Source organism: Streptosporangium sp. NBC_01810, assembly GCF_035917355.1.
Lineage (GTDB): Bacteria > Actinomycetota > Actinomycetes > Streptosporangiales > Streptosporangiaceae > Streptosporangium.
The window spans coordinates 6,057,095-6,111,819 of sequence record NZ_CP109070.1; the positions used below are offsets into that span (position 1 = coordinate 6,057,095).

The 54,725-nt window shown below is 68.6% G+C and carries 63 protein-coding genes, 1 tRNA gene and 1 pseudogene (1 of these 65 cut by a window edge); 15 read left to right on the forward strand and 50 right to left on the reverse strand.

Annotated features, from left to right (window positions below; translation table 11 throughout):
• Positions 1-341: 341 nt before the first annotated feature.
• Positions 342-1,616 carry an APC family permease gene (locus OIE13_RS26830; RefSeq protein WP_326828878.1) on the forward strand — a complete coding sequence of 425 codons (1,275 nt, stop codon included), beginning with the start codon at positions 342-344 and terminating at the stop codon, positions 1,614-1,616.
• Positions 1,617-1,766: 150 nt separating this feature from the next.
• Here OIE13_RS26830 and OIE13_RS26835 read toward each other — a convergent pair whose 3' ends face one another.
• On the reverse strand, positions 1,767-2,402 hold the full coding sequence (locus OIE13_RS26835; RefSeq protein WP_326635380.1) for an SGNH/GDSL hydrolase family protein: 636 nt from the start codon (positions 2,400-2,402) through the stop codon (positions 1,767-1,769).
• Positions 2,403-2,673: 271 nt separating this feature from the next.
• Positions 2,674-3,702 carry a neutral zinc metallopeptidase gene (locus OIE13_RS26840; protein ID WP_326635378.1) on the reverse strand — a complete coding sequence of 343 codons (1,029 nt, stop codon included), beginning with the start codon at positions 3,700-3,702 and terminating at the stop codon, positions 2,674-2,676.
• A 134-nt stretch (positions 3,703-3,836) separates the two neighbouring features.
• Between OIE13_RS26840 and OIE13_RS26845 the strand changes: the two genes are divergently transcribed.
• Positions 3,837-5,504, forward strand: a complete 1,668-nt coding sequence (locus tag OIE13_RS26845) for a DUF2207 domain-containing protein (RefSeq protein WP_326635377.1) — start codon at positions 3,837-3,839, stop codon at positions 5,502-5,504.
• A 95-nt stretch (positions 5,505-5,599) separates the two neighbouring features.
• Here the strand turns inward: OIE13_RS26845 and OIE13_RS26850 are convergent, their stop codons facing one another.
• The gene (locus OIE13_RS26850) at positions 5,600-6,541 is read right to left on the reverse strand and encodes an asparaginase (protein ID WP_326635375.1); all 942 of its coding nucleotides are present in this window, start codon (positions 6,539-6,541) and stop codon (positions 5,600-5,602) included.
• A gap of 58 nt (positions 6,542-6,599) precedes the next feature.
• Between OIE13_RS26850 and dtd the strand changes: the two genes are divergently transcribed.
• Positions 6,600-7,025, forward strand: coding sequence for a D-aminoacyl-tRNA deacylase (gene dtd, locus OIE13_RS26855; protein WP_326635372.1), 426 nt, complete (start codon positions 6,600-6,602; stop codon positions 7,023-7,025).
• Positions 7,026-7,221: 196 nt separating this feature from the next.
• Here dtd and ygfZ read toward each other — a convergent pair whose 3' ends face one another.
• The 4 genes from ygfZ to OIE13_RS26875 all read right to left on the reverse strand — a co-directional run bounded on the left by ygfZ (position 7,222) and on the right by OIE13_RS26875 (position 9,866).
• Positions 7,222-8,205, reverse strand: a complete 984-nt coding sequence (gene ygfZ / locus OIE13_RS26860) for a CAF17-like 4Fe-4S cluster assembly/insertion protein YgfZ (RefSeq protein WP_326635370.1) — start codon at positions 8,203-8,205, stop codon at positions 7,222-7,224.
• Between the two features lie 42 nt (positions 8,206-8,247).
• Positions 8,248-8,670 (reverse strand): Fur family transcriptional regulator, encoded by a 423-nt coding sequence (locus tag OIE13_RS26865; RefSeq protein ID WP_326635369.1) that lies wholly within the window; start codon positions 8,668-8,670, stop codon positions 8,248-8,250.
• Between the two features lie 129 nt (positions 8,671-8,799).
• Complete coding sequence (locus OIE13_RS26870) at positions 8,800-9,006, reverse strand: DUF397 domain-containing protein (protein ID WP_326635368.1); 207 nt, start codon at positions 9,004-9,006, stop codon at positions 8,800-8,802.
• An 8-nt stretch (positions 9,007-9,014) separates the two neighbouring features.
• Complete coding sequence (locus tag OIE13_RS26875) at positions 9,015-9,866, reverse strand: helix-turn-helix domain-containing protein (protein ID WP_326635367.1); 852 nt, start codon at positions 9,864-9,866, stop codon at positions 9,015-9,017.
• A gap of 132 nt (positions 9,867-9,998) precedes the next feature.
• On the opposite strand from OIE13_RS26875, the gene OIE13_RS26880 reads away from it, so the two are divergent.
• From OIE13_RS26880 to OIE13_RS26890, 3 genes are all read left to right on the forward strand, one after another.
• Entirely contained in the window at positions 9,999-10,172 is a 174-nt protein-coding gene (locus tag OIE13_RS26880) for a hypothetical protein (RefSeq protein ID WP_326828879.1), read from the forward strand.
• Positions 10,169-10,417: a hypothetical protein gene (locus OIE13_RS26885; RefSeq protein ID WP_326635365.1), complete on the forward strand. Its 249-nt coding sequence runs from the start codon at positions 10,169-10,171 to the stop codon at positions 10,415-10,417. Before OIE13_RS26880 ends, OIE13_RS26885 begins: the two co-directional genes overlap by 4 nt.
• A gap of 503 nt (positions 10,418-10,920) precedes the next feature.
• Positions 10,921-11,121, forward strand: a complete 201-nt coding sequence (locus tag OIE13_RS26890; RefSeq protein WP_326635362.1) for a hypothetical protein — start codon at positions 10,921-10,923, stop codon at positions 11,119-11,121.
• A gap of 109 nt (positions 11,122-11,230) precedes the next feature.
• Here OIE13_RS26890 and wecB read toward each other — a convergent pair whose 3' ends face one another.
• The 7 genes from wecB to OIE13_RS26925 are packed head-to-tail and all read right to left on the reverse strand — an operon-like array spanning position 11,231 to position 17,473.
• Complete coding sequence (gene wecB, locus OIE13_RS26895) at positions 11,231-12,313, reverse strand: non-hydrolyzing UDP-N-acetylglucosamine 2-epimerase (protein WP_326635360.1); 1,083 nt, start codon at positions 12,311-12,313, stop codon at positions 11,231-11,233.
• Between the two features lie 45 nt (positions 12,314-12,358).
• On the reverse strand, positions 12,359-13,012 hold the full coding sequence (locus OIE13_RS26900) for an NUDIX hydrolase (RefSeq protein WP_326635358.1): 654 nt from the start codon (positions 13,010-13,012) through the stop codon (positions 12,359-12,361).
• Between the two features lie 31 nt (positions 13,013-13,043).
• Positions 13,044-13,853, reverse strand: coding sequence for a sugar phosphate nucleotidyltransferase (locus OIE13_RS26905; protein WP_326635356.1), 810 nt, complete (start codon positions 13,851-13,853; stop codon positions 13,044-13,046).
• A complete protein-coding gene (locus OIE13_RS26910; RefSeq protein ID WP_326635354.1) occupies positions 13,850-14,947 on the reverse strand; it encodes a hypothetical protein in 1,098 nt (365 codons plus the stop codon). The genes OIE13_RS26905 and OIE13_RS26910 overlap by 4 nt, the downstream gene beginning before the upstream one ends.
• Complete coding sequence (locus OIE13_RS26915; RefSeq protein ID WP_326635352.1) at positions 14,944-15,735, reverse strand: hypothetical protein; 792 nt, start codon at positions 15,733-15,735, stop codon at positions 14,944-14,946. The genes OIE13_RS26910 and OIE13_RS26915 overlap by 4 nt, the downstream gene beginning before the upstream one ends.
• Complete coding sequence (locus OIE13_RS26920) at positions 15,732-16,289, reverse strand: hypothetical protein (protein WP_326635351.1); 558 nt, start codon at positions 16,287-16,289, stop codon at positions 15,732-15,734. The genes OIE13_RS26915 and OIE13_RS26920 overlap by 4 nt, the downstream gene beginning before the upstream one ends.
• Positions 16,286-17,473: a hypothetical protein gene (locus OIE13_RS26925; RefSeq protein WP_326635350.1), complete on the reverse strand. Its 1,188-nt coding sequence runs from the start codon at positions 17,471-17,473 to the stop codon at positions 16,286-16,288. The genes OIE13_RS26920 and OIE13_RS26925 overlap by 4 nt, the downstream gene beginning before the upstream one ends.
• Positions 17,474-17,593: 120 nt before the next feature.
• On the opposite strand from OIE13_RS26925, the gene OIE13_RS26930 reads away from it, so the two are divergent.
• A complete protein-coding gene (locus OIE13_RS26930) occupies positions 17,594-19,120 on the forward strand; it encodes an XRE family transcriptional regulator (RefSeq protein ID WP_326828880.1) in 1,527 nt (508 codons plus the stop codon).
• Between the two features lie 705 nt (positions 19,121-19,825).
• Here the strand turns inward: OIE13_RS26930 and OIE13_RS26935 are convergent.
• The 3 genes from OIE13_RS26935 to OIE13_RS26945 form a co-directional block, all read right to left on the reverse strand.
• Positions 19,826-20,731, reverse strand: coding sequence for an NAD(P)-dependent oxidoreductase (locus OIE13_RS26935; protein ID WP_326828881.1), 906 nt, complete (start codon positions 20,729-20,731; stop codon positions 19,826-19,828).
• 224 nt (positions 20,732-20,955) lie between these two features.
• Positions 20,956-21,261, reverse strand: a complete 306-nt coding sequence (locus OIE13_RS26940; protein ID WP_326635345.1) for a DUF2470 domain-containing protein — start codon at positions 21,259-21,261, stop codon at positions 20,956-20,958.
• A 91-nt stretch (positions 21,262-21,352) separates the two neighbouring features.
• A complete protein-coding gene (locus OIE13_RS26945) occupies positions 21,353-21,862 on the reverse strand; it encodes an FABP family protein (RefSeq protein ID WP_326635343.1) in 510 nt (169 codons plus the stop codon).
• 73 nt (positions 21,863-21,935) lie between these two features.
• Between OIE13_RS26945 and OIE13_RS26950 the strand changes: the two genes are divergently transcribed.
• Positions 21,936-22,298: a DsrE family protein gene (locus tag OIE13_RS26950; RefSeq protein WP_326635341.1), complete on the forward strand. Its 363-nt coding sequence runs from the start codon at positions 21,936-21,938 to the stop codon at positions 22,296-22,298.
• Positions 22,299-22,375: 77 nt separating this feature from the next.
• On the opposite strand, the gene OIE13_RS26955 is transcribed toward OIE13_RS26950, so the two are convergent.
• The 14 genes from OIE13_RS26955 to OIE13_RS27015 form a co-directional block, all read right to left on the reverse strand.
• Positions 22,376-23,092, reverse strand: a complete 717-nt coding sequence (locus OIE13_RS26955; protein WP_326635339.1) for a type 1 glutamine amidotransferase — start codon at positions 23,090-23,092, stop codon at positions 22,376-22,378.
• Positions 23,082-24,368: a MurT ligase domain-containing protein gene (locus OIE13_RS26960; RefSeq protein ID WP_326635337.1), complete on the reverse strand. Its 1,287-nt coding sequence runs from the start codon at positions 24,366-24,368 to the stop codon at positions 23,082-23,084. The genes OIE13_RS26955 and OIE13_RS26960 overlap by 11 nt, the downstream gene beginning before the upstream one ends.
• A gap of 299 nt (positions 24,369-24,667) precedes the next feature.
• Positions 24,668-27,640, reverse strand: coding sequence for an ATP-binding protein (locus tag OIE13_RS26965; protein ID WP_326828882.1), 2,973 nt, complete (start codon positions 27,638-27,640; stop codon positions 24,668-24,670).
• Positions 27,641-27,917: 277 nt separating this feature from the next.
• Positions 27,918-29,870 carry a hypothetical protein gene (locus OIE13_RS26970; protein ID WP_326635333.1) on the reverse strand — a complete coding sequence of 651 codons (1,953 nt, stop codon included), beginning with the start codon at positions 29,868-29,870 and terminating at the stop codon, positions 27,918-27,920.
• 230 nt (positions 29,871-30,100) lie between these two features.
• Positions 30,101-30,229: a hypothetical protein gene (locus OIE13_RS26975; RefSeq protein WP_326635331.1), complete on the reverse strand. Its 129-nt coding sequence runs from the start codon at positions 30,227-30,229 to the stop codon at positions 30,101-30,103.
• A gap of 257 nt (positions 30,230-30,486) precedes the next feature.
• Positions 30,487-30,783 (reverse strand): DUF1416 domain-containing protein, encoded by a 297-nt coding sequence (locus OIE13_RS26980; protein WP_326635329.1) that lies wholly within the window; start codon positions 30,781-30,783, stop codon positions 30,487-30,489.
• Positions 30,783-31,622, reverse strand: coding sequence for a sulfurtransferase (locus OIE13_RS26985; protein ID WP_326635328.1), 840 nt, complete (start codon positions 31,620-31,622; stop codon positions 30,783-30,785). Before OIE13_RS26985 ends, OIE13_RS26980 begins: the two co-directional genes overlap by 1 nt.
• A gap of 15 nt (positions 31,623-31,637) precedes the next feature.
• On the reverse strand, positions 31,638-32,036 hold the full coding sequence (locus OIE13_RS26990; protein ID WP_326635326.1) for a DUF4395 domain-containing protein: 399 nt from the start codon (positions 32,034-32,036) through the stop codon (positions 31,638-31,640).
• 63 nt (positions 32,037-32,099) lie between these two features.
• Positions 32,100-32,213, reverse strand: a complete 114-nt coding sequence (locus OIE13_RS36835) for a putative leader peptide (protein WP_442816004.1) — start codon at positions 32,211-32,213, stop codon at positions 32,100-32,102.
• A gap of 61 nt (positions 32,214-32,274) precedes the next feature.
• Positions 32,275-32,691 carry a TlpA family protein disulfide reductase gene (locus OIE13_RS26995; protein WP_442811495.1) on the reverse strand — a complete coding sequence of 139 codons (417 nt, stop codon included), beginning with the start codon at positions 32,689-32,691 and terminating at the stop codon, positions 32,275-32,277.
• 342 nt (positions 32,692-33,033) lie between these two features.
• Entirely contained in the window at positions 33,034-33,840 is an 807-nt protein-coding gene (locus OIE13_RS27000) for an anti-sigma factor family protein (RefSeq protein ID WP_326830314.1), read from the reverse strand.
• A complete protein-coding gene (locus tag OIE13_RS27005; protein ID WP_030924537.1) occupies positions 33,840-34,352 on the reverse strand; it encodes a sigma-70 family RNA polymerase sigma factor in 513 nt (170 codons plus the stop codon). Before OIE13_RS27005 ends, OIE13_RS27000 begins: the two co-directional genes overlap by 1 nt.
• Before the next feature lie 48 nt (positions 34,353-34,400).
• Positions 34,401-35,081, reverse strand: a complete 681-nt coding sequence (locus OIE13_RS27010) for an LmeA family phospholipid-binding protein (RefSeq protein WP_326635321.1) — start codon at positions 35,079-35,081, stop codon at positions 34,401-34,403.
• Between the two features lie 96 nt (positions 35,082-35,177).
• A complete protein-coding gene (locus OIE13_RS27015) occupies positions 35,178-35,429 on the reverse strand; it encodes a MoaD/ThiS family protein (protein WP_326828883.1) in 252 nt (83 codons plus the stop codon).
• Positions 35,430-35,634: 205 nt separating this feature from the next.
• On the opposite strand from OIE13_RS27015, the gene OIE13_RS27020 reads away from it, so the two are divergent.
• Positions 35,635-36,348: a winged helix-turn-helix transcriptional regulator gene (locus OIE13_RS27020; protein WP_326635317.1), complete on the forward strand. Its 714-nt coding sequence runs from the start codon at positions 35,635-35,637 to the stop codon at positions 36,346-36,348.
• Positions 36,349-36,800: 452 nt separating this feature from the next.
• Here the strand turns inward: OIE13_RS27020 and OIE13_RS27025 are convergent, their stop codons facing one another.
• Positions 36,801-38,597: a bifunctional metallophosphatase/5'-nucleotidase gene (locus tag OIE13_RS27025; protein ID WP_326828884.1), complete on the reverse strand. Its 1,797-nt coding sequence runs from the start codon at positions 38,595-38,597 to the stop codon at positions 36,801-36,803.
• Positions 38,598-38,728: 131 nt separating this feature from the next.
• Here OIE13_RS27025 and mshD point away from each other — a divergent pair, with 131 nt between their 5' ends.
• Complete coding sequence (gene mshD / locus OIE13_RS27030; protein WP_326828885.1) at positions 38,729-39,661, forward strand: mycothiol synthase; 933 nt, start codon at positions 38,729-38,731, stop codon at positions 39,659-39,661.
• A gap of 57 nt (positions 39,662-39,718) precedes the next feature.
• Here the strand turns inward: mshD and OIE13_RS27035 are convergent, their stop codons facing one another.
• The 3 genes from OIE13_RS27035 to dcd all read right to left on the reverse strand — a co-directional run bounded on the left by OIE13_RS27035 (position 39,719) and on the right by dcd (position 42,593).
• Entirely contained in the window at positions 39,719-40,723 is a 1,005-nt protein-coding gene (locus OIE13_RS27035; RefSeq protein ID WP_326635311.1) for an inorganic phosphate transporter, read from the reverse strand.
• Positions 40,724-41,341, reverse strand: a complete 618-nt coding sequence (locus tag OIE13_RS27040) for a DUF47 domain-containing protein (RefSeq protein WP_030924556.1) — start codon at positions 41,339-41,341, stop codon at positions 40,724-40,726.
• A 676-nt stretch (positions 41,342-42,017) separates the two neighbouring features.
• On the reverse strand, positions 42,018-42,593 hold the full coding sequence (gene dcd / locus OIE13_RS27045; protein ID WP_326635309.1) for a dCTP deaminase: 576 nt from the start codon (positions 42,591-42,593) through the stop codon (positions 42,018-42,020).
• A 121-nt stretch (positions 42,594-42,714) separates the two neighbouring features.
• Between dcd and OIE13_RS27050 the strand changes: the two genes are divergently transcribed.
• Positions 42,715-42,785, forward strand: a tRNA-Gly gene (locus OIE13_RS27050).
• Positions 42,786-42,947: 162 nt separating this feature from the next.
• Here OIE13_RS27050 and OIE13_RS27055 read toward each other — a convergent pair.
• From OIE13_RS27055 to OIE13_RS27070, 4 genes are all read right to left on the reverse strand, one after another.
• Positions 42,948-43,304 carry a helix-turn-helix domain-containing protein gene (locus OIE13_RS27055; RefSeq protein ID WP_326635308.1) on the reverse strand — a complete coding sequence of 119 codons (357 nt, stop codon included), beginning with the start codon at positions 43,302-43,304 and terminating at the stop codon, positions 42,948-42,950.
• On the reverse strand, positions 43,301-43,672 hold the full coding sequence (locus tag OIE13_RS27060; RefSeq protein WP_326828886.1) for a type II toxin-antitoxin system RelE/ParE family toxin: 372 nt from the start codon (positions 43,670-43,672) through the stop codon (positions 43,301-43,303). Before OIE13_RS27060 ends, OIE13_RS27055 begins: the two co-directional genes overlap by 4 nt.
• Positions 43,673-44,332: 660 nt before the next feature.
• Positions 44,333-45,037 (reverse strand): GntR family transcriptional regulator, encoded by a 705-nt coding sequence (locus OIE13_RS27065; protein ID WP_326635303.1) that lies wholly within the window; start codon positions 45,035-45,037, stop codon positions 44,333-44,335.
• Between the two features lie 17 nt (positions 45,038-45,054).
• The gene (locus OIE13_RS27070; protein WP_326828887.1) at positions 45,055-45,345 is read right to left on the reverse strand and encodes a hypothetical protein; all 291 of its coding nucleotides are present in this window, start codon (positions 45,343-45,345) and stop codon (positions 45,055-45,057) included.
• A gap of 348 nt (positions 45,346-45,693) precedes the next feature.
• Between OIE13_RS27070 and OIE13_RS27075 the strand changes: the two genes are divergently transcribed.
• From OIE13_RS27075 to OIE13_RS27085, 3 genes are read left to right on the forward strand one after another with little or no spacing between them, the layout of a single operon-like run.
• Complete coding sequence (locus OIE13_RS27075) at positions 45,694-46,485, forward strand: helix-turn-helix domain-containing protein (protein WP_326828888.1); 792 nt, start codon at positions 45,694-45,696, stop codon at positions 46,483-46,485.
• A gap of 2 nt (positions 46,486-46,487) precedes the next feature.
• A complete protein-coding gene (locus OIE13_RS27080; protein ID WP_326635298.1) occupies positions 46,488-46,847 on the forward strand; it encodes a signal peptidase I in 360 nt (119 codons plus the stop codon).
• Between the two features lie 26 nt (positions 46,848-46,873).
• On the forward strand, positions 46,874-47,341 hold the full coding sequence (locus tag OIE13_RS27085) for a transposase (RefSeq protein WP_326635296.1): 468 nt from the start codon (positions 46,874-46,876) through the stop codon (positions 47,339-47,341).
• A gap of 447 nt (positions 47,342-47,788) precedes the next feature.
• Here OIE13_RS27085 and OIE13_RS27090 read toward each other — a convergent pair whose 3' ends face one another.
• The 11 genes and pseudogenes from OIE13_RS27090 to OIE13_RS27145 all read right to left on the reverse strand — a co-directional run bounded on the left by OIE13_RS27090 (position 47,789) and on the right by OIE13_RS27145 (position 53,326).
• Complete coding sequence (locus OIE13_RS27090) at positions 47,789-48,088, reverse strand: helix-turn-helix domain-containing protein (protein ID WP_326635294.1); 300 nt, start codon at positions 48,086-48,088, stop codon at positions 47,789-47,791.
• Positions 48,089-48,093: 5 nt separating this feature from the next.
• Positions 48,094-48,438 carry a type II toxin-antitoxin system RelE/ParE family toxin gene (locus OIE13_RS27095; RefSeq protein WP_326635292.1) on the reverse strand — a complete coding sequence of 115 codons (345 nt, stop codon included), beginning with the start codon at positions 48,436-48,438 and terminating at the stop codon, positions 48,094-48,096.
• A gap of 417 nt (positions 48,439-48,855) precedes the next feature.
• Complete coding sequence (locus OIE13_RS27100; protein WP_326635291.1) at positions 48,856-49,020, reverse strand: hypothetical protein; 165 nt, start codon at positions 49,018-49,020, stop codon at positions 48,856-48,858.
• Positions 49,017-49,250, reverse strand: coding sequence for an N-terminal phage integrase SAM-like domain-containing protein (locus OIE13_RS27105; protein WP_326635289.1), 234 nt, complete (start codon positions 49,248-49,250; stop codon positions 49,017-49,019). Before OIE13_RS27105 ends, OIE13_RS27100 begins: the two co-directional genes overlap by 4 nt.
• Before the next feature lie 16 nt (positions 49,251-49,266).
• Positions 49,267-49,458: an excisionase family DNA-binding protein gene (locus OIE13_RS27110; RefSeq protein WP_326635287.1), complete on the reverse strand. Its 192-nt coding sequence runs from the start codon at positions 49,456-49,458 to the stop codon at positions 49,267-49,269.
• 72 nt (positions 49,459-49,530) lie between these two features.
• The gene (locus tag OIE13_RS27115; RefSeq protein WP_326635286.1) at positions 49,531-49,725 is read right to left on the reverse strand and encodes a hypothetical protein; all 195 of its coding nucleotides are present in this window, start codon (positions 49,723-49,725) and stop codon (positions 49,531-49,533) included.
• Positions 49,725-50,441, reverse strand: a pseudogene (locus tag OIE13_RS27120) (FtsK/SpoIIIE domain-containing protein); the annotation flags it as partial. The pseudogene OIE13_RS27120 and the gene OIE13_RS27115, both read right to left, overlap by 1 nt.
• Before the next feature lie 115 nt (positions 50,442-50,556).
• Positions 50,557-50,973, reverse strand: coding sequence for a hypothetical protein (locus tag OIE13_RS27130; protein WP_326635283.1), 417 nt, complete (start codon positions 50,971-50,973; stop codon positions 50,557-50,559).
• Positions 50,974-51,245: 272 nt separating this feature from the next.
• Positions 51,246-51,758: a dihydropteroate synthase gene (locus OIE13_RS27135; RefSeq protein WP_326828889.1), complete on the reverse strand. Its 513-nt coding sequence runs from the start codon at positions 51,756-51,758 to the stop codon at positions 51,246-51,248.
• Positions 51,758-51,934, reverse strand: coding sequence for a hypothetical protein (locus tag OIE13_RS27140; protein WP_326635279.1), 177 nt, complete (start codon positions 51,932-51,934; stop codon positions 51,758-51,760). Before OIE13_RS27140 ends, OIE13_RS27135 begins: the two co-directional genes overlap by 1 nt.
• A 267-nt stretch (positions 51,935-52,201) precedes the next feature.
• On the reverse strand, positions 52,202-53,326 hold the full coding sequence (locus OIE13_RS27145; protein ID WP_326828890.1) for an alcohol dehydrogenase catalytic domain-containing protein: 1,125 nt from the start codon (positions 53,324-53,326) through the stop codon (positions 52,202-52,204).
• A 248-nt stretch (positions 53,327-53,574) separates the two neighbouring features.
• Between OIE13_RS27145 and OIE13_RS27150 the strand changes: the two genes are divergently transcribed.
• Positions 53,575-54,725, forward strand: the 5' portion of a protein-coding gene (locus OIE13_RS27150) for an ABC transporter substrate-binding protein (protein WP_326828891.1). The gene runs 46 nt beyond the window's last position; 1,151 of the gene's 1,197 nt are visible here — the first part of the coding sequence; its start codon is at positions 53,575-53,577; the stop codon falls past the right edge of the window.

A 54,725-nucleotide genomic window follows, 5' to 3' on the forward strand; every position in this document is an offset into this window, starting at 1 on the left:
AGTTTCCTGGCATGTCTGCCGACAAACAGCAATTCGAGGCTTTTACACTCCCCTTGTCCGCTTATGGCGGATATTAAACTCTTACAAGTCGCTTTGAGATGAAATGTCCTTTATGCACCTAGCGGCCGCAAGCCACGAAGATCACGTCGATCACAGAGCCCGCACCGCCCCCGGGGACGTCACCTGATCTGTCAGGCACGCTCGCCCTCAGCCGGGACATCGATCGCCCCGTGGCACATTCCGATCTGCCGACCGGCGCCGCACCTGAGTGATCTCCGCACGCCGCGACTCGGTATCGTGCCCTGATATCGAGTCCCGTTTTCCTGGAGCGGAGGGATGCCGTGGCCGAGCCGCCCGCCGGAGCCGAGCAGCCACGGCTGGAGCGTCGCCTGGGCCTGGGGGACGCGGTGGTGATCGGCCTGGGTTCGATGATCGGCGCCGGAGTCTTCGCCGCACTGGCCCCGGCTGCGGCGGCAGCCGGGTCGGGACTGCTTCTGGGCCTGGGGCTCGCGGCGGCGGTGGCCTACTGCAACGCCACCTCCTCGGCCCGGCTGGCGGCACTCTATCCGGCCTCCGGCGGCACCTACCTTTACGGCCGGATGCGCCTGGGCCCCCTGTGGGGCTACCTGGCCGGCTGGAGCTTCGTGGTCGGCAAGATCGCCTCCTGTGCGGCGATGGCACTGACCGTGGGCGCCTATGTGTGGCCGGGACACGAGCGGGAGGTGGCCGTGGCCGCGGTGGTGGCCCTGACCGCGCTGAACTACACCGGGGTCCAGAAGGCCGCCTGGCTGACCCGCACGATCGTCGCGACGGTGCTGCTCGTGCTGGCCGCCGTGGTGGTGGCGAGCCTGATCAGCGGCCAAGCGCAGGCGGACCGGCTTGCCATCACCACCGATGCGGGCGTGCGCGGCGTGCTGCAGGCCGCCGGCCTGCTGTTCTTCGCCTTCGCCGGCTACGCCCGCATCGCCACCCTCGGCGAGGAGGTGCGCGATCCCGCCCGGACCATCCCCCGCGCGATCCCCCTCGCCCTCGGTATCACCCTGGTCGTCTACACGGCCGTGGCCGTCACCACCCTGGCCGTCCTCGGCCCCCGGCGACTGGCCGAAACGGCCGCCCCGCTGGCCGAGGCGGTCCGCGCCGCAGGTATGCCCGCCCTGGGCCCGATCGTCGGCGCCGGCGCCGCGATCGCCGCCCTCGGGTCGCTGCTCGCGCTGATCCTCGGCGTCTCCCGCACCACCCTGGCCATGGCCAGGGACCGCCGGCTGCCCTCCTTCCTGGCCGCCGTGCACCCGCGCTTCAAAGTGCCACACCGGGCCGAACTCACCGTCGGCGCCGTCATCGCCGTACTCGTGCTGACCACCGACCTGCGCGGCGCGATCGGTTTCTCCTCCTTCGGCGTGCTGGCCTACTACGCCATCGCCAACGCCGCCGCCTGGACACTGGCCCCCGGCGAAGGACGCCCGCTCCGGGCCGTTCCCATCCTCGGGATGGTCGGCTGCGTCGCTCTCGCCTTCAGTCTCCCGGTGATCTCGGTACTCTCAGGCAGCGCCGTCCTGGCGGTCGGAGCCATCCTCTACGCGGCACGTCAGACGCCGAGTCGCCCTCCCACCGCCTGACACCACCGCCTGACACCACCGCCTCACCCCCTGAACGGACGCGCCGCGGTGCGTGCCACGCCGAGCGTCAGCGCACCCGGCGCGCATCGGCACCACTCCGGCCGGCCGAAGCGGTGCCGAGCTCCACTCCGGCCGGCCGGTTCCGCCCGGTCAGGAAGGGCGCGCCTCGATGCCGTACTCGTGCAGTCTGGTGACCATCCAGCGCGAGAGGCGCAGGTGGCCCACGAGGGTGGGGTGGACGCCGTCGGGCAGGACCGCCCCCCGGCCCCAGCCCCGGCCATGCGGGCCGAGTGGCTCGAACGGGTCGAGGAAGGGCACCGCCAGCCGGTCGGCCGCGGTCGAGACGGCTTCCCTCACCCGGTAGGCCCAGCGGGGAGCCCTCGTCATCCAGATCGGGCCGACCAGCACGATCCTGGTGTGCGGCCACTGCCGCCTGACCAGCTCCAGCAGGTGGACCGCCGCCGTCTCGATCCTGGCGGCCCCGATCCCGCGGTCGTTACGCCCGCCGGAGATGATCAACAGGTCGGGCTCAGGGCGCCAGGAGAGCTCCTTGACAAAGGACTGCTGGAAGGTCCGGCCCACCCTGCCCGGGTTGACGAAGCCCGTTCCCGCGGCGCCCGCGGTGACCAGCTGCCAGCCCAGCCGCCGGGCGACCTGTGCCGCGTAACCGTCCCATCCGCGTACCGGCCCCGACCCGACCGTGAAACTGTCACCGATGATCATGACGAGCGGTGCCGGGATCGGAGGTGGCGGGGTGGTCGAGGCGGGGGGTTCGGCACCCACCATCACGGGTACGGTCGCACCACTTCCAGGGCTACATCCCGAAATAAGACAGAAAATCGCTACAACAAATGCGACCGCGAACGCCCACGGTCGTCTACGTGCGGGCGTGCGCATGCCACCTCGGGGAACGTCGGAGTGCCGACATGATTGTAGATGTCCACCGGTACCCGGACCCGGAAAGCCGAAAAGCCGGACCCCGTGGCATCACAAAGTCCGGAAGCCTTTCCGCGCCGTCACGAGAGGGCTCGAAGCCTCCCCGCCCGGCGAGGGTGGATCAGCTGACCCGGGAGGGGGCGACCACCCAGGTGTTGCAGTAGGCGATCCGGGCGTACTTCCAGCCCTGGTGGAGCCAGGCGGCGTAGTGCTCGCCGCTGCCGTGGTCGCGCCGGGGGCTGCCGCTCTGGTCGTCACCGCGCCCGTAGTCCGTCCGCAGCACCTCCTGCCAGCGGGCGCCGGTGATACCCAGCGGGACCCGCACGGTGCGGGTGAAGGCCCCCGCGAGGCACTGCGCCTGAAGCTCGTGGCGCCGGGAGTACGCGTCCTGCGCGGCACGGGATCTGTTGGAGACCTCCCACCACCAGGCCCCGCCGATACCCGCCATGGACTGCACATGGTGGGCGTACTCATGGGCGAGCACGGTCAGGTAGGGCACATGGTTCCGGGCGGGGTCGACCTGGCCGCTCCGCTCGATCACGTGGCTCAGGCCGATGTACATGCCCCGGTTGGACGGGCAGTAGTAGGCGGAGGCGCCGGGGTTGGGATAGACCCCGCAGGGCCCGCGCCCCGCACGGGACCAGTAGACCTTGCTCGGCTTCAGGAAGACCGCTCCGGCCTGGGAGAACTTCGCGCTCCACGCCCGGTCCAGACAGCCGGTGACGGCGTTGAGGTAGGCGAGCATGTCGCGGGGTCGTTCCGAGGGCCGGGGAGCGCGGCAGGAGGTGGGGCGCATCAGGCCGGTGCCGTACAGCGGGTTGCGCTTGAGCCGGGCCGCGGTGTCGGAGCGGTGCATGTGGCGGAGGTCGACGGCCGTGCTCCGCACCGCGGCGGCCGGCACGATCTCGGTGCCGCCCAGCGAGCCGAGGTTCAGCCTCCGCGGTGGGGTGAAGGCCGGCGGGGTGACCTCGGTGTCGCCCGTCTGCGTGGGGACGGCCTTCCCCGTCGCCACCGGAGCGGTACCGGGACCGGCCGGGATCTCGGCCTCCTCGCCACCGGCCAGACCGGCGACCACCACGACCGCGGCGAACACCAGGGCGAGAATGCCCAGAGCACCGAAGGCCAGCGGGTTCGACCCCCGTGGGCGCATGCAACCGCCTCTCCAAAGAGTGGATCTCCGGGCGGCAATCTAGCGGATATCTACACATATGGGTTTATAGGCGGGAGGAAATGGATACGAGGCCGATCATCACGGCTCGACGCTTCTCGCTAAGCTCCCGACCCATGGCGGCATCTTTCTCGCACCGAGCAGTCGGAAGCCTGGCCGCGACGGCCATCCTCGCGCTGACAGTCAGCGCCTCCCCTGCTCTCGCGACCGGTTCTGCGTCTCCCCAGGCCACACCGGACGGCAAGGTGACGAGCACGACGGTCCAGCTGGAGCTCCGGCAGGACGGCGTGCTCCATGTCAGGGAAGAGGTCACCTTCGAGGGCGACGCGCCGTCGCGCGACCTCGTCGACCGGACCCGCTACGACGACCGCAGTGACCGGCTCTACCAGGTCACCGACCTCAAGGGCGACGCCGTGCTGACCGGCGATGTCATCACGCTGAAGGGCACGGGCAGCGCCGTCCTGGAGTACGACGTCAAGGGCACCATCACGCCACTCGCCGACACCCAGGAGCTGCGGTGGTACGCCGTGGGCGGCTGGTCGGTCCCGGTCGAGCTGGCCAGGGTCACCGTGAGCGGTCCGGCCGCGCTGCAGAGCCTGTCGTGCTTCGCCGGCCCCCTGACCTCGGCGATCGCCTGTACCGAGGCATCAATGGACCACATGGGCGTCGCCGCCGAGTTCGGGCAGCAGGGCCTCGACACCGGCGAGGTGCTCACCGTGGTCGTCGGCTACCCTGCCGCCGCCAGCAAGGGCGCGCCGATCCTGGCGCGCCGCTTCGAGCTCTCCAACGCCTTCACCTTGAACACCGTCACCGGCTGCGCGCTGGCCGCCCTGCTCTTCCTGATGCTCGGCGGCCTCGCTCTCCTCTACTGGACACGAGGCCGGGACGCCCGCGTGGTCGGCCACGAGTCGGGATCGCTCAGCGGTGTCGAGAACGGCCACTTCGCCCCGCCGGCCGGCGTCCGCCCCGGTCAGATCGGCACTCTCATGGACGAGCAGGCCGACGTGCTCGACGTCACCGCCACGATCGTCGATCTGGCCGTCCGGGGATACCTCAGGATCGACGAGCAGCCCCGGCAGACGTACGAGACACCCGACTGGAGGCTCGTACGGCTACCCGCCACCCAGGTCGCCTCACTGATGGCCTACGAACTGGAGCTCTACGACGCCATCTTCGACGGCCGCGACACGGTACTGCTCTCGGAACTCCGGGGATCGTTCGGAGCCAGGCTCGGCAAGGTCCGCGAGGCGCTCTACCGCGACGTGGTCAAGCAGGGCTGGTTCGCCCGCCGCCCCGACACCGTCCGCACCCGCTGGACGACCCTCGGCGGGGTCCTCACCGTGCTCGGCGTCCTCGCCACCCTCGCACTGGCCTGGCTCACCAGCTACGGGCTGCTCGGCCTGGCCCTGATCATCGCCGGTGCCGCCCTGGCGGTGGGCGGCCAGTACATGCCGGCCAAGACCGCCAAGGGTTCGGGAGCCCTCGCCCACACCCTGGGTTTCAAGGAGTACCTGACCGGCGGCGATATCGGCGACGACGTCCCGGAAGCCCAGCGGGTCGAGCTGTTCTCCCGCTACCTGCCCTACGCCGTGATCTTCGACAGCGTCGACCGCTGGGCCCGCGTGGTCTCCTCGGTCACCGGCGACGGCCAGAAGTCCGACAACCTGTACTGGTACCACGGCCCTGCCGAGTGGGACCTGTCCAGGTTCGCCGACTCGATGCGGACCTTCACCATGACCACCTCCGGCGCGATCTCCACCACCCGCCGGCTCCGCTCCGTGTGACATCGGCGACGGGGCACCGTTCGAAGCACCGTTCGGAGCACCGTTCGGAGCACCGGGGAAGCCGGGGAAGCCGGTGTGGCTTCCCCGGCGCCGCACTACCGCACCCGGATCTCGCCCACCGGACGCCCGCCGCCGAACAGCACACCCGTGGCCAGTTCGTCGAGCTCGGGACCCTCGAAGCCGAGTGCCCGGAGGGCCGTGATGGTGACCGGGACCCGGGCGCGCTGGCCACCGTCCTCGATCTTGACGGTCCCCGAGCGCCCGTCGCTGAAGGCGAACGCGTCGAACGCCTCCGCACCGAGCTTGATCATCAGTCCGGGAATCGCCCGCATCAGCCGGACCTCGGGGCGCATGGTGCCCGACGTCCACTCGGGGTGGGCCCGGAAGGCGTCCGCGATCCGGCGCTCCGGGGTGCCGGGCTCGGCCAGGACGAGGGCGCGGAACGCCCGGGTCACGCCCCGCATCGAGACGAAGAACAGCGGCGCGCCGCAGCCGTCCACCCCGCCGGCCGCGACACGCTCGCCGGTCAGTTCCTCGACCGTGGCGCGGATGCCCCGCTGTAGCGGATGGGTCTGGTCGAGGTAGGTCTCCAGCGGCCAGCCGTTGACCACGCAGGTGGCGAGCATCGCCGCGTGCTTGCCCGAGCAGTTCATGTAGACCCTGGCCCGACCCCCTCCGGAGCGCAGAACCTCCTCCCGGGAGGCGACGTGCTCCGGCAGGTCCTCCGGGCAGCCCAGCGTGCTCTCGTCCAGCCCGGCCCCGGCCAGGATCTCGCGTACCCCGTCCACGTGGAACGGCTCACCCGCGTGACTCGCGCACGCCAGCGCGAGCAACTCCCCCGACAGGGGGAGCCCGGCGCGGACCATGGCGAGCGCCTGTAGGGGTTTCATCGACGAGCGCGGCGAGGCCAGGGCGTCCACCGCCCCGTGGACCCTCACCGGGGAGCCGTCGGCGGCCACGGCGAGCATCCGCGCCCGATGTGTGGACTCCACGAACCCCGAACGGACAACCTCGACGAACAATGACTCAGCAGACACCTTTGTCTCCTTTCGCCCAGATTCTAGAGAGGTCGGGAGGCACGAGATGATGGGAGGCATGCGTGCGGTCGTGCAGCGGGTGAGTTCCGCGTCAGTGGTGGTGGACGGCGTGACGGTCGGAGCGATCGACGAGCCGGGACTGCTGGTCCTGGTCGGCGTGACCCATACCGACACCCCCGACCAGGCGGCCAGGCTCGCCGCCAAGCTCTGGGGCCTGCGTATCCTCTCCGGCGAGAAGTCCTGCTCCGACATCGGCGCGCCACTGCTGGTGGTCAGCCAGTTCACCCTGTACGGCGACGCCCGCAAGGGCCGCCGCCCCACCTGGCAGGCCGCCGCACCGGGTCCGGTCGCCGAGCCCCTGGTCGAGGCGGTCTGCGCCGAACTGCGCGGGCTGGGCGCCCATGTGGAGACGGGGGTCTTCGGCGCCGACATGAAGGTCGGGTTGACCAACGACGGCCCGATCACCCTGATCCTGGACGTCTGAGCCGCGGGACCGGGACGGCCGGGACTCTCCCCGGCCAGCCGATCTCTCCGAGGCTCGATGCCCCGGAGAGATGACCTGAGCCTGACCCGAGGTTTCCCGGTGAGCCGAACCACCGGTGACAGAAGGGCCGGAAGTCGACGCCACCCGTGACATGCCGGCCGGAGGTCGACGCCACCCGTGACGCGACTCGGTGCCGTCAGCGGATGCGTCGGCGCAGGGCGGGGTCGATCTGAACGTTGCGTCCGGCGTCCGGCGGCACGATGACCTCCTGGGACGCGGCCACCCCGCCGGCCTCCAGCGTGGCCTCCACCGGCACCGTCCGCTTGACCACGGCCAGCGCGATCGGGCCCAGCTCGTGATGGCGCGCGGAACTGCCGACGGAGCCGACATCCGCGCCGTCGTACGTCACGGGGGCACCGTGCTTCGGCAGGGTGTCGACGCTGCCGTCCAGGTGCAGGAAGACCAGGCGGCGCGGCGGGTGACCCAGGTTGTGCACGCGGGCCACGGTCTCCTGGCCCTTGTAGCAGCCCTTGTTGAGGTGCAGGGCCGTGCCGATCCAGTCCACCTCGTGCGGGATCGTCTTGTGGTCGGTCTCGAAACCCAGCCGGGGGCGGTGGTCCTCGATCCGCAGCGCCTCATACGCCCAGAGCCCGGCGAGCCTCAGCCCGAGCCCCGCTGCCAGCCGCTCGCGCGGGAGCAGGATGTCGTGACCCACGGCGACGGCCCCCTCGGGCAGGGCGGGCCGCGCCTGTTCGGCCACGGAGACCACGGCGTAGCGATCCGTCACGTCGGCGACCTCGACCCTCAGCATGAACCGCATCTTGTCGAGGAACGCGGCCAGCTCAGCACCGGTGCCCGGCTCGACATGCGCCCAGATGGCCTCACCGTCGTCGACGAGGACGAGGTGGTGCTCCACCCTGCCCTGGGCGTCCAGCAGCAGCGTCTCGGTGGGTCGACCGGGTTTCAGGTCGTCGAGTTTCTGCGAGCTGAGACTGTTGAGCCAGCTCAGACGGTCGGGTCCGGAGATCCGGACGACCTCGCGATTGCTCCGGTCGACCATCGCCTCTCCGGCGAGCAGCGTGCGCTGCTCGGCGAACGGGTCGCCGTAGTGTCCGGCGACATCGGCGTCGGGGGCCTCGGCCGCGACCGCGCCGGGAGTGTCCAGCAGAGGGCTTCGCATGCACACAGCCTACGAGGCCCCGCCGGCAACGACGGCAGCGGCTCAGCGGCAGTTGCGGCAGTTGCGGCAGCGGCCGAAGACCGTCAGGTGGTGCACGTCGGTGACGAACCCGAGCTTCTGGTCGAGGTTGTCGACGAAGCTCTCCACCAGCTCCGGACTGACCTCGCTGATCTCCCCGCAGCCACGGCAGACCAGGTGCACGTGATCGGCCTCGGAGGTCAGATGGTAGGTGGGGGCACCGTGCCCCAGATGGGAGTGGGTGACCATGCCGAGCTCCTCAAGAAGCTCAAGGGTCCGGTAGACGGTCGAGATGTTCACCCCGCGAGCGGTCTCCCGCACCCGGTTGCAGATCTCCTCTGGAGTGGCGTGCTCGCAGGCCTTGACCGCCTCAAGCACCAGCTGGCGTTGCGGAGTGACCCGGTAACCGCGCGCCCGCAGTTCCTCATGCCACGACGTCTCGGTCATGCCAAGAGTCTATGAGCTTCGAAGCTCCGCACGCCCAACCCTTCCCTTCGAAGCTCTCCTCCAGCCCCGGTGGAGGAGAGCCCTCGCCATTCGCCGGATGAGCGGAGGCTCACTCGCGACTTGAGTCGATCAGCCGAACTCGTCGGCCTTCACCCCGGCGACGAACGCGCCCCACTCCTTGGAAGTGAACCGGAGCACCGGCCCACCCGGGTCCTTACTGTCCCGCACGGCCCTGCCACCACCGGACAGATCCGCCACCTCAACACAGTCGCCGCCGTCGGCGCTACTGCGACGGGCCTTCCGCCAGGTAAGCATCTCAGACTGGGTCTTGTCCATGATCTCCCTCACTTCAGTTGTTCGACCAGGTCCGCCAGGTACGACACCGAGGCATCCGCCGAGAGCGCGCTCGCGCGTACATGGTCATACTTGAGCGTATAGCGCTCTATCTCCTCCGGAGATTCGATATAGAGGTCCCCATTCGCACCGGTTTCCATGTACACCAGATCGGAGTCATCGGGGATCGCGTAGGACAGGATCGCGAACGAGCCGGTCATCGCCGCGTGCGCGCCCACGAAATTCGGCAGGACCTGGATCCCGATGTTCGGCCTGGCGGCCATCTTGATCAGATGACGGAGCTGTTCACGCATCGTCTCCGGGCCACCGACATGCTTGGCCAGGGCGGCTTCGTCGATGACGGCCCAGAAAACGGGCGGATGGTCGCGACTCAGGAGCCTCTGGCGGGCGAGCCGGGCGTGGACACGCCGTTCGATCACGGTCTCGTCGAGGACCATGCCGCCTTTGAACACCGCTCGCGCGTAGTCGGCGGTCTGTAGCAGGCCGGGAACCAAGAGCGCCTGGAATGTTCTGATCTGTGAAGCCTCGGTTTCGAACTCGACCAGGCTGCCGCCGAGTTCGGCCTTGAGCTCCCCTTCCCACCAACCGCGTTCACGCGCCTGCCTGGCGAGCGTGCTCATGGCCTGACGTACGGCTCCGTCCGTGACGCCGTAGATGTCGAGCAGATCGGTCACGTCGCTGACGGTTGGCCGCCGCCACTCGTTGCGCTCGATGCGCGTCACTTTGGACGCCGGCCAGCGCAGGAGTTTGGCGGCGGCGTCGGCGGTGAGGTTGGCGTCTTCCCTGGCCCGGCGAAGGGCGGCGGACAGGCGACGACGTCTCACCGTTGGGCTGTAGGTCATGGGCGCCTCCTGAAGGGAGATACCGGTCGAGGGAGAAAACAGACATTTGGGTATTGCTTGCTTTGGTCTTGCAAGTTTGAGTCTTGGGAGTGATTGTAGGGGCACTCAACCACTACACAGAGTGTAGGAGTCATGACTGTGAGAGAAAGGCTACCTGTGGACGGTGGGCGTGCAGCACCCCCCGATTGGCTCATCCGGCCGCTCGGAACGAACTACCGGTGGGCGACGAACAAACATCCGGCGCCGACGATCGGCAAGAAAATCCTGGATGACCCCGCCGAAGCCGCAAAGAAGGTCACCCCATGACCACCACGCCCGATCTCGCCGAGGTGACCGCTCGCGATCTGCTCGCCGAGAAGTTTCCCCGCTGGGCCATCTGGCGCAGCGACGCCGGACGCTGGTGGGCCACCCGCCACGCCCCGCTCAGCAAGGCCGAGGAGCAGCAGCCCGGCATCGACCGCACGATCGATGCCGACACCCCGGCAGACCTGTGCCGGCAGCTGACCGAGCAGGCCACGCTGACCGACAAGTGCAGCGGTTCCACCCCCTGAGCCCCCGGCTGCCGTTGCCGTCGGGTGTGCGGTAGCCGGGCCGTTTCTCGGCCTGCCATGACAGGCCGGGAGCCTCACGCGTCGTAGGGGCCCGTGAGGTGCGGTCCCGCCCCCAGCTTGGAGGGGCGAAAGGGCGGGACCGCCCAATGCCGGGTCGGCGGAAAGACCCGCGCTTACCGCCCGGCCCCCGCCCGGCAGAAGTCCCACCTTCTGCCGGGCTCGGTCTCCGCCCGGCCACGCTCGGGCGGAGACCCCCGTCCGTCCAACGGCAGGTGCCCCCGTGCCTGCCGCTGGATATCCGGTCCCCGCCCGCCCCAGGTGCGGGCGGGGACCGGCCCTCCTTCGGGAGGAGCGATGAACGAGAACGGAGCCGAAGCGCCCGCCGCCCAGCGGGGCCTCGAAACCTTCAGCACCGACCATCCACTGACGGACCGGTCGGGCGGGCGTCGAAGAACGAGGCGTCACTCCGGAGCCGGTACCCGCCCAACAGCGAGGAGACCCGCATGACCGAGCCGCGCCCCGGTGACATCGTCTCGTCGGAGACGACCGGCCGCCTGTGGTTCGTCCACGGCCATCCCGGCGTCGAACTGTTCCTCACCGGCGCCACCGGAACGTGCGTGCCCATGGCCGACGCCATCCGCCTGTACGGCATGCTGACCATCCACTGCCGCCCGACCGAGCACGGACCCGTGAGCCGCCCCTGAACGCGTACCGCAGAGCGGGCGGAGTGCGTTCACGGAGGCGGTGTATGAGCACCCGGGCCTGGCAAGAGGGGCACAGATGCCGCGCCCGGCCACCTCCCCGGACGTGGCCTCAGGGTGCGCTTGCGGCAAGAATTTCGGTAAGGTCCGCGATGCGTGCAGAGGCCCGGCCATCGCCGAACACGCTAAGGCCCGGCAATGGTCTGCCAGGGAGCGCGGCCATCGATTGAGCGAACACGCGGAGCTGTTCCGGCTGGGGAACCAACGCGCAGTCCGCACTCAAGGCTTCAGGCCGTTCGGTGGACTGGCGCAGCACGAGCAGACGTACTCCGAGGATGCCGGCCTCCTCCTGGATTCCTCCTGAGTCGGAGATCAGCAAGGAGGCTTGTTCGGCGACCGCGAGGAACGCCGGGTAGCTGAGTGGGTCGATGACGTGTAGCTGGGCCAAGAGATCGCTGAGGCCGAACTGCTGCACCCGCTGCCGGGTGCGTGGGTGGATCACTAGCAGAACCGGCAGGTCGAGTGCGGCGAGGCTGGTCAGCATGCGGCGGAGCCGGTCGGGGTCATCAACGTTTTCCGGCCGGTGCAGCGTGGACACCACGTATGGTTCGCCGCCCAGCGGAGCGGTGAGGCGCAGCGCTGCGGCGTGATCTCTCTCCGTCAGGTGGACTGCCTCCACGATGGGGTTGCCGGTCAGCACGATCCGGCTGTCGGGGATGCCTTCGGCCCACAGGTTCGAGACGTTCTGCGACGTCACCGCGCAGCATAGGTCAGCGAGGTGGTCGATGACGATGCGGTTGTGCTCTTCGGGCATCGCGCGGTCGTGGCTGCGCAGTCCCGCCTCAACGTGGATGAGCGGGGCCTGTACGGCGTTGGCGGCCAGAGCGCCGGCCAAGGCCGCGTTGGTGTCGCCTTGCACGATGACCGCTGCGGGCGGATCGTCGTGCCACGCCTGGGTGAGCTGGGCGGTGGCGGCGCCGATCTGGACGCCGCGGTGCTGGCCGCCGACCCTCAGCTGCAGGTGGGGGTGATGGACGTTGGAAGCGGAGTCGCCCGTCATCGTCGGGTCGTAGTGCTGGCCGGTGTGGATCACGCGTGCTTGGTCGCCGAGCAGGGTGATCAGCACCGATAGTTTGATCATCTCTGGTCGGGTGCCGAGGACAACAGCGATCGAACGGTCGGTGCTGGAAGACATCAGCGGTCGGTGCTGGAAGACATCAGCGGTCGGTCCTTTCCGTGGTCACCAGAACAGGCGGTCGTGCTCGCCTTGCAGGTAGCGGTGCGCGGCGATGAACAGCCGCAGGTAGAGCCGATCGGAGTCCTCGTCGAGGTAGCCGGGCACGAGGTCGTCTCGGGTCAGCGTCGCGTCCTGATATTCGCGGCCTTCCCTTGACCGGATCAGGTAGCGGGCGGGGGCCTCGGTGCGGTCGCCGGCCGCGAGCGAGATCGCGTCATGGAGGCCGATCTGTACGAGTCCGGAGACCTCGGCGTCGTCGAGTGGGATCTCCTCCAGGCCGAGTGGCAGCGCCAGGAGGTGCCAGTACTGGAACTCGCGCTCGATCCATGTCGGGGCCAGGGTTACGGCGGTCTGGCGGATTCCCAGCGGCTGCAGTTCCTTGTAGTCGACGTCGAGGCCGAGTTCTTCCCGGATCTCCCGGACGCCGTCGGTGATGCTCTCACCGGCTTCGTAGTGGCCGCCGACGGTGAAATCGGCGTGGTCGGGCCGGTCGAAGGCGTAGCGGCCCGGCTGCTTCTTCTGGAGCAGCACGGTCTGGGTGGAGGGGTTGACGGTCAGGCAGGAGAACGTGCGATGCCACAGCCCTTTCTCGTGCGCGACCTTCTTGTCCTCGGCGCCGATGTGCTTGTTGCGGTCGTTGTAAATGTCGATGAGCATGCTGTCCTCCCAGACGGCACAGCGAGGGTGGTCAGGGCGTTGCCCGCAGGGGCGTCGGCGGCGGGGCGTGGTCGCGCCAGTGACGGGTGAGCGCGTCCGCGTAGCGGCGGGGCTCTCCGACGGTAACCCAGTCGGCGGAAAGTCTCCGTACACGTACATCGCCGGTATGGGCGTGTTCTCCGACGGCGAGGCCGAGGTCGACCTCACCGCGGGCTTGCGGGCGCGCGATGAGCTGGTGGAGGACGAACGGGCGCAGTACCAGGCGGGACACCACCGCGAGCGGTTCGTCGACGGTCGCCGGGGCGGGCCGCTGCCGGATCCCGCTGACCCGGTCCCCGCCGGGTTCGGCCAGGTCGACGATTCCGAACGAGCCGATGTCGGCGCGGTCGATGAGCTGGGCGGCGATGACGAAGTCCGCTCCCCGCCCGGCCTGCTCGCGCATGGCTGCCAGGTCTGCGCCAGGGACGCCGCCGAGGAGGACATCGTCACCGAACGCCACCATGAACAGGTCACAGTCGGTCAGTTGCTGGGCGAGGGTCAGCAGCGGGGCCGCGTTGCCGTACCCGTGGGACAGGTCCTCAGGGGTTGCCCTCACAGGGAGGCCTTCCTCGCGCAGGCCGCTGATGTAGGCGGGGATGATCTGGTCGCCGGGGCGGGTGACGACGTGGACCAGGTCCGCGCCGGCCGCCAGGCATTCGGTGATGACGTGACCGAGGGCGGGTTCGGAGCCGATCGGCAGCATCTCCTTGGGAACCCAGGTGCTGAACGGCTGAAATCGGGTTCCGTACCCGGCTGCGGTCACCACTGCCGGGCACGACGGGCGCTGAGGAAGGCGGGTCATAGGAGATCTCCGATCAGGTCGGCCAGGACACGATGAAGGCGGTCGATCGGGCCGCGCACCCCGTACTCCACCTGGAAGCAGGGCACGGAGACCGCGAGGCGGGCACAAAGGGCCGTTGCGGCCTTGGCCAGCTCGGCGTCACCGGGGGTGCGGTGGATCAGCCAGGGCAGCCAGAACTCATCTACCGGGGTGAAGCACGCCTCCGTCAGGACCTTGAGGGTCTCGGCCGGGGTGAGGCGGCGTGCTTGCGGGGGCTGGGTGGTGTCGGTGAAGCGGGGGACGACGAGGGTGTGCAGGACCGACCCGGGTATCTGGCGGGAACCGAACGCGGTGGCGAACGTCCGCGCGGACAAGGCGGTCTTGTCTCGTGTGCCGAACTGGCGGGGAAGAGCAGCCGCCTCCCCCGGGGGTACCGCGGCCCAGAGTTCGGGGAACGCCTCCAGGGTGCCGCGGGCGACCGGGACCGGGAGGGGCACGGCGACGACCCGCCGCTGCCCGTGGATGATCAGTCTGTCGTTGGACAGGAGCGCTCCTCGGCCGCCCAGGCCGTGGAGAAGCGCCGCGAGCGTGGTGGTCTTGCCCGCGCCGCGGTTCGCGCAGACCATCACCGTGCGGCCGGCGATGTCGACCCCGGCGGCGTGGAAGACGATTCCGCCGGCGGACTCGTACGTCCGCAGCATCACCTCGCGGATCACGCGCAGCGTGTACTTCGGCGCGGCGGCCCGTTCGGCCACGTACAGGTCGATGACGGGTCCTTCGACCTGTACGGCCCAGGCTCCGGGCCGTCCTTCGAGCACGTCCGCCGCCACGGTGTAGCAGCGGCCTGCGGCACCGATGCGGCCTTCGCTGAGGGTGACCCCAGGAACCGGTTGCACCGTGGTGACTGCCAGCTCAGTGAAGGTTGCCGCGGCGGTGCGGAACCGGCCGGTGTCGGTGTGCACATGAATCTGGTAGCCGGGCAGCTGTAGCTCCCCGATGCGGCCAGCCAGGTAGTCGGCGATGTGCCGGGACAGAGCCTCGTGGTCGGCGGGGGTACTCATCACGGTGAGCGGGACGTCACCGGCGTAGCAGGTCAGGTCGGTGTGGGTGGTCACAGGCTGCCTTTCGGGTCGAGGCGGTGCATCGCCGCCAGGCCCGCGTCGATACGTGCCTGCCGGGCGGCGGTCGGGGTGTTACGCAGCCGCAGGACCGACGTGGCGGTGAACACCTTCAGCGCGGTCCGCGGGGGAATCTCGCCGCACAGCGCAACCACCGCGGCCTTCTGCCGGAGGTGGAACCAGTGGACGGGCAGCCGATCCGGGTGGGTGTGGCCGGGGCAGAGCCCGGCAAGGTCTGGGATGTGGTCGGCGACGCCGGTACCGTGCGCGGCCAGGAGCGCGCGGGCTGCGTAGCCGGCCAGCGCGCACATCGTGATGTCGGTGTCGTAGCACAGTCCGCCGAACAGGCGCTGCCAGTCGTCGTGTTCGGGGGGGCGCAGATCGGTCAGCAGCGGCGGCAGCACATCGATGCAGACCAGGCCGTCGTCGGGGTTGATGACGAAGTTCGCCAGGTTGGTGTCCAGACGGGCTCCGCTGGAATCGAGAGCGGCGACCCACGCGGCGATCTGCCGCACGGCTGATGTGAACAGGACCGGGTGGTGTGCGGCCAGATCGGGCAGCGGCGTTCCGGGAATCCACAGGTGCTGGACTGCGGGCCGCCGCCCGGACTTCACGATCCTGACGTCGGCGGGCAGTTGGACTCCGACCGTGCGCAGCTCCTCGATGTAGCGGCCGACGTGGAGGGCTTGAACATCGTCGGCGGTCAGCCAGCGGATCGGAGTGCTGCGGGAGGCGCTCATGAGCTTGAGGACCTGGCCGTCGCCAAGGCGCTGGAGCAACGTCATGCCTGGTCTCCGTTCTGGTGGGAGCGTAGGAACCGGGTGGCGTCGGTGTACATCGCCTGGAACTGCTCCGGCAGGTCCAGGCCGAGCAGCTCGGCGAGCCGGTCGACGGCCTGCAGGGTCGTCGCGCACGCTTCGGGGACGGGTGGCGGGGACCCGGTGGGCTGGTGCCGGTAGCCGGCGCTGACCAGTCCGGCTTCTGCGGCTCGTCCCGCGCAGACCAGAAGCATCAGCAGCGCCTCGATCACCGAAGCGGCCGAGTGGGACGAGCGGATTGAGGCGGGCGGTTCATCGGCCAGGACACCGATGCTGAGGGCCGCCAAGGTGACATCGGCGAGTTCGTCGCCGATGTCGCTGATCGGCCTGCCCGGGTCGTCGTAGGCGACCATGTCGATGCCGTGGCGGCGGGCGACGCACAACGCCAGGTGTCCTAGCTGCACCGCGAGCTCGGCCCCGGCGGTGGCAGCATCCCAGGAGCGGGGCGCGGTAGGGGCGAACCCTCGGCGCAGCTGTCGGGTCTGCTCCAGCATCTCCGCCAGTTCGTCGTTACCGATCATGAATGGCCCTCCTTGATGATCAGAGGACGGGCGCCCGAGGTGCCGCTGCTCCAGTAGGCGTCCGCCCCCTGACCCGCCACGCTGATCCGCACACCGAGGTCCTGGGTGAGGGCGGACACCAGCCGGTTGGCGACCGCGGCGTGAATGACGAGCTCGCGCCGCTCCGGCAGGACGTCGAACGCGGCACCGGCCAGCCCTCGCCGGGCCAGGGCCGCGGAGATCGCGGCGTGGTCGGGAACGGCCGCGGTCGCTGCGGAGGCGCATCGTGTCCGTTGGGCCTGCGGGCAGCGGTTACGGGTTGTGCAGACCTGCCCGCCGTACACGCCGAACCGGTCGGTTTCCCTCAGTACGTACGCCAGCGCGCACGAGTTGGTGTGAAACACCGGGTGGCCGGGGTGGCGGTCGGAGGTGTGGTGGATGAACTCCCAGAACGACTCGGGGTACACCCCCTCGGCCTCGGTCACCCCCGGCGTGGTGGCCAGCGCGGGCCACAGCTGGGCGAGCCGGTCGAGGGCCTCGGGTTCGACTTTCAGGCCGGCGGCCATGGTGCAGGTGGCGTATCTGGCGGCGGTGTCCAGCACCCGGATCATGATCTCCTTGGTGGTGAACGCCGGGAACGCGGGCCGCCAGTAGTGCACGATCGGGATTCCTGCGGCGTGCAGCGCCGGGAAGTTGTCGCGGATCTGCTCGTGCCGGACGCCGACCTCGATCTCGGCGTCGAGTCCGGAGTAGCTGAGGTAGACGATGACGCGCAGGCCCGCGACTTGTGCTTGGGTGATGGCCTCGATGGTGTCGGCGGGCACCCGGCATTTCGTGATCAGCACGACCGCGTTCGGGAGCCCTGCGGCGACGAACGCCCGCAGCAGCTCCGCCAGGTAGGCGCGTGAGGGCGCCACTGCCATCACGTCGGTCCAGGTGAATAGGGCGACCGGCCGATCGGGCCCGTACAGGTCCGACTCCAGCAGCAACTGGACGGTCTGGGCGGGAGTGTGGAGCTGGACCGGAGCGACCCGGGTCTGCCCCCGCTGGTTCAAGAAGCAGTAGGTGCACTTCTTGGGGCAGCCCTGGATCGGGTTCACCGCCAGCCATGAGGCGTGCTGGTCGATCACCGGAGTCCATTCGCGGCCCTCCAGCCCGGGGCCGGTGGCGGCCGGTGTGACCGCGATGGGTTTGAGGTTCGTCAAGCGATCGGCTCCCTAAACGAGCGCTGCGGACCCTCCTCACGGTGCTGGACCGCTGGTGAACGCATCAATGCCGCCATCGGCGCAGGACATTGCCTCGGCCATTGCCGGCAAGACAATGTCGTGACCGCCACGGCGGGGTTACGATCGGTGCCCAGCGACGCACTGGGAGGTGCGCGCCTTATGGCGACGATCAGTCGGATGCGGCGGGCTGAACTCTCACGCCGAGCCCAGGAGATCCGCCGGCAGGGGCAACGGCAGCAATGGCCGCTCCAGCAAATCGCCTCGGCGATCGTCCGTGAGCTGCCGCAGGTTCTGCCTTTGGAGGCGTGGCGGTGGGCGCTCGGCTGGTCGCGCGCCCAGACCATCAGCGAGATCGCGGAGTTCTACGAGCGGACTCGGATCGGCGAGTCGCTGCTGAACGCGAGCATGCTCTGCAAGTATGAGCACGGAGAGATCACCCCTGGTCACGACTACACAGCGGCCCTGTGCGCGGTGTATCAGGCAGACCCCGCCCAACTCGGCCTCCACCACAGCACCACGCTCGTACCGCATATGGGCGGTGGCAGCCGGGCATACCGTGACGGGCGAGCACTTCCGCGACCGAGATACACGGATGGGGATTCGATGACGGCCGATCACGACAACGCAATCCTGGCCGCCCTCCGCGACTCCGTCACCCTGGCCCTGGAAGTCGAAGGGCCCGCCGGGGGGCCGCTCGCTCTGGAGAATCTCGCCGCGGCCCTGGCCTACTACGACGTGAACTATTCGGCGTTCCCGCCCGGTCTCCTCGCGATCGAGGTGCATCGGACCCGGGCACTGGTCAGCGGCATGCTGAAGCTTCCCCAGCTCGACGGTGCCCGCGTCGAACTTCGGCGGCTCGCGGGCTGGCTATCGGCTCTGGTCGGCAACTTGGCGTTCCACCTGTCGGACTACCCGGCGGCGGCGATTCACTTCGCGACCGCCGCGCGGCTGGGCACCGCGGTCGGCGACAACGATCTGATCTGCTGGTCGCTTGGTGCTCAGGCGATGACCGCGTACACGGGCAACCGGCCCGTCGAAGCCCTGGAGCTGGCGCAGCAGGCATACGAGTACGCCGAGACCCCGCTCCGCCGCGCTCAGATCCTCGCCTGGGGGCAGTTGCGCTCCCTTGCCTACCTGGGAGAAAGCTCCCGGTCGGACGCCGCCCTGGTGATGGCCAACGCTCAACGAAAGCTGGCGGCCGACCCGGACGGCGAACGTCCGGGTCGGTTCGGTTTCGACCGCGCCGAACTCCAGTTGCATCTGGCCGAGACGAACCTTCAACTCGGCGACCACGCTGCCGCCCGCGGCCACGCTGAGACCTCGCGACGGTCCCTTCCCGTCGGTCGGCCCGGCTGGGCCGCCGCCACGCTCGTCCTCGCACGCGCGGAGGCTGCCCGCGGCCAGCTCTCCGATGCCGCAGCACTTGGCATTGAGGTACTCGATGTGATTCCCGCACCGGCCTTGCGGGAGACCAGCCGTGTCAGGCTTCGCGACCTCAACCACGACTTGTTCACCGTCGCCAGCCCTGGCGTCGAGGCCGAAGACCTACAAGACCGCATTCGCGCCTTGCCGGCGCTCATGCTGGTCGGCCGGATCAGTGATGAGCCCAATGGTCAACGAAGCTGATCGGCTGATCGCGTCCCCGTTCGACGCTGACTGCGGTCCGCGCGCGCTGGAGACCGGGTTGGATGTCAAGGTGGTCTCGGTTCAGCTCTGTACGCGCATGTGCGGCAGGTGGTCCCCGGCGGTGCAGCGGAGCGGGTGCTGCCCCGTGTCCAGGAACCGTCAGCGAAAGCCCGGAAAGCTCAATCGTTGGCAGGATGTTCCCATTCTTTTCCCATCGGCCCTCGTGGAGAGGGCGGGCCAGCCAGGATGCCAGGGTCGAAATATCCACTTGCTCTAAGCGTGGTCGGTTTCATAACGTACAGGCACGCCGAAAGGAGGTGGTCCGAACAATGGTTGATCATAGTTGGGCTAGCGAGGTGGCTGTCCGCTAGGACGCCGCGACCGGACTCTGTCCGGGCGTCTGGCGACGTTCGGCGAATCCACGACAATCACCGGAACCCCGGGCCGCCGGGGGCGGGCAATCCCGCCTTTGGTCCACCGGCCCTCCCGCTCAGCAGGGAGGAAGTGGCCCGGGGTTCTTCCCTTTTCCAGGCGCTTTTCTTTCCAGGCCCTCCCCGTACATCCTCGGGACCGCTCGCGACCGCCCCCGCCACGTCACGGCTCCGGGGGCGCGATGCCGTTCGCTGATTCTCGGTGTTCGCCGGCGAGGAGCGGTGAGCCGCCGCGTTGCCGGGGTCCCTCCTGGGGCCGAGGCCCCGGAGGTCGTCACCCCTGGAAGCCGGGGTTGGCGCAGTGCAGCGGCCTTTCCCCGCCAAGGATCCTGACGATGTCCTCGCAGATCATCCGGGTGTGGTTGATCTCGGTGTCGTAGGTTCCCGCGCCCAGGTGCGGGGTGAGCACCACGTTGTCCATGTCGGCGAGCGGATGGGCCGGGTCGAGCCAGTCCCCGGCGAACCTGTCGAGGGCCGCGCCGCCCAGATGGCCCGCCTTCAGCGCTCCGACGAGGGCGTTCATATCGTGCAGGACCGCGTCGGAGGTGTTGACGAAGATCGCTCCGGTCCTCATCGCGGCGAACTCCACGGCGCCGATCAGCAGACCCGCCGACGCGGGAGCGTGTACGGAGACGACGTCGGCCTGGGCCAGCAGGACGTCGAGGCCGTACCGCTTCTCCGCCGCCTCGGGGTCGTAGACCATGACACGCATGCCCAGCCCCCTCATTCGCCAGGCCACCGCGTGGCCGACCGCCCCGTAGCCGATCAGGCCGACGGTCCGGCCCGCGAGCTCCCACGCGCGGTGCCGCCGGTAGGAGACCATGCCGTGGCGGATCTCCCGGTCGCCGACCGCAACCCGGCGGGTCACCGCGAGGATCAGGGCGAGGGTGAGCTCGGCCACCGCGTCGGCGTCGCGCCCCGGGGCGCAGACGACGGGAATGCCCCTGTCGATGGCCGCGCCGAGGTCCACGTTCCCCGCGTCGCCGCGGGCGCAGCCCACCACCAGCAGGGGAAGATCCAGCACCGGGCCCGCGACCTCGTCGGACTCGGTGATGAGGATGCGCGCCCCGGTGTCCGCGAGCCGCCGGGCCAGGTCGGCCGCCGGGTGCGGACTGTGCTCAGCCGGGTCGTAGTGGACGTCGATCAGCTCTCTCAGACGGTCCCACTCCGGACCTCGCATTGGCGCCAGCACAAGGGCTCGCGGTTTCACCGCGCCTCCTCATTTCAGGAAATTTCAGCATCTGGGAGCTTTCCATGAATGCCATGATCAATCCTGACGTTGACCCGACTGTCACCAACGCCCCCACCAGCCCTTCCTCTTTCCGAATTACTCCCTTATTTAGTGCTTTTAGTAGGAATTCAGGGCGAAAGTCGCCCAAGGGATGAAATGTGAGGGAGCGCCGGTCAGTGCTCGCCGCGGGCGGGGACGCCGAGGGCCGCACAGGCGTCCCGATAGAGGCGGACGACCTCCGTACGGACCTGCGCGCGTTCGGTCAGCGTGGTGCTCCACGGGACCCGGACCGGAATCTCAAGCCCGCCGACCACGGCGGCGAACTCGATCGCCTCGGCGTCGACACCGGTCGTCGTCGCACTGGTGGCCTCGGGCTGTCCGCCGAGGCCCTTGCAGATCAGTAGCGCGTCGTCAGCGTGATCGTCGTTCATGTGGCGCTTGATGGCCTCGACCGCTTCGGGGGTGAAGGGAGTGCTCATCCCACAAAGCGTAGTCAGCGCCCTGCCTCTGTCGCCCCCGGGTGCGAGCAGGAGCGCTCATCCGATACCCGGCTCGCGCCCCTTCGGGAATTCACCCGGCGTCGGGGACGAAGTCACCGACCCGCTTGAGCTCGGCCGAGATGTGGGACTGAATCGGCTGGCCCATGGCCGCCATGTCGTACGCCCACATCAGGTTGCCGTTGACCAGGCCGTAAAGCCGGTGGCCTCCGGTGTACTCCTTGGCGGTGGCGGTGCGGGCCACCACATCGGTGTGGAGCTCGATCTTGTGGAATACCACCTCGCCGACGTAGATCTCCACGATGCCCGTGGGATGTGACAGGCACACCTCCAGCTGACGCCCGGGAAGCTGACGCCAGAAACCGGTCTCGGTGGCCAGCGGGCGGACCTTTTCCCCCGCCTCGTCGAGCAGCCAGGTGCGGCTGCTGTAGGTCAGGAACGGCTTACCGTTGTGGCCGAAGACGATTTCCTGGCCGAAGTTGAAACTCTCGATCGTCGGATATCCCCCGACGCCGGCGCCTTCCCACACGCCCACGAGGAAGGCGATCGGCTCAAGATCAGGATGCAGTTCGGGAACGTCCATGGGTCCGAGCCTAGGCCCTGTCACGCGGATCCCGCCGTGGCGGGGAAGGGGCGGACCCGCATAGGCTTCGGGCATGGCACGATCACTGGTGATCAAGGTTACCGTCGGCGAAGACTCACCCGAGCGCTGCAACCAGGCGTTCACGGTGGCCGCGGCGGCGTTGGCGAGCGGAGTCCCCGTCTCGCTCTGGCTGACCGGCGAGTCCGCGTGGTTCGCCCTCCCCGGACGGGCGAAGGAGTTCTCCCTCCCGCACGCCGCCCAGCTCGGCGACCTGCTCGACGCGGTGCTCACCGGCGGCAGGGTGACACTGTGCACGCAGTGCGCGGCCCGGCGGGGCATCACGGTCGACGATCTGATCGAGGGCATCCGCATCGCGGGCGCGCCCACATTCGTCGAGGAGGTCCTGGGCGAAGGCGTCCAGGCTCTCGTCTACTGACGGCCCCTCTACTGACGGCCCCCTCGTGAGGCGTGCCCTCCGGCCGCCCGGCAACGCCGGACGGCCGGTTTCCGGCGTCAGCCGGGCAGCACCGCGGCCAGGCGCTCCTCGCGGAGGCGCTCGAACCAGGAGTCGTCGATCGGCGGCAGCTGGGCGCCCACCGCCCAGGTGAGCAGCAGGTCGGCGAGGCCGGAGTTACGGGCGAGCGCCGGACCGTGCAGGTAGGTTCCGACGATCTTGCCGGTGTAGCAGCCCTCGGTGCCGTCGCCATTACCCGTGCCGACCGCCGTACGCGCCAGTGGCCGGATGCCGGGCCCGAGCCGGGTGACGCCCATGTGGTTCTCGAAGCCGGTCAGCGTCGGGATGCCGAGTGCCGGGTCCGCCTCCCCGGCCAGCTCGCCGACGGCCCTGCCCTCGCCACGGCCGCTGGAGATGTCGATCAGGCCGATGCCGTCGACCGGCTGCCCCTCCTCGCCGCCGAAGGTGGTGCCCATGATCTGGTAGCCCGCGCACACGGCCAGCAGGGCCGCGCCCCGCTGAATGGCCCGGTGCAGGCCGCCGTCACGCCGGAGCCGCTCGGAAGCCAGGATCTGCGGCCGGTCCTCGCCGCCGCCGATCAGGTAGATGTCACCGCTCTCCGGGACCGGGTCGGCCGAGCGCACATGCACGGTCTCGACCGGGATGCCGCGGCGCCGGGCGCGCTGCTCCAGGACCAGGACGTTGCCCTGGTCGCCATAAGTGCTCAACAGGTCCGGATAAATCCAAACAAGGCGCAGGGCGCTGTCAGACTGCACGACCGAACTCCGATCGAATCTGCTGGAAGGCGGTGTAGTTGGCGATCACGTCGACCTTGCCCGGCGGCTGTGCGCCGAGCGCCTGCTCGAACGATCCGGCCAGCTGGAACGGCACATCCGCCACGTCCAGCCGGAGCGCGAGGTCGAGCCGCCGCTCCCCGGTCACGAAGACCGGCCTGCCGCGCAGCACGCGGTAGTCGACGTCCCACAACCATGAGGTGTCGCGGCCGTCGGGGCCCTGGGCGTTGACCGAGAGGATCACCGGCAGCGAGGAGTCGAGCACGTCGAAGGCCTCCAGCCAGCCGGCCGGGTTCTTGGCCAGCAGCAGCCGGGCGTGCCGCCCGTCGCGCTCCACGGTGGTGTAGCGGCCGGCGACCGACCTGACCTCGCGCAGGCGGGGCAGCGCCCGCTCGACGGGCAGCCCGAACGCCTCGGCGGTGGCCAGCGCTATCGCCGCGTTGGCCCGGTTGGCGCGCCCGGGGAGCTGGATGTCCAGCACCCAGCGCTGCCCGCGCGGGTCGATCACCGCGTCGTCGTCGAGCACCCAGGAGGGCTCAGGCCGCCGGAAGGTGCACTCACGGCAGGCCCAGTCGTTCTCCCCCGCTCCCGAGAGGGCACCGGAGCCGAGGCTGCCCGGCGGAACGTACTCCATGCCCTTGCGGTCGAGGGGGCCGCCGCACTCGGGGCAGCACCAGGAGTCCTCCTTCCAGGGCTGCCCGGCCGACACCCAGGTGACCGAGGCCGCGGTGGAGGCGCCCCAGGTCACCAGCGGGTCGTCGGCATTGGCGATCACGTGGGTGTTCTTGCCGGCCAGCGCCCGCCGCCACTTCTGGGCGAGCAGCCAGATCTCGCCCGCCCGGTCCATCTGGTCCCGGCTGAGGTTCATCAGGCAGATGACCCCGGCGCCGGTGGTGTCGATCACCTCGGGCAGGTACTTCTCATCGACCTCAAGCACCCCGTACGGGGCGTGCTTGGCCGACGACAGCGCCGAGACGTGCCCGGCGGGCATGTTGGCGCCGAAGGCGTTGGTGGCGACGTCGCCGAGCTCCGACAGCGCGGAGGTGATCAGACGGGTCGTCGTGGTCTTGCCATTGGTCGCGCTCACCAGCGCGAGCTTGCGGTCGCGGGCGAGCTTGCGCAGCAGGTCGGGCTCCAGGAGCATGCTGACCCGGCCTCCGATCACTGACCCGTCTCCGCGTCCGGTGACCCGGGACAGGGTCGCGGCCGTCCGGCCGAGAGCGGTGGCGAGCTGCGCCCGCAGCGGAAGCTGAGTCATACCGTCTCCTCGCTTGGCGACCGTTCGCGGGACGACCCGGTGGCCGGCCGGCTCGGCCGCAGGGCCGGAATCACCGAATCGTTCATGCCGCAGATCTTAGCCGTGCTTCGGCACCCTCACCCCCGGACGGCACGTCACACGTACCGTCCGGTGACGGTGAGGCGTAAAGACCCTCAGACCCGACCGTTCCCACGGTTCGGCGAAGGCGAACTCCGCAGGCTCCACCGGCTCCACCGGCTCCACAGCGGGAAATGCGGCCGGGTGTCCCTCCCGGCCACACCTCACTACTCGGCCACACCTCACTGCTCGGCGAAGGCGAGTTCGACGGGTTCCTGCGAGTCGGCGTCGAACGGCAGCACGAACCGGTGCGGCCACGACAGCACGCTCTCCAGCCAGCCTGCCCCCATCATCTGGGCCACGTGCCGGAGCCGTTCGGCCGGGTCGACGCCGATGGTGACGGTGAGGATGTCGCGCTCCACACTCTCGCGCTCGTCGTCGCCGAGAATCACCCGCCAGGCCAGTTCCCGGTTGCGGTCCACCTCCATGGAGAGCGGGTGGTGGCGGAGCGCCTTGGCCCGGTGGCCGAGCAGTTCGGAGCCGCCCGCGGGACGGTTGAACAGGGCGTACTCCATGACCGGCGCGGAGCCGCGCGGGTTGGGCGCGGGCTGGCCGTGCGGGAAGAGCCGGTCCACCTCATGCAGCCACCGCACCTGCGGGATGACCCAGGCGGGTCCCGGCCGCTCGCCGGGGTCGCGGTCGGGACCGAGCAGCCTGGTCGCGATCGCGGCGACCTGCTCGGTCAGCTTGGCCGGGTCACTGACGGTCCGCAACGACCACGCGCGGCGGCCCACGCACCGTTCGGCGGTCGTGGCCAGCAGGCATTCGCGCCGCCGTGCCGGGAGCTCCGCCCAGAGGTCGGCCAGCGCCCGGGGCACCCCGGGCGCCGGCCTGTTGGTGCAGAACGCCAGCACCAGCGTGTCCGTCCAGATCCGCAGCCAGGCCCACTCGGGCGCCTCGGCGAGCAGGTCCGCCTCGCGCAACTCGACCAGCGTGCACGCCCGGCCGTTGCGGCACTCCTGCCCGCACGCCGCCGAACGGCGGCCGCAGATGGGCGGCGTGTGGCCGGGGACCGGGCGCTCGCGGTCCTCGCCCAGCGGCACCTGGATGCGGAGCGGCCGGTCCATGCCGTCGGCGAAGACCGCGGCGACGCCGGGCGGGAGCGAGACGACCTGCCGGGACTGCTCCTCGCTCAGGTTCGTCGCCGCCCCGACCAGCCGGCGGTCGTCCTCGGCGGGGAGCCTGTGGATGACCTTCAGCGCGGTGTTCTTCACCACGTCGGAGACCAGCTTCGTGGGAATCTGCTCGGCGACCACGATGCCCTCCCCGTACGCGCGGATCTCGGCGAGCATGCCCGCCAGGAGTTCGACGGCGTGCGTGCTGGCCCGCCCGGCGCCCCGGTCGCGGAGCAGCCGGTGCGCCTCCTCGATCACGATGACGTGCTTGAGCCCGCTGCTCCGCTCCTTCCTGGCCCGCATCCGCAGGTGCTCCACGATCCGGATGATCAGCGTGCCCATCAGGAACGCCTTGTCCTCGTCGTTGGCGACGTCCTCGATCGCGAGCACCACGTTGCGCTGGAGCAGGTCGCCGATGTCCGCGGGGTGGCCGCCCTCGAAGAACCGGCCGGCGGAGCCGACCCGGAGCGACCGCAGCCGCAGCGAGATGAAGCCCTCGACATCGGCCTGGACCTCCCGTCCGTAGCCGATCTCCTTGATCACCTCCATCGCGTGCCGCTGCAGCTGTTCGAGGGTCGGCACAGCGGGTCGCACGGCGGCGCCGGGGGCGGCCCAGCCGGTGACCACGTCCCACCCGTTGGCCTCGTACACCCGTTGCAGGGCGAGCGACATGATCTGCGGGAACGGCTCCTCGGCGTCGAAGGCCGCCATGAACAGCGCCCTGACCATGTCGATGTGGGCCTGGACCGGATAGCCGGGTTCGGGGGCGAGCGGGTTGACGCTGAACGGCACGCTCTCCGGGGCGGACGGGTTGATCACGGTCACCGGGGCGAGGTGCTCGATCCGGCCGCCCATCGAGGCGTACTCGGACTTCGCGGGTTCGATGGCCAGCCACGGGATGCCCGCGCCGGTGAGCTGTTCCAGCAGGTGTCTGACGGTCTGGGACTTGCCGGAGCCGGTGGCGCCGGTGACGAAAGCGTGCCGGTTGAGGGTGGCCAGCGGGACCCTGAACGAGCCGACCGGCCTGTCTTGGCCGTCGAGGATGGCTCCGAGCTCGACGGCCGGCGCGCCGGGCGCGGTGTCGGCCTCGCTGGTCACGTCGAAGAAGCCCGCGTCGAGCACCCGTACCCCCGGCACCTCCCGGTGCGGCAGCCCGGCGAGAGCGGCGAGCGCCCCGGCGGTGGCCGCGAACGGGGCGGCGGCACCGTCCGCCGGATCCTGCAGGGTCACCGTCAGCGCCTCGGCGAAACCGTGTACGGGACCGGACAGCGCACTGCGCAGACGGTAGGGGTGGTGGCTCATCTCGGCGGAGCCGACGAGCACCGGCGCGATCTGGCGCAGTTCCTCGGGCCCGGCGGCCCCGGCCAGCAACCGGACGTTCCAGAGTCCCGCCTCGCGGAAGGCGTCCAGCTCCTGCATGCGTCGCTCGGCCCGCTCCGCGTCGTAGCGGGAGCGCTCGGAGGCGTCACCGTACTGCCGCAGCACGTTGAGCTGGGTACGCAGGTGCGCGACCTCGGCGTCCAGCAGATCGGTCTGCTCGGCCACCACCAGCCAGGCGAACGGCCGGGACATGAGCGTGACCAGCGTCGACTCGAAAAGCGTGGGGCGCCTGAGCTCGTCGGCGTCCGGCTCGCGACGGCCGCCGAGCGGCGGAGCCTGCCGGCCGGGGCAGACGGTCCAGGCCAGGTCGGACAGGTCGCGGAGCCACTCGTCACCGATCCGGACACCGCGGGCGCCGCTGGGAAAGAGCAGCGGCTCGGGACCGCCGGGGGCGTGCTCGACCTCGGTGGCGGCCCTGCGGGGTGGGCGCGGCGGGGTCAGCGGCCCCGCGTTGGTGATCAGCTCCAGCGGAGCGCCGGACCCCCGCGAGAGCCAGCCGACCACGAAGGGCCGGTTGCGCTGGGCCGTGGAGAGTACGGCGGGCAGGACCGTGACGAAGTCCCACTCGGCGGAGGAACTACGGGAGGGCGCCGTGATCGCCTGGATTCTGTACCAGGGACCGGTCAGGGCATTGGGCGGACGGGACACACTTGGCTGCATTTGGTCTCCACCCGGGGGACCCGGCTCCAGGCCGGAGGGTTGACGCTTCACGGATCACTCCGCCATACCGGCCGACGCGTAATCGGGGGTAGGTCACCCCCGTAACCACGGTCGAACCTGACTCGGGGCTCGCACCCCCACATTGACCATCCCATTACGACATACGGACGCCCCGTTGGCATGCCCGGCGATACCGTCACCGACGGGATCATCGCTACCCGGATCCCCACCGCCCGAATCCCCGCCCGCCGACTCGTCGGCGGCGCGGGCCGGGGCCTCATTGGCGGCGGCGCCAGTCGAGCCTGGCCGGGGGCGGGCCGAGGTTGGGCGGCGCGTCCTCGAACGGGCTCGGCTCGCGCGGCTCCTCCTCCTTCTTCTCCTGTACGCGCTCCAGCGCGGCTTCCTTGATCTCGTCGAACTCGCCCAGCGTCGTCTTGGGGAAGGTCAGTATGGCCGGGTTGGCATCGGCGAGACGGACCCTGCGCCCCTGGACGGTGGCATCGGTGACGATCACCGAGGTGGTGGGAAGCTGCTGGAGCTGGTGAGGCTCCACGAGGAACTCCCGGGACCGGTGCAACACCCGCTCCGTCTCCCCCATCGCCTTGGTCGCGCGACGGCCCCACTCGGTGGAGGAGGTGATGTCCTCCTTGAGGTCGGCGCGGCTCACGTCGCGCTCGTCGTCGCCCTCCTCCGCCTGGCCGACCGTGGAGATGTAGCCGCCGTCCATACCGGCCCCGGCGGCACTGATCGTCTCGGTGAGCTGGGCGAGCTCCAGGCGGTGCTCGGTGCCGACGTGCTCGCTGGCGATCCGGGCGTCCTCGGCGTTGCCGAGCCGCATGAACGTGACCGCCGCGTGCCCACGCCCGAGCCGCTCCCGCACCGTCGGGGTCAGCGAGCGGTAGGTGAGCACCAGTCCGGTCCTGGAGGTCTCACAGGCGTCCATGAGCCGGTCCAGGACGTCACCGCGGAGCTTGTCTGCGCCCGCGACGATGATCGTGTGGTACCACGGCCGCTCGGAGGCGGGCGACTGGCGCAGGATGTGGGTGAGCGCGGTGGCCACGTACGTGCCGAGGACACGGTTGCCGAACACGCCCGCCTGACGGTCCATCGACACGACGCGCAGGCGCGCGGGCGGCAGGCGCACCGCCTCCGAGCCGAGGGTCTCCAGCTTGCGCAGCTGCGACTCCAGCGCCCAGGCCCGCTCGATCACCACGCGGTCGCTGACGCCACGGCCGAAGAGCGTGCCGATCCGCTCCAGCTGGGTGGCGGTGATCAGGCCGAACCGCAGGTCCTCCCGGGGGTCGCCGACCTGGGCCAGGGCGCGCAGCGCGGCGGTGACCTGGTTGATCGTGGCACTTTCGCCGAGGACTTCCAGCACCCGCTCCAGGATGGCGTTGTCGAACGACAGGTCCCTGGTCGTGCGGTGCTCCTCGCTGACGCTCACGACGTGGGCGAGGACGTCGGCGAACGCCTCGGGGGTCAGCGTGGCGCCCAGGTCGAGCCGGGGAAGGTCCACCGGCAGCACCCAGACCAGCGGGTCGTCACCGCCCCTGCGCGCCAGCTCGATCAGGTCCTTGGCGATCGCGCCCTCGGACAGGTCGAGCACGGTCAGGTGGCCACCGCTGTAGAGGCGGGTCGCGCCCAGCAGGGTGATCAGCGCCGACCAGCCGGGCAGCGTGCCTCCGGCCACGTCGATCCGGTCGATCTCGTCGGGCACGGCCACCGCGTACCAGGTCAGCTGACGGTCGTGACGCTCCTTCTTCTCCGCCCACTCCCGGTAGCGGGCGGCATGCTCCTCCTGGGCGGCGAAGAGCTCCCTGTCCCGTTCCTCCCGTAGCCGGTCACCGGCCACCTCCCTCGCCTTGATGCGGTGGCGGACCGCCCGGTCGCCCTGGTGGACGGCGTAGCTGCAGAACGCCGCGATGCCGCCGGCGGCGATCACCCCGACGACGGCGAACGACCAGCTCAGCATCTCGGTGACGCCGAGAACGAGGATCAGCGTGGCGAGTGCGGTCATGAACGCACGGACGATCTTGACCGGCCGGTTCAGGAGGTCTTCGTTGAGGCGTTCCCTGCGCACCCACTCGGGGTCGACAGGTTCCTCGGGAGCCTCCACCGGCGAGGGTCGCTTGGGAGCCGGACCTGGATCCGGGTGCAACAGCGCATACTGCCAGCCCAGGTAGATCCGGTCCGCCTGGAGTTGCGCATGCTCGGGATGCACGTCCGCCACGGAACCCCTCCGCCGTCGGGCTCATCGGAAGCCTCGGAGACAGCGTAAGAGTTCGACATCATATTCGGGCAGCGTTCCCAGCAATCCGCTGCATTTTCCCCGGTTTTACCATCACTTAAGGGATTGATGAGTCGGGTGGGATGGACATCACCGATCACCACCGTCTCCCGTGCGTCTCCCGTGACTCCCCCTCCGAGGGTCCACCCGGACGACGGCGTCCCATCTCCGAATCAGCGGATCAGGTTCCACGCCATCGCCGCGATCTCCTCGGCCGGGCGGGGCGGCTGCTCTCCCAGCCAGTACGTGAAGAGCCCGACCAGCGTGCCCGCCACGTGATGGGCATGGATCTCCGGTGGCACCTCGTCATGCCCGGGGGCCGGGAGCCCGCCGCGAAGGGACCACGCAGTTCCGCGACCAGCGTCTCGCGTAGCCGCGCGCAGAAGCGGGCGCTGCCGGAGGGCCCGAGCATCCGCCGGTAGAGCGGGGCTCGCTCACCGACGTGCTCGAAAGCGCCCGGCGGTGATGCCGCTCCGGCGTGACAAAAAGGACCGGCACTCCCTTCGAGGGAGTGCCGGTCCTTTTGCTTTACTGGTTCGGCGTGCGTCGGACCGAAAGGTCAGACGGCCACGGCGAGCTGGGTGACCTCACCCAGGCGCGCCTGAGCCGGGATGTCCTTGGTGACGCCGCCGCCCGCGATGATGCGGACGGTCCAGTCACCGGGGGCGGCGAAGAAGCGGAAGATGCCCTCCTCGGACACCACGACCTCACCGGTGAACTCACCGGTGTGGTCGAGCAGGCGGGCGTAGGCCGTGCCCGTGCCCGTGACCACACCCTGGATGACGGCCTGGTTCGCAAGATCGATCCCGGCCGGAAGGGCAATCGTCTGTTCTGGAGCAGCGCATCCCTGAGTCATTATCGGGCCTCTCCCAGTTCGATCGGCACGCCAACCAGCGAGCCGTACTCAACCCATGAACCGTCGTAGTTCTTGACACCTGCCTGGTCGAGGAGCTCGTGCAGCACGAACCACGTGTGGGCCGAGCGCTCCCCGATGCGGCAGTAGGCGATGATGTCCTTGCTGAAGTCGACACCCGCGCCCTCGTAGAGGGCCTTGAGCTCCTCGTCGGACTTGAAGGTGCCGTCGTCGTTGGCAGCCTTGGACCACGGGATGTTGCGGGCGGTGGGCACGTGGCCGACACGCTGCGCCTGCTCCTGCGGAAGGTGCGCGGGGGCGAGCAGCTTGCCGGTGAACTCGTCGGGCGAGCGCACGTCGACCAGGCTGAGCTTGCCGATCGCGGCGACGACCTCGTCGCGGGAGGCGCGCAGGGACCGGTCCTGCTCCTTGGCCTTGTAGTCCGTGGCGGGGCGGTCGGGAACGTCCTTGACCAGCTCGCGGGACTCAAGCTCCCACTTCTTACGGCCACCGTCGAGAAGCCTGATGTTCTCGTGGCCGTACAGCTTGAAGTACCAGTACGCGTAGGCGGCGAACCAGTTGTTGTTGCCACCGTAGAGGACCACGGTGTCGTCGCCTGCGATGCCTCGGGCGGACAGCAGCGCCTCGAAGCCCTCCCGGTCGACGAAGTCACGGCGGACCGGGTCCTGAAGGTCCTTCTTCCAGTCGACCTTCACGGCGCCACGGATGTGGCCCTTGTCATATGCGCTGGCGTCCTCGTCCACTTCAACGAGAACGACACCGGGGGTATCGAGGTTGGCCTCGACCCAGTCAGCATCGACCAGGACGGCGGAGCGGCTCATTTTGATCCTCCAGGATCATCGTGCGGCGGGTAGTAGGCGGCGAATGATCAAAAACATCTCGCAGCCGAGACAGAAGCCGAAAGCGGCGTTGAGAAATGCGGCGAAAAGTGCCGCCGCGGTGGCCCCGAGGGCCAGCGGCGTGATCTGTGCGACGTATCCGACCAAGCCCACCGACGCGAAGGCGAGTCCGACTCCCTGCGCGAAGCGCGGCGGGCCGGCGTCCTCCAACGCCTTCGGAGGGCTCTTCACTATCCCTTTGAAAACCATTCCGTACGGCGAGAGGCCGAGAATGCCCAGTGCGAACGCCGCGGCCTGTACGGCCAGCAACCACGCGCTGCCCGTCATGAGGACGAGCGCGAGCACGACTGTCGTGACGGCCGCGGTGAAGCGTAGGGCTCGGGAATCAGCTTGCATCGCGTGATGCTCCTGAAGGGTTGTGCAGATCGGTGCGGCTCGACGGCCGCTTGAGATCGCCCTTTAGGAAACGCGACAGAGCGCGGTGGTCACGCGGCAGAAATCAACCGCGCGCCGCTTTGTGAGCAGCTCCGTCGTGGGGTTCATGTCCACGACATTACCCCGGCGTCCCGCCATCTGTCACATCCCTGTCCAATTTCTGAGACATGATCGCTTAAGGGGCGATAAGCTGCCCCGCTCACTCGCCGACCGCCAGACCGAGGGCGCCGATGACATCGGCCTTTCTGGGCTGGCCGGAGGCTCGCCGCACGACCCGCCCCGACGCGTCGAGGACGAGGACGGTGGGGGTGCGCAGGATGTTCAGCGACCGGACCAGATCGAGGCGGGACTCCGCGTCGATCTCCACGTGCGCGACGCCGGGCACCATCCCCGCCACCTCGCCGAGGATCCGCCGGGTCGCCCGGCACGGCTGGCAGAAGGAGCTGGAGAACTGCACCAGCGTGGCCCGCTCCCCCAGTTCCGCGTGGATGTCGCCGGACGTGAGCCGCTCCACCTCGCCCCTCACCTCTCGCGCCACGCCGTTCCGCCGCCGCATCACCACACCCGCGAGCGTGGCGAGGGCGAGGGTGACGACCACCACCGTCAATCCGGTCACGGAACACGACAACAGGCGGGCGCTCCGAGCCATTCCCGCACCGCTCACCCACCCGGCTCCGTTTCCGCGCACTGCGGGAACGTCCCCTACCCGGAACGTCCCTGCCGGGAAGGCACCCGGTCCCTGCCGGGAAGGCACCCGGTCCCTGCCGGGAAGGCACCCGGTCCCTGCCGGGAAGGCACCCGGTCCCTGCCGGGAAGGCACCCGGTCCCTGCCGGGAAGGCACCCGGTCCCTGCCGGGAAGGCGCCTGCCAGGAACGCCTCTCGCCCGGAACGCCCTCGCGTGCCTCGCGTGCCCCGCATGCCTTGTGTGCCCGCGTGCCCCGGCGGCGCCGGACAGGCTCAGGGGACGGCGACCGTGAGCAGCACCCGCCCCTCGGCGGTGGCGATCTCGAACGACGTGATGTGCTCCGGCGGGATCGTCGTGGTACCGGTGAAGGCGCCCGACTCGTCATAGGCGGCCCTGTTGACGGTCCAGTTGCCCGCCGTCTCCCTGACGCCGCCGTACCCGATCACATCCAACCGGCAGCGCGTGCCCTTGGCCACGCCGGTGAGCACGACCTTGACCGTGGTCGCCCCCTGTCCGGCGGACGCGGTCACCACCGCGCGGATCGTGCCCTTCTTCCCCGTGACCCGCAGGTCGCTCGGGGCGATCATGATCTGCGGGTCGACGCTGGGCGCCGAGGAGGGAGCGGCCTTGGCTCTGGCGTCGGGCACGGGCGAGGCGGGGAGGGACCCGGCCTGTCCCGGAGCCTCCTGTACCTGAGTGCTCAGGTCGGCGGCCGACGACTCCGGCGCGGCGGCCGACACGACGTTCTCCGGGGACCGGGTGACGGCCCACAGGGTCCCGCCGCCCAGCCCGACCACCAGGACCGAGGCCGCCAGGGCGAGCATCAGCCGGGTCGTGCGACGCCGCTTGACCTTGGCGCTGAGCAGCCGGTCGAGCACCACCGTGGGCGGGCTCGCCACCTGCGCCACGTCAGCCTCGGACACTCTGCCCAGGAACGTCGCCACCCCGCTCAGCTCGGCGAGCTCCGCCGCGCACTCCGCGCACTCGGCGAGATGGGCCTCGACGAGCACGCGCTCGTCCGGCTCCAGGGCTCCGAGCAGGTAGACCCCGAGCGACATCCGTACCTCGTCACAGGTCATCACGGCGCGAGCCCCCGCTCCTCCAGCGCCAGCTTGAGCGCCCGAAGCGCGTAATACGTGCGCGACTTAACCGTTCCGGCGGGGATGCCGAGCGACGCGGCCGCCTCGGCGACGGATTTCCCCTGGTAGTAGACCTCGGCCAGCACCTCGCGGTGCTCGGGCCGCAGCGCGGCCAGCGCCTCGGCGACCGCCCACGACTCCACCGCCCGCTCCAGCTCGTCATCGGCGGGCACCACGGCGAGCGCCTCGTCGCCCGTCTCCGGCGGGCGCGCCTTACGTGCCCGGTGCTGGTCGACGACGAGGTTGCGGGCCACCGTGAACAGCCACGCCCGGATGGAACGGCCGGCGAACGCGTTCGGATGGCGCCAGGCTCGCAACAGCGTCTCCTGCACGACGTCCTCCGCTCTCCCCGAGTCGCCCGTCAGCCGCAGCGCGTAACCGTAGAGTGGCCCGCCGTGCTCGTCGAAGAGCGCTCTGACAAGCTGCTCGTCGGCGGTTCCGGCTTGACTCACATCCCCACGACGTACGGCGGGACGATCCGGTTCAGACACGGGGCACGTTCAGCCTCTCAGAGGCACGTCGGACGCCTCACCCGAGATGCGCAGACCTTCGGGCACGACCTTGATGTCGGTCAGCTTGATGTCGTACGGCAGCTTCCCGATCGGGATCTGGAAGTTGATGAACCGCTCGGGATCGGGCACGGGGACGCCGCCGCCCAGGGTCACCTTCTCGGGGGCGAGCCTCAGGCCGCCCTCGACGATCTCGACCTTGAGCGCCGCCTTCACCGGCACCTTCTGTCCCAGCACGGTGATCTCCCCGCTGACGTTGAGCGCGTCGCCCGCGACATCGACCTTGATCCCGCGGGGCGCCCGCCGGCTGAGCGTCTCCACCGGGACGACCACCGTCCCCACCACGCGCTCGGCGCGCATGTCGACCTGCTGTGGGCGGAGCACCAGGTCCGCGAGCGGCGCGGTGACACCGTACAGGGTGAAGTCGACGCTCGACAGCGCGACACCCGAGACGGTCATCTCGCCCGCGGCGACCTTGACCTCCTCGTAGCGCCCGGCGATCGCCTGGGTCAGGAAGGGGATGCCCTCGATGGTGACCTCGGGTGGGGACTCCAGGTCGTACTTGGCCGTCGCCTGCGTGGCGATCTCGCGCTGGACTCCGGTGACGGCGACCCTGTCCAGGATCGCGACGAGAACGAGAAGCAGGACCAGAAAAGCGATCAGCTTGCGCATCCGACTCCCTGTTCATCCTCCGGCACGAGGGAGGCCCATCCGCATGACCTCCCCTGGCGATCCTGTCCGAAACGCGGCGTCGGCGGTAGCGCCCGATCAACCACCCGCGAAGGGCGGGAGCACCTCCACCGTCGCCCCCTCGGGCAGGACTATCCTCTCGTGCGCCCGCCGGCCCACCGGATCCCCGTTCACCAGGAACGACGACCGCCTCACCACGCGGGCCAGCTCCTCACGGCTCGATGTGATTTTCGTCATCAACTCGGCAAGAGTCTCGGCCTCGAAAGACTCCTCCGCGATTCCCGCCGCGTCTTTGGCCGCGGCCCAATATCTGACAGTGCCCGTCGCCACCTGTGCATCAACTCCTTGAACACACAAAGGGTTACCACACCATTACGGCGAATTCACCGGAGAACGGGTGTTCAGCAGGTGGACGTTCGCTGGACGCCTCATCCTCGTGGGTTATCCTCACGTATTACGGGACCTGGGCAACGTAGCCCCCGGGTCCTTACGTGTTTGTACGGCTATCGCCGACATGACGCGGGAAGGAGGCATTGTGAGCAATCTCCTACTGCTCACCAACGCCCTTGAGCCCTCTACTGAGGTGCTTCCGGCGCTGGGGCTGCTACTGCACTCGGTACGTGTTGTGCCCGCGGAGGCGTCCGCTCTGCTCGACGCCCCGCCCGCCGACGCGATCCTGGTGGACGCGCGCCGCGAGCTCGTCCAGGCCAAAAGCCTGTGCCGGCTGCTCCGCACCACGGGCGTTTCCTGCCCTCTGGTAGTGATCGTCACCGAGGGCGGTCTCGCCGGGCTGACCGCGGAGTGGGGTACCGACGACGTCATCCTCGACAGCGCCGGTCCCGCCGAGGTCGAGGCCCGGCTCAGGATGGCCGTGGGCAGGCTCAACCTGGCCGCCGCCGAGGAGGTGCCGGACGAGATCCGCAACGGTGACCTGTCGATCGACGAGGCCACCTACACCGCCCGGCTCCGCGGCCGCGCGCTGGATCTGACCTTCAAGGAGTTCGAGCTCCTGAAGTACCTGGCGCAGCACCCCGGCAGGGTCTTCACCCGCGCCCAGCTCCTCCAAGAGGTCTGGGGGTACGACTACTTCGGTGGCACCCGCACCGTGGACGTCCACGTCCGGCGGCTCCGCGCCAAGCTCGGCGCCGAGTACGAGGCGCTGATCGGAACGGTCCGCAACGTCGGCTACCGGTTCGTCCCCGAGCGCGGCAACGAGGCCGTCGAGGAGCGCGAGCCGGCCCGCCACTAGGGAGAGCGGTTCCCGCCCCGCGACGGTCACCGCGCGAGGCCGGAGAACAGGCACGCCTGGCGGCCTGTCCCACCGCGATCGGCACTGGCCTTCATCTGAGGCACCAGGTCGGCCGCCACCCGGCGAACTCGCGCGCCCTCGGTCGTACACATGCTCCCTTCTGCCGCCCGGCCTCGTGCCGGTCGCGAAGTGCCCGGCGAACTCGCGCACCCTCGGTCGTACACATGCCTCCGGCGCCCCGTGGGCACGGGTCCCCGACGTACGGCCGCACGGGTCCCCGACGTACGGCCGCACGGGTCCCCGACGTACGGCCGCACGGGTCCCCGACGTACGGCCGCACGGGTCCCCGATGTGCGGCCGGCAGCGGGGACAGTTGCTCAAGCACCCGCACCCGCCGGACCCACCGGAGGTGTCCGGCAGGTCTGACGCGCGCGCCGCGCCTTTCGCCCCTGTTACGGAGCGACCGTGATGTGGTTGGGAACCGGGGGAGTGATCAACGGGTTCGCCGCGAAGTGGGCGGCGAAGGCGTCGATGTCGAGCGGGCCGCTCCACAGGTCGATGCCGCCGGTGAAGGCGAGGAACGCGTCACCGCCGCCGACGAGGAAGTTGTTGGCCGCGACCCTGATCGTCTGGGTGTCCGTCACGTCGACCCCGTCGATCTTCATGGCGGAGACCTTCGAACCCCACGCCGCGCTCGCACTGTAGGTGTAGGTGAAGTTCGACGAGGGCTGCAGGATCTTGGTGAACGCCTGGGCGTTGGGACCACCGGTGAACTGCTGCTCCAGAACGGTCTTGAGCTGCGCACCGGTGAGCGTGACCACCTGCATGAGGTTGTTGAACGGCTGGACCGTGAACGCCTCGCCGTACGTCACCACCCCGTCGCCCTCACCGGCGGCCGAGCCCGCGTAGGTGAGGCCGGCCCGCACGCCGCCCGGGTTCATCAGGGCTATCTGGGCGTTGCCACCGGTCCTGGTCGCGGCGAGCTGGCCGTCGGCGATGAGGTTGCCCAGGGAGGACTCGCCGGACGCGGACGCGGCGTTGGTGATGTCCGCGGTGATCCTGCCGATCGGCCTGTTGGCCACCGGCGCGACACGGTCCTTCCAGGTCTGGACGAACGTGCTGATCTCCGGGTCGGGGGTGACGGTCCTGGTCACGACCTGGTTGTCGGCCACGACCGAGGAGCGCACGACGTCGCGGGTCCTGACGTCCACCTGGAAGTCGACCTTGGTGATGACGCGGCCGAAGGAGCCACCCTGGCTGTAGAGGCGGCCGGCGCCCTTGGGGTCGACCACCGTGCAGAGGTAGGCCTGGTGGGAGTGGCCGCTGAGGATCATGTCGATCTCGGCGTCGACCTGCGTGGCGATCCGGTTGCCCGTACCCGGCCGGGCGCTGCAGCTGTCGGGCGACTGGCCCGCGGTGACCTGGTCGCCCTCGTGGACGAGCACGACCTGGGCCTTGACCCCAACGAGCTTGAGAAGCCTGGACGCGACGTTCGCGGCCTTCACCTCGTCGATGAACTCAAGGTCCTTGATGCCCTCGGAGGTGACGATGCTCGGGGTGCTCCCGGTGACCAGGCCGATGAAGCCGACCGGCACGCCGTTCATCCAGCGGATCGCGACCGGGGGCAGGGCCGGGATGCCGTAGTCCTTGAGCAGGGCGCGCAGCGAGGCGGTGTTCGTCCCGCCCAGGGCGTCCAGCGCCTGCCTCTCCGCGCCCTGCGCGGGCCGCTTGAAGAGAACGTTCGCGCCGAGGTAGCTGTAGTTCGCGCCCTTCCACCTCCCCGCGGGCGAGCAGCCGTCCACCGGGTGACAGCCGCCGTTCATGATCCGCCTGAGCTCGGCGTATCCCTCGTCGAACTCGTGGTTGCCCACGGCGGAGGCGGTGACGCCGACCTTGCCGAGAAACTCCACGGACGGCTCGTCGTGGTAGGCCGCGGAGATCAGGGGGGTCGCGCCGATCAGGTCGCCCTGGGCGACCTTCAGCGTGTTCTTGTCGGACAACTGCTTGAGGTGGGTGGCGACGTACACGGCACCGCCCGCTTCGACGGTGGCGCCGGTCTCGTCCACCATGCGTCCGGACGAACCGGTCGGCGGTTCGAGGTTGCCGTGGAAGTCGTTGAGGGAGAGCAGGCGGACCGGCACCGTCTTGGCAGGCTTGTTGACCGCTTCGGCAGGCCCCATGGCGAGCGCGACACCGGCACCGGCGAGCACGCACGCCATGGCCAGCCGCAGGAAGGAACGAGACATCATGGTCCACGACACTAAAGGGACTATCTGTGCAGGGAATGTCCGAGAGATAACGATTCACCAGGCCGGTAAATGGCGGCTTTTGCCAGTACCCGGTGCCCCCACGAGATACATACCCGCCTAGAGTCCACAGCATGAAAGCGCGTGTTGAACACCGGGGACTGCTCGGCGAACAAGAGGTGTCCGAGGTCCTCAGGGTGGTGGATGCGGCCACGAAGGCCGACGGGGTCCGGCCGGTCAACGAACATGTCATGCTGCACCTGCGCTACGGCGGCGACGAGCGGGCGAGAGCCGTACTCCTGTACGCCGGGGACGACCTGGCGGGCTACGCCCACCTGGACCCGACAGACCCCGTCGAGGGGCCCAGCGGAGAGCTGGTCGTCCACCCCGCCTTTCGCGGGCGGGGATACGGAAGGCGGCTGCTGCGGGCCGTGCTCGACCACGCCGGCGGGCGGCTGCGTCTGTGGGCGCATGGCGGACACCCTGCGGCCGATGCCCTCGCCCTGTCGGAGGGGTTCGAAAGGGCCAGGTCACTGTGGCAGATGCGCCGCTCCCTGTCCGTCGACATCGGTGATTTCGACCTCCCCGAGGGCGTGCGGCTACGCACGTTCGAACCCGGCACCTCAGACCAGGAGGCTTGGCTCGCCCTCAACGCCAAGGCCTTCGCCCACCACCCCGAGCAGGGGGCGTGGACGCTTGACGACCTCAAGCTGCGCGAGCGGGAACCCTGGTTCGATCCGGCCGGATTCTTCCTCGCCGTACGGCCCGGCGGCCCCGGGGGCGGTGACCGGCTGGTGGGTTTCCACTGGACCAAGGTGCACGGCGACGGCGACCACGCGCACGACCCGATCGGCGAGGTCTACGTCGTCGGCGTCGACCCCGCCGAGCAGGGCGGCGGCCTGGGCAGGTCACTGACCCTGGCGGGCCTGGCCCACCTGCGGTCACGGAACCTGACCCACGTGATGCTGTACGTCGACGAGAGCAACTCCGCGGCGATCCGCCTGTACAAGGGGCTGGGCTTCACCCGGTGGGACATCGACGTGATGTACCGGAAAAACAGCACCTGACGGTCCTCAGGCGGGCCAGGTTCCCCCGAGGGACCTGGCCCGCCCTCGGCGGCAGGACTACTCGATCATCCAGTGGAGCGCGAAGTAGGACAGCGCGGCGACGAGCGCGGCTGCCGGGATGGTGAGAATCCAGGCGGTCACGATGTTGCCCGCGACCCCCCAGCGCACGGCCGACAGGCGCTTGGTGGCGCCGACGCCCATGATCGCGCTGGTGATCGTGTGGGTGGTCGAGATGGGGGCACCGAAGCCGATGGCCGCGGTGTAGAGCACCGTCGCCGCGGCCGTCTCGGCGGCGAATCCCTGCGGGGGGTCGAGTGCGATGATCCGGCGGCCGAGCGTCCGCATGATCCGCCAGCCTCCCGCGTACGTGCCGAGCGAGATGGCCGTGGCGGCGGCGAGGATGACCCACTGCGGGATCGGATCGCCGTCATTCTGGTAGCCGCCGACCACGAGAGCCAGGAAGATGACGCCCATGGTCTTCTGCGCGTCCTGGAGACCGTGGCCCAGCGCCATCGCCGCCGCGGAGACGGTCTGCGCGTGCCGGAAGCCCCGGTTGGTCTTCGACGGCTGGGAGCGCCGGAACCCCCACAGAATACCGATCATGATGAGCCCGGCAAGGCTGAAGCCGATCACCGGGGACAGGATCATCGGGATGACGACCTTCTCCAGCACCCCGTCCCAGTGCACGTTGCTCGCCGAGGCGAGCGCGGCACCGACCAGGCCGCCGATCAGCGCGTGACTGCTTGAGGAGGGAAGGCCGAAGTACCAGGTGACGAGGTTCCAGGTGATCGCGCCGATCAGGCCCGAGCCGACGATGACGAGGCCGTGGCTTCCCTGCGGAGCGTCGATGATGCCTTTGCCGACGGTCGCGGCCACCTGTGTGCCAAGGTGCGCGCCCAGGAAGTTCATGGCCGCTGCCATGAACAGCGCGGCCCTCGGCGTCAGAGCGCGTGTTGAGACGGAGGTCGCGATCGCGTTCGCGGCGTCATGGAAGCCATTGGTGTAGTCGAACACCAACGCTATGACCACCACGCCGATGACGAGTGCGAGCGTGAGATCCACTTAGCTTTCCTTGACCGCGATCGACTCGATCGTGTTGGCCACGTGCTCGAAGGCGTCGGCGGCCATCTCGAGCTGATCGATGACCTCCTTCATCTTGAGCACCGTCAACGCGTCGTACTCCCCGCCGAAGAGCTTGGCGAGAAGGCGGCGGTAGACCTGGTCGGCCTGGTTCTCAAGCCGGTTGATCTCGATCCAGTACTCGTTGAGGTTCTTCATCGAGCGCAGCCGCGGCATGGCCTCGGCGGTGAGCTCCGCGGCACGTTCCAGAACCTCGACCTGCCGGACCACCTCTTTGGGAAGGTGATCGATCTGGTACAGGACGATGAGGTCGGCGGCCGCCTCCATGTAGTCCATCACGTCGTCGAGGTTCGAGGCGAGACGGTAGATGTCCTCGCGGTCGAAGGGGGTGATGAAGCTCTCGTTGAGCCGATTCATGATCGCGTGAGTACGCTCGTCACCGGCGTGCTCACATGCGCGCATCTTCTCGGCCAGAGCTTCCCTGTCCGATCCGTCGCTGATGATCTCTACCAGCAGACGGGACGCTGTGACGAGGTTGTTCGCCGAATCTGCGAACAAGTCGTAGTAGCTGTCCTCACTTGGTGTGAGACGGAGGCGCACGTCGTTCTCCAGATGTGCGGGGATGGTCCGCAGAGAAGGGTACGGGTTACCAGCGGAAATGCGAACTTCACCCGCTAGACACGCACTCTTCCCGATGTCGCTACCCGGCGACACACAGCTTGAGGCAGCCTTGAGGGCATCTTTCCGCTGACCGTTTTGCTGGTTTTCGGCCACAGTATGTCGAAGACAGAGCAAGTATGGGACTTCTCTACCCTCAAACGCCATCCCGCGTGTTGCCCGTACTCCCGGCCGGACCCCCCGCTCTCACCGGGTTTCCCTCCGGTTCCACCAAGGTCACCGGAACCGGCCGACCCCTGCGGAAAATCAGGGTGATTTACATCACGGTCACTCACTGAACCGCATTTGGACTGCTCACCGCAACCCTCCTCGCCCCCACCCGCGGACTGTCACTCATCCCCGTTCCCGTAGCCTTCCGTCCCCTCAGAGTCCCGGATGCCCCTCTTCTCCGGAAGGTCCCTCTTCCCCCGAGGGTCCCCGCCGATTCCTTCGGAAGGCCCCCGCCGGCTCCTTCGGAAGGCCCCGACGACGCGAAGGTTCACCCGCCACGACACCCGATCCGGCATGAAAATTCACCTTGAATTCATCTTTAGTTCATCTCAAGCCGGAAATGCGCCTTCACTGGGACCTGATCCCGCTGAAGAGCAGATGCCGGACCTCAGATCGGCGTCCGGTGGAAGTTGAGGTACGAACGGCTCGGCGTCGGCCCCCGCTGCCCCTGGTAACGCGATCCGTACTTCGCCGAACCGTAGGGATACTCCGCCGGCGAGCTGAGCTTGAACATGCAGAGCTGTCCGATCTTCATCCCGGGCCAGAGCTTGATCGGCAACGTCGCGACGTTGGAGAGCTCAAGCGTGACGTGCCCGCTGAAGCCCGGGTCGATGAACCCGGCCGTGGAGTGGGTCAGCAGGCCGAGCCTGCCCAGCGAGCTCTTCCCCTCCAGCCGCGAGGCGATGTCATCCGGCAGTGTGACGACCTCGTACGTGCTCGCCAGCACGAACTCCCCCGGATGCAGGATGAACGGCTCATCCTTCTCGGGCTCGACCGTCCGCGTCAGATCCGGCTGCTCGACGGCCGGATCGATGTGCGGGTACCGGTGGTTCTCGAAGACCCTGAAGTAGCGGTCCAGGCGTACGTCGACACTGGACGGCTGGATCATCTCCGGCTGGAAGGGATCGATCCTCACCCTCCCCGTCTCGATCTCGGCAACGATGTCACGATCGGAAAGCAGCACGTGAGGCAACCTACCAACGCCACACCCTCCCCGGGGCGGCGGCGCATACTCCCGATCTCGCTTCCCAAGGTGGGCGAGAGTCACCCAACTTTCCGCTACAGTGGTGGAGCGGAACACCGCTGCGGGTGTAGTTCAATGGCAGAACATCAGCTTCCCAAGCTGACAGCGCGGGTTCGATTCCCGTCACCCGCTCTGATATCAAAAGCCCAGCTCAAGAACGTGATCTAGAGCTGGGCCTTTCCTCGTTCCCCTGGCGCCGACGACTCCCGAGCAAGGCTGTCGCAGCTGAAGACCGCTACTGCGGAAGGAGCAGCGGAAGCTTACAGACTGAGCCTAGAAGTGGCCGCCTGCAGCTTATGCGTTCGTGAGCTGTCGGTGATGCACCGTTAGAGGCTCGATTTCAGTGGTGTCGTCGTCGACGACGAGCTCGACGCGGAACCGAACCCCCATTGCCGCACCGAGGCGCAGCAGTGTCGCTATATCCGGAATGCCACCACCGCCCTCGATGCGAGACAGGGCGGGCTGGGACATCCCGGAGCGCTCCGCTACGACCTTCTGAGACAAGCCTCGGCGCTTACGGATCTCACGCAACTGGTCTCCAAGCTCCAGGTCACGGCCTGCCTGCTCGTACTCGGAGTGGGGCTGCGCATCCGCCTCCATCTCGCGCAGACGCTTCGCCTTGTAGGTCTCCCAACGGCTGTGCCCCATCATGCGCTCCTCTCGAACACGTGCGTGGTGGTTAAGTCGTGCTCTGCCTCACACCGCTTCTTAGCAGCGATCGCTCGGTCGATGTCGGTGGTCTGTGTCCCATCCTGTGTCTTGCGGAAAACCGTCAGGATCACAATCACCTTGTTGGACGGCTTCCAGAAGGTCAACCGCCAGGTCGTGCGGTCGAGAGCAACACGCAGCTCGTGCACCCCTTCGGCATCCTTCAGCTTCTTCACGTGATCCCCATCAGGGATGCCACCAGTGACGAGGTAGTCGTCTACGTTCCGCATGACCCGCTGATAGAACGGAAAGGAAAGTCCGTCCAGCCAAGACTCCACCTCCGGCTCCAGGTCGATCTCCCACTGAGACATACCATCAATAGTATATGCACTCGATGGTAACCCGCGGCGGAGATGAGCACCAGGCCTGACCTCGTGTCCACTCCTCGATCTTGGTTGCCATCCCAGATCAGCCGCTATGCCCTCAGCTGAGCCCTTGGCCTAACTGAGGCGATAGTTGGCCCCGCCGGCCGTCCGCTAGGCCTGTACGGGGTTGAGGTCAGGGGGATTCGCTGCGTGGTGGTTTGCCGTCCTGGTAGGCCATCGCCATGGCACGTGGAGACTTCACCGATCACGCTGGCGCATGACCCCGTGCCCGTTGCGTGCCCGTCAGGAGGGGGAACAAGGGGGACTCACGGGGAACCACGGATACTCGGCCCCCTCCTCCGCAGGTCAGCCCTCTCCCAGCTCAGCCACCAGATGCGTTAGAGACTTCCCAAGCTGACAGCGCGGGTTCGATTCCCGTCACCCGCTCCACTCATGAAAGCCCAGGTCACGGATGAATTCCCGACCCGGGCCTTAGTCGTTTCCAGGACTTTTCGATCTTCTCGGGTCATTGGCTTTCACCCTGCGAGAGCCTTACCGCGTGGGCGAGCGCGGCTGTGAGTCGATGACCCGTAGTGGAAGCCAACTGGAGAGGCCGTGGCAGACGAAGCGTTCTACCTGAGATTTCAAGGCACCGCCCGTGACAGGTTACGTGATCGGGTAGGCGTCTTCCAGTTCATGGCGATCGGCCGGGAGAAGCACTTCAGCCACGACCAGGGCGTGACCGGCCGCGTCACGTACCGCCGCGTACACGCACAGCAGCGGGATGTTCTTCGGCATGCCGAGTCGCTTGGCCTCCTCGGTGGTGGGCATGCGCGCGACGATCTGTTCCACGATGTGGTCGAAGCGCACCCCCTTTCGCGACTGGAGATGCTCGCGAAGCCCTTCGGGCAGTGGGTCGGCGCTGGTCAGGTCGGTGCCCTCGGGCAGCTCCAGCGGCAACCACACCGAGACGATCTCGGTCGGTTCGCCGGCCCGGCTGACCAGGCGACGCCGCAGGAACGCCTTGCTCTTCGGGGTGATGTCCAGCAGGGCGGCGACCCGGTTGGGCAAGGCCAGCGCCGCCGCTTCCAGCACCTCGCCATCGGAGGCACTCTCGGGACCGGTCAGGTACGCCTGTCCGGGGCGAGGCTGTTCCATCGTCATCGCCGGACGACCACGTACGAAGCGTCCCTTGCCCTGCTGGGAGTCGATCCAGCCCTGTTCGTACAGATCCCGGCAGGCGGAGAGAGGGAAGAAGGACGCTGCGGCTGCATGGGGTGGGCCGCGCGCCGCTCTGCTGCCTGCCGGGATGTCGAAGAGCGCGACGGAGCAGCGGTAACGCTCTCCAGCACCCTCCGCGCTGGAGGACACCGCCCCGCCGCGCCCGCCTATCGACCGGCGTAGTCGGCCAGTACCTGGGCCGCGCCCGCCACGTCGTTGATCGGGTGGCGCTTCTCGGCCGACTGCCAGGAGTGGAAGGCGCCGCCGTAGCCGACGAACACCCACACCGGCAGGCCGACCTGTGGACGGGGAATCATCAGCGCACTGTCGTTGTCGCGCAGTTCGGCCCGTACGCCGAGCCGCAGCAACGCGTTCCGCAGCCGGGTGAGGGCATGCGCCTCGTTCTGCCGGCGTTCCTGCTGTAGGCAGGCCGCAGCGGCCTGCATGATCGGATTCATCTCACGTTCCTTTCGACCCGGCCGGTTGCGAGGCAGTCGAGACATTCCTGTTCTCCCTGCGTCTCGTGATCACCACTGCTCTCGCCGACGAGAAGGGCACGGCGCGAGCTGCGCAGCTTGGTACCACGTCCCCGGCACGCGGGGCAGGGGCGTGTCTCGCTGGTCTCCTCTGGCCGGGTCACCGTCGCCATCTCCTCGGATTGATCCGCGCTCCCTGCGGCGGAAAGCGGGCTGACGTACCGTGTTGCTCGATGGCAAGTCCACCGGCAAACGGAGCGTGACGGGACCCCTGCGCAGCCCCCTCTCCGCTCCCCTCTTGACTCCCCCTGCCGAGAGGAAAGGCTGTAGATGCCCGAGAAGGCACTGAATGCCCTGCTACGGGCATGGCGCAACGCCAACCGGCTCACCCGAGTCGAAATGGCCGACCAGATCAACTCCACCCCGACCGGAATTGCCGACCCCCTGGCCTGTGATCAAGAACGGGTCCGACGCTGGGAGACCGGAGACGTCAGGTGGCCCAGTACGCCCTACCGCCTGGCCCTGACTCAGCTCACCGGCCTGACACCGGAGGAGCTGGGTTTCTCCCGCCCTGTACGTGACGAGATCGTGAAAACACCTCCAGGCACCGCGGTTCCCGTCCTGACCAACGCTCCCCAAGGCGATCCGGCCCCTGATCACATGGGCGGCGTCACCTCACAGGTGGAGGAGGCCGAACTGCGCCTTGCCACCGATCGGCACATCACCGCCGCCCTCGACTGGCTCGACCAGCAAGCCGGATGGGAGCCAGGCGGCAGCCGGCTGTCCGAACCCATGGCATGGCTAGCGGAACATCCGGATCACTGGCGCACAGAGTGCACCGGGTTCGGCTTCAACCTCGTCAGCGGCAACTTCGAGTTCGCCTCGCTCATCGTCATCGACAACGAGGAATGGTGGACCCGCTTCGGCGGCCACACCACCGCGAACTGGGAATCCAGCGGCATGCGGCGCTACTCCACCCTCGACACCGACCTCATCGCCTCGCTACTCCGCGACCCCGCCTGGAGCAACGAAGGCCTGTTCGCCCTCTCCGAAGGACTCCGGCGACTCAGTGAGATCGGCGGCAGCCGCGTGAACCTACCGACCATCGAAGTGGAGCTATAACCATGGCCGACAACTGCTACACCGGCAACGCCACCAATGACGCCGACCAGTACCGGGGCTGGCTCATGGGCCACTTCGTCGACCCCGGAGCCGGAGGCATCCGCTCCACCGACGCGCTCGAAGTGAAGTGGGGCATCCACCCCGCCGGCCAGCAACGCCCCGAGTGGACTGCCGACGACCAACGCACCACTCTTCTGCTGCTGATCCAAGGCCGCTTCCGCCTTGACCTCAATCTGGGTAGCACGACCCTCGAACACCAAGGCGACTACGTCGTCTGGGGACCCGGCATCGACCATTCCTGGCAAGCCGAAGAAGACTCAGTCGTATTGACCGTTCGCTGGCCATCAATGCCGTCGAAGTAACATGCCCGGCCAGGTGCGATGCAGCGATGCTCAGCACTGCCGAGTTGTTCTCAGGAGGTATCTACAAGGGCACCGTCGCGCCGCCACCGCCCAGGCCCGCCCCCAAGCCCCGAACGATCACCGCGTGGATCGTGAGCCATCCTGATCATCTGCGACTCGACGACGCTCTCGACCTCAAGCAGGTCCGCGAAGCCTGCCCCGAGCTGGATGCCACTTTGCGCCATGTCCGCACCTTCGCGGTCATGATGCGTGACCTACGCGGTGATCGACTGCCCGGCTGGATCGACGGAGTTCACCACGACGACCTGCCCCACCTGCACCGCTTCGCTGACGGCCTGCGCTACGACATGGACGCCATCGTCGCCGGCATGTCGCTTCCCTGGAACTCCGGCCAGGCCGAGGGACAGAACACGCGAGTGAAGTTGATCCAGCGGCAAGGCTATGGGCGAGCTAACTTCGATCTGCTCCGAAAGCGGATCCTGCTCCGGACCTAAAAGTCGACCATCCCGAGATCAGCGACAGAGCCCGTTTCCCCGTACATACCTCTGCACGCCGGAGAGTACGCCGACACCACCCGGGGTACTGACGGTCGCGCCGCCGGGCGCCGATGGAGGACCGGGTCAGGCCGGACCCGGGTCGTCGGCGGGCCCGGCGGCAGCTCGGCGAGCAACGAGCCGAACGCTTTGCCATACCGCCACAGGTCGGAGGTGACCAGGGCAACCACGGTCATCTGACTGGCCCAAACCACAGGTCAACCGCCCTACGAGCGACGATCAACGCACTTCCCAAGTGACAGCGCGGGTTCGATTCCCGTCACCCGCTCCACGCTTCAAGGCCCAGGTCAGGGACGGATTCCCGACCCGGGCCTTAGTCGTTTCCAGAAATTCAACGACCACCTATGCCCGTTGCCTGCCCGATGGCTTCGGCACCTCTTCAACAGATCAGCTCGCCTCACGCAACGGCTGGAACTGGACACTGAGCCGCATCTCCAACGCCTCCGCAAGCCTCTCCAGCATCGGAATCGTCGGCATCGTCCCACCTGCTTCGAACCGCGCCACCGCGGGCTGCTTCAACCCTGTGCGCTCGGCCAGTTCGGCCTGAGTCAGCCCGAGCTGTTCGCGGCGCAGCCGTACCGCCTCACCAAGCTCGAAACGGATCCGCGCTGCTTCGTACGCGGCCCCCGCGCCGGGACGACTCATGATTTCTTCCCGCTTGTCGGCCCACGTCTTGCGCTCGCCCATTCCGCTCACTCCTCATCTGCCGTGTGAGCCTCAGCGATACATCGCTGCATGGCCCGCCACGCACGCTCGACTTCGGCAGTCTCACGCATCCGCTGCTTACGGAAGACCGTCAACAAGATGATCCGCCTGCCCGGTGCGATCCAGTAGCTGACGCGCACCGCCTCTCGTTCAAGATGAAAACGCAGCTCACGCAACTTGCCACGCAACTGCCGGGTGTAGGGCTCGTCGAGCAAGACACCCCGCTCGGCCAGCAGGTCGACATAGAACACCGCCGTCTCCTGACCTTCTTGATCAAGCGTGTCGAACCACTTGTCCACCTCTGGCTCCAGCTCCACCTCTCCCCAAGTCATAACACGGACGTTATACGGCGGGCAAGTGCCATACTCGCGGATCACGCAAACCCACAAGGAACCAAGCACTCCAGCCGGACAGCCAACCCGAATCCGCTTCTCCCGCGTGCAGACCGAGGCGGACGAGATGGTCAGGTGGGCAGGGTGTGGGTGCTGTACAGGTAAGACCAGGTCGCGAGCTGATCGCCGGGCCATTAGCGGGCCATTAACCAGGGTGACAAGGGGTCAACTATGGTTACTCACGACCGGCCCGAAGCCCAGGCCGGCAGCCCTACCAGCCGTGATCGATGCACTTCCCAAGCTGACAGCGCGGGTTCGATTCCCGTCACCCGCTCCACCCTCAAAGGCCCAGGTCAGGATGTGAATCCAGAGCGGGGCCTTAGTCGTTTTCGGAGCCTCTTCGATCTTCCGTGCCCGTTACGTGCCCGATGCCGGTGGATCTTCTTTCTTGAGGGCCGCTTCGGCGAGCTTTCCCATGCCGTCGGCGATCATCTGATCCCGCCCGTTCTCGGTGTGCAGATAGATCAGCGCCGCCCGCGTGGTCGAGTGCCCCATCCGGTTCATCAACTCCCGCAGCGTCACACCCGTTTGAGCAGCCGGTACGCCTTGGCCACGGTCACCGGCCCTACTCCCCCGTCCAGGAGCGTCTTGCGCCACTTGCGTACGTGAGCCGCCTTGATCTCACTCACGGCCAGGTTGCCGAAAGTCGGGACCAGGTGCAGGCGGAGCAGACCCTCGTAGAGCTGGACCGTCTTGGGTCGCAGGCCGGGGCGCTCGTTCACCCAGTCGGAGCCGTACTCCTTGAAGGCCACCTTGCCGAGGTCCGGGTTACTCCAGTCCTCCGCGAGGATCTCGGCCTCCTTCGACGTGAATGAAGGCGATCCGCCGTTCCTCGATCAGGCGACGGGGGAAGCGGACCGAGGTGTTCAGCCGCTCGGCCGCCTCTTCGACGGTGAGCAACCGGCCCTGTGCGAGTTCCGGGAGGAGCGAGTTGTGCTCTTGCTTGGTCTTCCTGGTCACTAGGGCACCATCTTTCTCGCAGGCACCACTACGGTGCTTGGTGAAGGGACTCGGCGGGAGCCGGGGTGACGGTCACATGGCCTCCTCTCGGTTGACCACGTCGGCGGAGATCCGGCAGACGTCGCTGTAGGGGGCCTTGAGGAGGTGAGCAGTGTCGAGATCGACAGTCACCGTCCCTTCGGCGAGGTCGGAGCCGTTGAATGTCCGCAGCCGCCGGAAGGGCAAGCCCTCGATCTCGGCCGGGGTGCCGTGCAGGGTGATTCTCATCAGGCCCCCTCAACCGTCAGCGGCAGCGTGTCAGCGGTGAACACGGCGACCATGTCGCGGATATCGGCATCGGAGACGTAGCCGGCACGGGCACGCATCGGTTCGGGTGAGGTCTCCAGACGGGTGTAGGCGATGCCCGCGCCGAGGTCCGGCTGAGGTGAGATCAGGTCGGCCAGCGCGCCCCGATCCCGAGCGCCGTCACCGAGGACCATGTCCACCTGTTCGGACTCGTCCAGCCGCAGCGCGATCTTGTCGGGGAACAGGTTGCGGATGCTCAGCACGTCCTTGCGCGGGTCCTGCAACGCCGCCAGGACACCGACCCCCACCGCACGGCCCTGTGTGGTCAAGGTCGCCAGTGCCGCCGAGATGCGGAGCTTGAGACCCTTGTCGGACTGATAGGCGGTCAGGAAGGCCACCTCGTCGACCACCACCAGGACGAACGGGTCATCGACGGTAGGGACATGGTTGCGCTGGACTCCCGCGAACCGGCCCGCACGCTCCTGCATGATCTCCACGGCCTTTTCCAAGAGATCGGCGCACTCGGCCGGGTCAGCGGCGTAGCGGTCGAACAGGTCACGGCCGAAAGACAGTTCCATCAGCTTGGGGTCCAGCGCCCAGATCTGCACCAGGCCCGCACGGACGGCAGGCAGCAGGCCCCGGATGGTGGACCAGATGACCGAGCCCTTGCCCGCCCCGGTGGCCCCGGCACCGAGTCGCTGATGTCCAGGCTGTCGCGCACGAAGGCGAACTCGGCCTCCTCGGCGGCGGCGAGCAGGGAGACGATCTGCAGCCGGGTCGGGGCGTGGATGACCGGATCGAGCTGCGGGGTCATCAGTTCGTCATCTCCGCCCGGCGAACGGTCCGCATGGACATCCATCGGGTCAGGATAGGCGTGGTGATCACCGCGGTCACGGTCATTGTGACGCCCATCACGGTCCCTGGGTAAGCGACGCCGAGCGCCTTCAACCCCACCGCCAACCCCACGCTTCCGAGTGTCGTGAGGACGATCCAGACCGCTAAGCCACCCCATGCCCATGGATCCACCACGGAGGGATGGGGGCGCACGGACTGGTTCCGAATCTCCATGACGTGATACGGCGGCTGCACGATCTCCACGCCCGGGAAGGCGCGGGCGTGCTGGATGGCGGCGACGGCGGCGCGCTCGTCGACCTGGCCCCAGTCGCCGCCGAACTGCCAGGTGCCGTAGCAGATCGGGCTGACCTGGAGCTCCGTGCGGCCCGTGTCCATGGCCTCTCCCTTCTCGGGAGCCGCCCCATGCACCGGTCATGGGAAGGGCAAAGAGCGCTTGGCCCAGCGGGGAGTCGTACCAACTGACCTGGTCGGCGGTGTAGACGTCCGGGCGTCCCTGGGCACCGGAGACTCCGCCAGGAGCAACCGGCCGACGGCAAGGGACACCGGCAGCGACCCGTCGCGAGGCAGACGCCCTGAAGCGGGTGCCAGACGCCCCGACGGGGCCGGCGCGTCCACGGGATACGTCCTGGTGCACGGTGTGCCGCCCACTACCACGACCTCGTCGACCCCCTGTCCGACGACGGCCTCGACGGCGGCCCGCGCCGCCAGCCGGATCTCCTCGACCTCGGCGACGCGCCCACCCGTGAGGCCCGGCAGCAGCACTGGTCGACGGGCAGCCCCAGGGACTCGCCGACGAAGTCCTTGTTCGACAGCGACACCAGCACCGGCCATCCGGTGGCGACCAATTCCGCCAACCGGCGGGTCACCTCCAGCGAGTGCCAGGTGTCCACGCTAATGATCAGATCGGGGTACCGCTCCCGGATCTCCGCCACGAAGGCGGCCGTACGGTCGATCTCCTCGGCCACGCCGACCTCGACCCCCGGAGCCGCCTTGACACCGCCGATGTCAACGATGTCCGCGCCTTCGGCTACGACCTCCTCTACCCGCCGCAGCGCCTGCTCGCGGGCGAAGGTGACACCCCTGTCGTAGAACGAATCGGGCGTGCGCGTCCCGAACCCGGCGCCCCGCCGCTGGGCGACGCCCATCAACTCGGCCGCCATCACTCCCAGATCGTGCACCGGCTGGTGCCGATGCCCCCGGCAGCCCAGATCCACCTGCGCCAGCGCGTCGAGGCCATGGCGATGAACAGCCGCCGGTAGAGGCCCTTCACCAGCAGCGTCTCGGGCCGGCTGAGCAACGGCCCGAGCAGACCGGTCACGAACCGGGGCGACCACACTGATCGTCTCCTCGGTGGCCCGTTTGGCCGCGAGGAGGCGTTCGATCGGCCAGGCCTCGGCGGCCGACGTGGACCGACGGAACCACACCTCAACCGGGTCGTTCAACTGCCCTGCCCCCTTGTTTTAGCGGCCAGATCCGCCAGAGAACGGTCTGCCGCCGGTCAGCTTTACGCCGGTGAGCGCTGCCAGCACGGTAGTGGCTCGTTTTTTTCAGGGCAAAACGACCTGCTACGGTCGGAACGTGGCGAACGCTGCGGACGAACGATTCACTCGGAGAAGGTGAGTACCGTCCGCGCCGCGCTGCCGGTCTCAAGGGCCGCGAAGGCCTGGGCGTAGTCGGTGAGGAGAAGCCGGGAACTGACCAGTTCGCCGAGTTGCAGCCGCCCGGCCCGGTAGGCGCGGATCAACTTGGGGATGTCCAGCTGGGGACTGGTGCTGCCCGCCACGGTGGTCATGATCCGCCGCTCCATCATGAGGTTCTCCCGCGTGACCGGGATGACGGACCCCGGTGGGCAGGAGCCGACCAGTACGGTGGTCCCGCCCCGGCGCAGCAGCTTGAGGGAGTCGGCGGCGAGCTGAGGGATCCCCACGACCTCGAAGGCGAAGTCGACGCCCTCGGGATGAATCGACAGGACCTGCTGGAACAGATCGACGGAGCCGACGTCGACGGTGTGCGTGGCGCCGAGCGTTCGTGCGAGCTCCAGCTTGTCGGGCTTGGTGTCGGCCGCGATGATCGACGTCGCGCCCGCGAGCCGTGCCCCCTGGATGACGTTGAGTCCGACCCCACCGCAACCGATCACGACCACGGCATCGCCAGGCTGGACCCGCGCGGTTTTGAGAGCGGCCCCGGTCCCGGTGACCACACCGCAGCCGAGAAGGCAGACCTGGTCCAGCGGGAGGTCAGGATCCACCTTGACCAACTGGGCGGCTCGCACGACCGAGAACTCCGCCATCGTGCCGGCGCCCATGAACGGGAACAGATCCTTGCCATCCAGCCGGACGCGGGTCCGACCATCGCTCATCACGCCGGTCATGGCGCGCAGGGTGTCCGGCCCGTTGCACAGCCAGGGCTTGGCGTCCACACAGTAGGAGCACTCGCCGCACGGTCCCACGAGTGTGATGATCACGCGGTCTCCGGGGCTCACCGACCGCACGCCCGGACCGACCTCCTCCACGACTCCCGCGCCCTCGTGACCGAGCACGCATGGGGCCTTCGCCACCGGGCTACGACCATTCACGACGTGGGCGTCCGAGGCGCACACCCCGGAGGCGACGATACGCACCAGCACCTCGCCCCGCTGGGGCGGCCACACCTCGACCTCCTCGAGGACGGGCTGACCGCCGTCCTCGAGCACGACGACGGCGCGGGCGATCCTGATACCTGTGGTCATGGCGCCAGTCTCGGGCCGGACCGTTACGCACGCCGTGACCGAACACCGTTAACGCCCTGGAAAGGCTGGGTCCAGGTCGAAGATCGCGGACCGACGAGGTCGCGGCGCCTTCTCGACAGAGCGTACGGACACACGGGACATCCGGCACCGTCGCGACGCCATGAGTGTGACGCGCATAACGTTCGAGGTAACAGCCTGGGTCCTCTACTCGCCGCTACCTGTCATCTCATGAAGGGCAAGTAGACCCAATGAAGCCCAAGATCCTGGTAACGGCTGTGGTCACCGCGTCCGCCCTCCTTCTGTCCAGCTGTGGGGGGGACGCCGAGAGCGGTTCCAGCGACTCGGCAGACTCGACGTTCAAGGTCCTGGTCGTGGCCTCACAGACCGGGCCACTGGCCGCTCTCGGAAAGCCGTTCCTTATTGGGCTGCAGGTCGCAGCCGACGAGCTTAACAAGGCGGGTGGCATCCTCGGGCAGCAGGTGGAGCTGAAGGTCCTGGACTCCCAGAGCGACCCGACAAAGGCCGTCAGCCTGCTTCAGCAGGAGCTCGCCGGCGGTGACCAGCCCGACCTCGTGTGGGACGGCACGATCAGCGCGGAGACTCTCGCCCTGCTCCCGGTGCTGAGCCAGCGCAAGATCCTCTCGATCGGCGCTACCGGCAACGAGGCGATCAACGACCCCGAGAAGTATCCCTACACCTTCCACTCGTCCGCACACCAGGCGACCGACGGAATGCCGGCGAACGTCGCGGCCATGCAGGAACTCGGCTGCAAGTCCGTCGGCCTGCTGGCACCCAACGACGCGAGTGGTGAGCCGGTACGCGACAACTATCCCGCGGGATTCGAGAGCGCGGGGTTGCCGTTGACCGTCGAGGAGTACGCGACCGGGGACATCGACATGACGGCTCCGCTGGCCCGGTTGGAGTCCGCCGGCGTGGACTGCGTCGTCGCGTTCGCGGCGGGCCCGGCGGCGCCGTACGTGATCAAGAGCCGCGCCAAGTCCGGCTGGGACGCCCCGCTGATGTTGAACGAGGCGATTACCACCGACGTGTACAACCTCGTCAGCCCGGAGGAGCTCGAAGGCGTCTCCATTCACACCTACGCCATCAACGCCTACCGTGAGCCGGCCGCCCGGACCCCCGCCTATACCTCGCTTCAGGCCGGGCTCAAGGCCAAGGGGAATATGGAGGCCGTCCTGCTCAACTACGCGTGGCCGCACGACCTGCTCCAGCTGGTGGCCATGGGCGTCAGGCAGGCAGGCTCCACCGACCCGGACCAGGTCAAGCAGGCGCTGGAGAATCTCGAGCAGCCGGCGGAGCAGGACCGTCCCTACGTCGCTTACACGACGATGGCATGGAGCGCCACCGACCACTTCATCGACGCGGGCGAGAACGACTACGC

Coding starts and splice junctions, on each gene's coding strand:
- OIE13_RS26835 (WP_326635380.1), bottom strand. CDS start 2,402: ATGGTGGGTGCCGAACCCCCCGCCTCGACCACCCCGCCACCTCCGATC.
- OIE13_RS26840 (WP_326635378.1), bottom strand. CDS start 3,702: ATGCGCCCACGGGGGTCGAACCCGCTGGCCTTCGGTGCTCTGGGCATT.
- OIE13_RS26845 (WP_326635377.1), top strand. CDS start 3,837: ATGGCGGCATCTTTCTCGCACCGAGCAGTCGGAAGCCTGGCCGCGACG.
- dtd (WP_326635372.1), top strand. CDS start 6,600: ATGCGTGCGGTCGTGCAGCGGGTGAGTTCCGCGTCAGTGGTGGTGGAC.
- ygfZ (WP_326635370.1), bottom strand. CDS start 8,205: ATGCGAAGCCCTCTGCTGGACACTCCCGGCGCGGTCGCGGCCGAGGCC.
- OIE13_RS26865 (WP_326635369.1), bottom strand. CDS start 8,670: ATGACCGAGACGTCGTGGCATGAGGAACTGCGGGCGCGCGGTTACCGG.
- OIE13_RS26870 (WP_326635368.1), bottom strand. CDS start 9,006: ATGGACAAGACCCAGTCTGAGATGCTTACCTGGCGGAAGGCCCGTCGC.
- OIE13_RS26875 (WP_326635367.1), bottom strand. CDS start 9,866: ATGACCTACAGCCCAACGGTGAGACGTCGTCGCCTGTCCGCCGCCCTT.
- OIE13_RS26880 (WP_326828879.1), top strand. CDS start 9,999: ATGACTGTGAGAGAAAGGCTACCTGTGGACGGTGGGCGTGCAGCACCC.
- OIE13_RS26885 (WP_326635365.1), top strand. CDS start 10,169: ATGACCACCACGCCCGATCTCGCCGAGGTGACCGCTCGCGATCTGCTC.
- OIE13_RS26890 (WP_326635362.1), top strand. CDS start 10,921: ATGACCGAGCCGCGCCCCGGTGACATCGTCTCGTCGGAGACGACCGGC.
- wecB (WP_326635360.1), bottom strand. CDS start 12,313: ATGTCTTCCAGCACCGACCGTTCGATCGCTGTTGTCCTCGGCACCCGA.
- OIE13_RS26900 (WP_326635358.1), bottom strand. CDS start 13,012: ATGCTCATCGACATTTACAACGACCGCAACAAGCACATCGGCGCCGAG.
- OIE13_RS26905 (WP_326635356.1), bottom strand. CDS start 13,853: ATGACCCGCCTTCCTCAGCGCCCGTCGTGCCCGGCAGTGGTGACCGCA.
- OIE13_RS26915 (WP_326635352.1), bottom strand. CDS start 15,735: ATGACGTTGCTCCAGCGCCTTGGCGACGGCCAGGTCCTCAAGCTCATG.
- OIE13_RS26920 (WP_326635351.1), bottom strand. CDS start 16,289: ATGATCGGTAACGACGAACTGGCGGAGATGCTGGAGCAGACCCGACAG.
- OIE13_RS26935 (WP_326828881.1), bottom strand. CDS start 20,731: ATGCGAGGTCCGGAGTGGGACCGTCTGAGAGAGCTGATCGACGTCCAC.
- OIE13_RS26940 (WP_326635345.1), bottom strand. CDS start 21,261: ATGAGCACTCCCTTCACCCCCGAAGCGGTCGAGGCCATCAAGCGCCAC.
- OIE13_RS26945 (WP_326635343.1), bottom strand. CDS start 21,862: ATGGACGTTCCCGAACTGCATCCTGATCTTGAGCCGATCGCCTTCCTC.
- OIE13_RS26950 (WP_326635341.1), top strand. CDS start 21,936: ATGGCACGATCACTGGTGATCAAGGTTACCGTCGGCGAAGACTCACCC.
- OIE13_RS26960 (WP_326635337.1), bottom strand. CDS start 24,368: ATGACTCAGCTTCCGCTGCGGGCGCAGCTCGCCACCGCTCTCGGCCGG.
- OIE13_RS26965 (WP_326828882.1), bottom strand. CDS start 27,640: ATGCAGCCAAGTGTGTCCCGTCCGCCCAATGCCCTGACCGGTCCCTGG.
- OIE13_RS26980 (WP_326635329.1), bottom strand. CDS start 30,783: ATGACTCAGGGATGCGCTGCTCCAGAACAGACGATTGCCCTTCCGGCC.
- OIE13_RS26985 (WP_326635328.1), bottom strand. CDS start 31,622: ATGAGCCGCTCCGCCGTCCTGGTCGATGCTGACTGGGTCGAGGCCAAC.
- OIE13_RS26990 (WP_326635326.1), bottom strand. CDS start 32,036: ATGCAAGCTGATTCCCGAGCCCTACGCTTCACCGCGGCCGTCACGACA.
- OIE13_RS36835 (WP_442816004.1), bottom strand. CDS start 32,213: ATGGCGGGACGCCGGGGTAATGTCGTGGACATGAACCCCACGACGGAG.
- OIE13_RS27000 (WP_326830314.1), bottom strand. CDS start 33,840: ATGACCTGTGACGAGGTACGGATGTCGCTCGGGGTCTACCTGCTCGGA.
- OIE13_RS27010 (WP_326635321.1), bottom strand. CDS start 35,081: ATGCGCAAGCTGATCGCTTTTCTGGTCCTGCTTCTCGTTCTCGTCGCG.
- OIE13_RS27025 (WP_326828884.1), bottom strand. CDS start 38,597: ATGATGTCTCGTTCCTTCCTGCGGCTGGCCATGGCGTGCGTGCTCGCC.
- mshD (WP_326828885.1), top strand. CDS start 38,729: ATGAAAGCGCGTGTTGAACACCGGGGACTGCTCGGCGAACAAGAGGTG.
- OIE13_RS27055 (WP_326635308.1), bottom strand. CDS start 43,304: ATGATGGGGCACAGCCGTTGGGAGACCTACAAGGCGAAGCGTCTGCGC.
- OIE13_RS27060 (WP_326828886.1), bottom strand. CDS start 43,672: ATGTCTCAGTGGGAGATCGACCTGGAGCCGGAGGTGGAGTCTTGGCTG.
- OIE13_RS27070 (WP_326828887.1), bottom strand. CDS start 45,345: ATGAATCCGATCATGCAGGCCGCTGCGGCCTGCCTACAGCAGGAACGC.
- OIE13_RS27075 (WP_326828888.1), top strand. CDS start 45,694: ATGCCCGAGAAGGCACTGAATGCCCTGCTACGGGCATGGCGCAACGCC.
- OIE13_RS27080 (WP_326635298.1), top strand. CDS start 46,488: ATGGCCGACAACTGCTACACCGGCAACGCCACCAATGACGCCGACCAG.
- OIE13_RS27085 (WP_326635296.1), top strand. CDS start 46,874: ATGCTCAGCACTGCCGAGTTGTTCTCAGGAGGTATCTACAAGGGCACC.
- OIE13_RS27090 (WP_326635294.1), bottom strand. CDS start 48,088: ATGGGCGAGCGCAAGACGTGGGCCGACAAGCGGGAAGAAATCATGAGT.
- OIE13_RS27095 (WP_326635292.1), bottom strand. CDS start 48,438: ATGACTTGGGGAGAGGTGGAGCTGGAGCCAGAGGTGGACAAGTGGTTC.
- OIE13_RS27115 (WP_326635286.1), bottom strand. CDS start 49,725: ATGAGAATCACCCTGCACGGCACCCCGGCCGAGATCGAGGGCTTGCCC.
- OIE13_RS27130 (WP_326635283.1), bottom strand. CDS start 50,973: ATGGACACGGGCCGCACGGAGCTCCAGGTCAGCCCGATCTGCTACGGC.
- OIE13_RS27135 (WP_326828889.1), bottom strand. CDS start 51,758: ATGGCGGCCGAGTTGATGGGCGTCGCCCAGCGGCGGGGCGCCGGGTTC.
- OIE13_RS27145 (WP_326828890.1), bottom strand. CDS start 53,326: ATGACCACAGGTATCAGGATCGCCCGCGCCGTCGTCGTGCTCGAGGAC.